This window comes from Mycobacteroides immunogenum (assembly GCF_001605725.1).
GTDB lineage: Bacteria > Actinomycetota > Actinomycetes > Mycobacteriales > Mycobacteriaceae > Mycobacterium > Mycobacterium immunogenum.
Genome location: NZ_CP011530.1, coordinates 1372459 through 1428057, shown reverse-complemented (window position 1 = coordinate 1428057; position 55599 = coordinate 1372459). Strand labels below are relative to the sequence as shown.

At 64.5% G+C, this 55599-nt stretch carries 60 protein-coding genes (2 of these 60 cut by a window edge); 25 read left to right on the top strand and 35 right to left on the bottom strand.

Annotated features, from left to right (window positions below):
- The 7 genes from ABG82_RS07145 to fdxA (ABG82_RS07115) all read right to left on the bottom strand — a co-directional run.
- Positions 1–131 carry the start of an acyl-CoA synthetase gene (locus tag ABG82_RS07145; RefSeq protein ID WP_043077247.1) on the bottom strand. It extends 1261 nt beyond the left edge of the window, so the window shows 131 of its 1392 coding nt (coding positions 1–131); the start codon lies at positions 129–131; the stop codon falls past the left edge of the window.
- Between the two features lie 15 nt (positions 132–146).
- Positions 147–1112: a proline dehydrogenase family protein gene (locus ABG82_RS07140; protein ID WP_043077248.1), complete on the bottom strand. Its 966-nt coding sequence runs from the start codon at positions 1110–1112 to the stop codon at positions 147–149.
- Positions 1105–2739, bottom strand: coding sequence for an L-glutamate gamma-semialdehyde dehydrogenase (gene pruA / locus ABG82_RS07135; protein ID WP_043077324.1), 1635 nt, complete (start codon positions 2737–2739; stop codon positions 1105–1107). Before pruA ends, ABG82_RS07140 begins: the two co-directional genes overlap by 8 nt.
- 131 nt (positions 2740–2870) lie before the next feature.
- Positions 2871–4838 carry a glycosyltransferase family 39 protein gene (locus ABG82_RS07130; protein WP_043077249.1) on the bottom strand — a complete coding sequence of 656 codons (1968 nt, stop codon included), beginning with the start codon at positions 4836–4838 and terminating at the stop codon, positions 2871–2873.
- Between the two features lie 29 nt (positions 4839–4867).
- Positions 4868–5959 carry a succinyldiaminopimelate transaminase gene (gene dapC / locus ABG82_RS07125; protein WP_043077250.1) on the bottom strand — a complete coding sequence of 364 codons (1092 nt, stop codon included), beginning with the start codon at positions 5957–5959 and terminating at the stop codon, positions 4868–4870.
- Positions 5960–5979: 20 nt separating this feature from the next.
- Positions 5980–6306: a ferredoxin gene (fdxA, locus tag ABG82_RS07120; protein WP_005059593.1), complete on the bottom strand. Its 327-nt coding sequence runs from the start codon at positions 6304–6306 to the stop codon at positions 5980–5982.
- A 176-nt stretch (positions 6307–6482) separates the two neighbouring features.
- Positions 6483–6800: a ferredoxin gene (gene fdxA, locus ABG82_RS07115; protein WP_043077251.1), complete on the bottom strand. Its 318-nt coding sequence runs from the start codon at positions 6798–6800 to the stop codon at positions 6483–6485.
- 143 nt (positions 6801–6943) lie between these two features.
- Between fdxA (ABG82_RS07115) and ABG82_RS07110 the strand changes: the two genes are divergently transcribed.
- Both ABG82_RS07110 and ABG82_RS07105 read left to right on the top strand, forming a co-directional pair.
- Complete coding sequence (locus ABG82_RS07110) at positions 6944–7513, top strand: PadR family transcriptional regulator (protein ID WP_043077252.1); 570 nt, start codon at positions 6944–6946, stop codon at positions 7511–7513.
- On the top strand, positions 7506–9536 hold the full coding sequence (locus ABG82_RS07105; protein ID WP_043077253.1) for an NADPH-dependent 2,4-dienoyl-CoA reductase: 2031 nt from the start codon (positions 7506–7508) through the stop codon (positions 9534–9536). Before ABG82_RS07110 ends, ABG82_RS07105 begins: the two co-directional genes overlap by 8 nt.
- A gap of 75 nt (positions 9537–9611) precedes the next feature.
- Here the strand turns inward: ABG82_RS07105 and ABG82_RS07100 are convergent, their stop codons facing one another.
- The 5 genes from ABG82_RS07100 to ABG82_RS07085 all read right to left on the bottom strand — a co-directional run bounded on the left by ABG82_RS07100 (position 9612) and on the right by ABG82_RS07085 (position 11788).
- Positions 9612–9920 carry an antibiotic biosynthesis monooxygenase family protein gene (locus ABG82_RS07100; RefSeq protein ID WP_043077254.1) on the bottom strand — a complete coding sequence of 103 codons (309 nt, stop codon included), beginning with the start codon at positions 9918–9920 and terminating at the stop codon, positions 9612–9614.
- Positions 9921–9977: 57 nt separating this feature from the next.
- Positions 9978–10430 (bottom strand): hypothetical protein, encoded by a 453-nt coding sequence (locus ABG82_RS07095; RefSeq protein WP_043077255.1) that lies wholly within the window; start codon positions 10428–10430, stop codon positions 9978–9980.
- A 133-nt stretch (positions 10431–10563) separates the two neighbouring features.
- On the bottom strand, positions 10564–10866 hold the full coding sequence (locus tag ABG82_RS27575; RefSeq protein WP_054416742.1) for a hypothetical protein: 303 nt from the start codon (positions 10864–10866) through the stop codon (positions 10564–10566).
- A complete protein-coding gene (locus ABG82_RS07090) occupies positions 10863–11063 on the bottom strand; it encodes a hypothetical protein (protein WP_308213303.1) in 201 nt (66 codons plus the stop codon). Before ABG82_RS07090 ends, ABG82_RS27575 begins: the two co-directional genes overlap by 4 nt.
- Positions 11064–11149: 86 nt before the next feature.
- Positions 11150–11788, bottom strand: a complete 639-nt coding sequence (locus tag ABG82_RS07085; RefSeq protein WP_043077326.1) for an MspA family porin — start codon at positions 11786–11788, stop codon at positions 11150–11152.
- A 290-nt stretch (positions 11789–12078) separates the two neighbouring features.
- Between ABG82_RS07085 and ABG82_RS07080 the strand changes: the two genes are divergently transcribed.
- Entirely contained in the window at positions 12079–12687 is a 609-nt protein-coding gene (locus ABG82_RS07080) for an excalibur calcium-binding domain-containing protein (RefSeq protein ID WP_043077256.1), read from the top strand.
- A gap of 7 nt (positions 12688–12694) precedes the next feature.
- On the opposite strand, the gene ABG82_RS07075 is transcribed toward ABG82_RS07080, so the two are convergent.
- Entirely contained in the window at positions 12695–15277 is a 2583-nt protein-coding gene (locus ABG82_RS07075; RefSeq protein WP_174544329.1) for a bifunctional FO biosynthesis protein CofGH, read from the bottom strand.
- Between the two features lie 117 nt (positions 15278–15394).
- Between ABG82_RS07075 and ABG82_RS07070 the strand changes: the two genes are divergently transcribed.
- Positions 15395–16156, top strand: coding sequence for an O-methyltransferase (locus ABG82_RS07070; RefSeq protein WP_043077258.1), 762 nt, complete (start codon positions 15395–15397; stop codon positions 16154–16156).
- Between the two features lie 27 nt (positions 16157–16183).
- Here ABG82_RS07070 and ABG82_RS07065 read toward each other — a convergent pair whose 3' ends face one another.
- From ABG82_RS07065 to ABG82_RS07025, 8 genes are all read right to left on the bottom strand, one after another.
- A complete protein-coding gene (locus ABG82_RS07065) occupies positions 16184–16519 on the bottom strand; it encodes a hypothetical protein (protein ID WP_043077259.1) in 336 nt (111 codons plus the stop codon).
- 139 nt (positions 16520–16658) lie between these two features.
- Entirely contained in the window at positions 16659–17480 is an 822-nt protein-coding gene (gene mshB, locus ABG82_RS07055; protein WP_043077327.1) for an N-acetyl-1-D-myo-inositol-2-amino-2-deoxy-alpha-D-glucopyranoside deacetylase, read from the bottom strand.
- 11 nt (positions 17481–17491) lie between these two features.
- Positions 17492–19294, bottom strand: coding sequence for an ABC transporter family substrate-binding protein (locus ABG82_RS07050; protein ID WP_043077260.1), 1803 nt, complete (start codon positions 19292–19294; stop codon positions 17492–17494).
- Positions 19295–19342: 48 nt separating this feature from the next.
- Entirely contained in the window at positions 19343–21244 is a 1902-nt protein-coding gene (locus tag ABG82_RS07045) for an alkyl/aryl-sulfatase (RefSeq protein WP_043077261.1), read from the bottom strand.
- 93 nt (positions 21245–21337) lie between these two features.
- A complete protein-coding gene (locus ABG82_RS07040; protein WP_043077262.1) occupies positions 21338–21727 on the bottom strand; it encodes a nitroreductase family deazaflavin-dependent oxidoreductase in 390 nt (129 codons plus the stop codon).
- A gap of 76 nt (positions 21728–21803) precedes the next feature.
- A complete protein-coding gene (locus ABG82_RS07035; RefSeq protein ID WP_043077263.1) occupies positions 21804–22184 on the bottom strand; it encodes a VOC family protein in 381 nt (126 codons plus the stop codon).
- A gap of 9 nt (positions 22185–22193) precedes the next feature.
- Positions 22194–24098, bottom strand: coding sequence for a translational GTPase TypA (gene typA / locus ABG82_RS07030; protein WP_043077264.1), 1905 nt, complete (start codon positions 24096–24098; stop codon positions 22194–22196).
- Positions 24099–24348: 250 nt separating this feature from the next.
- Complete coding sequence (locus ABG82_RS07025; RefSeq protein ID WP_043077266.1) at positions 24349–24741, bottom strand: (deoxy)nucleoside triphosphate pyrophosphohydrolase; 393 nt, start codon at positions 24739–24741, stop codon at positions 24349–24351.
- Positions 24742–24767: 26 nt separating this feature from the next.
- Between ABG82_RS07025 and ABG82_RS07020 the strand changes: the two genes are divergently transcribed.
- On the top strand, positions 24768–25052 hold the full coding sequence (locus ABG82_RS07020) for a 4a-hydroxytetrahydrobiopterin dehydratase (protein ID WP_043077267.1): 285 nt from the start codon (positions 24768–24770) through the stop codon (positions 25050–25052).
- A 71-nt stretch (positions 25053–25123) separates the two neighbouring features.
- Here the strand turns inward: ABG82_RS07020 and purU are convergent, their stop codons facing one another.
- From purU to ABG82_RS07000, 4 genes are read right to left on the bottom strand one after another with little or no spacing between them, the layout of a single operon-like run.
- On the bottom strand, positions 25124–26023 hold the full coding sequence (gene purU / locus ABG82_RS07015) for a formyltetrahydrofolate deformylase (RefSeq protein ID WP_043077268.1): 900 nt from the start codon (positions 26021–26023) through the stop codon (positions 25124–25126).
- Between the two features lie 3 nt (positions 26024–26026).
- Positions 26027–26833, bottom strand: a complete 807-nt coding sequence (locus tag ABG82_RS07010; protein ID WP_043077269.1) for an SDR family oxidoreductase — start codon at positions 26831–26833, stop codon at positions 26027–26029.
- Between the two features lie 42 nt (positions 26834–26875).
- Positions 26876–27460, bottom strand: a complete 585-nt coding sequence (locus tag ABG82_RS07005) for an APA family fibronectin-binding glycoprotein (protein WP_052510965.1) — start codon at positions 27458–27460, stop codon at positions 26876–26878.
- Between the two features lie 50 nt (positions 27461–27510).
- Positions 27511–28767: a mannosyltransferase gene (locus ABG82_RS07000; protein ID WP_043077270.1), complete on the bottom strand. Its 1257-nt coding sequence runs from the start codon at positions 28765–28767 to the stop codon at positions 27511–27513.
- 142 nt (positions 28768–28909) lie between these two features.
- On the opposite strand from ABG82_RS07000, the gene ABG82_RS06995 reads away from it, so the two are divergent.
- Complete coding sequence (locus tag ABG82_RS06995) at positions 28910–29617, top strand: hypothetical protein (RefSeq protein ID WP_043077271.1); 708 nt, start codon at positions 28910–28912, stop codon at positions 29615–29617.
- 34 nt (positions 29618–29651) lie between these two features.
- Here ABG82_RS06995 and ABG82_RS06990 read toward each other — a convergent pair whose 3' ends face one another.
- The gene (locus tag ABG82_RS06990; RefSeq protein ID WP_174544353.1) at positions 29652–30227 is read right to left on the bottom strand and encodes an HhH-GPD-type base excision DNA repair protein; all 576 of its coding nucleotides are present in this window, start codon (positions 30225–30227) and stop codon (positions 29652–29654) included.
- A 116-nt stretch (positions 30228–30343) separates the two neighbouring features.
- Between ABG82_RS06990 and ABG82_RS06985 the strand changes: the two genes are divergently transcribed.
- The 5 genes from ABG82_RS06985 to ABG82_RS06965 all read left to right on the top strand — a co-directional run bounded on the left by ABG82_RS06985 (position 30344) and on the right by ABG82_RS06965 (position 35032).
- A complete protein-coding gene (locus tag ABG82_RS06985) occupies positions 30344–30637 on the top strand; it encodes a hypothetical protein (RefSeq protein ID WP_043077273.1) in 294 nt (97 codons plus the stop codon).
- Positions 30634–31662: a TPR repeat region-containing protein gene (locus ABG82_RS06980; RefSeq protein ID WP_043077274.1), complete on the top strand. Its 1029-nt coding sequence runs from the start codon at positions 30634–30636 to the stop codon at positions 31660–31662. The genes ABG82_RS06985 and ABG82_RS06980 overlap by 4 nt, the downstream gene beginning before the upstream one ends.
- A gap of 87 nt (positions 31663–31749) precedes the next feature.
- Positions 31750–32958 carry an MFS transporter gene (locus tag ABG82_RS06975; protein WP_043077275.1) on the top strand — a complete coding sequence of 403 codons (1209 nt, stop codon included), beginning with the start codon at positions 31750–31752 and terminating at the stop codon, positions 32956–32958.
- A 279-nt stretch (positions 32959–33237) separates the two neighbouring features.
- A complete protein-coding gene (locus tag ABG82_RS06970) occupies positions 33238–33627 on the top strand; it encodes a hypothetical protein (RefSeq protein WP_043077329.1) in 390 nt (129 codons plus the stop codon).
- Positions 33628–33727: 100 nt separating this feature from the next.
- Positions 33728–35032 carry an acyltransferase family protein gene (locus ABG82_RS06965; protein WP_043077276.1) on the top strand — a complete coding sequence of 435 codons (1305 nt, stop codon included), beginning with the start codon at positions 33728–33730 and terminating at the stop codon, positions 35030–35032.
- Here the strand turns inward: ABG82_RS06965 and ABG82_RS06960 are convergent.
- Positions 35029–35214 (bottom strand): DUF5302 domain-containing protein, encoded by a 186-nt coding sequence (locus ABG82_RS06960; RefSeq protein ID WP_043077277.1) that lies wholly within the window; start codon positions 35212–35214, stop codon positions 35029–35031. The genes ABG82_RS06965 and ABG82_RS06960 overlap by 4 nt on opposite strands.
- A 60-nt stretch (positions 35215–35274) precedes the next feature.
- On the opposite strand from ABG82_RS06960, the gene ABG82_RS06955 reads away from it, so the two are divergent.
- From ABG82_RS06955 to ABG82_RS06945, 3 genes are read left to right on the top strand one after another with little or no spacing between them, the layout of a single operon-like run.
- Positions 35275–36090 (top strand): class I SAM-dependent methyltransferase, encoded by an 816-nt coding sequence (locus ABG82_RS06955; RefSeq protein WP_043077278.1) that lies wholly within the window; start codon positions 35275–35277, stop codon positions 36088–36090.
- 26 nt (positions 36091–36116) lie between these two features.
- On the top strand, positions 36117–36638 hold the full coding sequence (locus ABG82_RS06950) for a DUF1697 domain-containing protein (protein ID WP_043077279.1): 522 nt from the start codon (positions 36117–36119) through the stop codon (positions 36636–36638).
- A gap of 13 nt (positions 36639–36651) precedes the next feature.
- Positions 36652–37461 (top strand): class I SAM-dependent methyltransferase, encoded by an 810-nt coding sequence (locus ABG82_RS06945; RefSeq protein WP_043077280.1) that lies wholly within the window; start codon positions 36652–36654, stop codon positions 37459–37461.
- Positions 37462–37473: 12 nt separating this feature from the next.
- Here ABG82_RS06945 and ABG82_RS06940 read toward each other — a convergent pair whose 3' ends face one another.
- Positions 37474–38118, bottom strand: a complete 645-nt coding sequence (locus ABG82_RS06940; RefSeq protein ID WP_043077281.1) for a class I SAM-dependent methyltransferase — start codon at positions 38116–38118, stop codon at positions 37474–37476.
- A 57-nt stretch (positions 38119–38175) separates the two neighbouring features.
- Here ABG82_RS06940 and tpx point away from each other — a divergent pair, with 57 nt between their 5' ends.
- Both tpx and ABG82_RS06930 read left to right on the top strand, forming a co-directional pair.
- Positions 38176–38670, top strand: coding sequence for a thiol peroxidase (gene tpx / locus ABG82_RS06935; protein ID WP_043077330.1), 495 nt, complete (start codon positions 38176–38178; stop codon positions 38668–38670).
- Between the two features lie 18 nt (positions 38671–38688).
- On the top strand, positions 38689–39501 hold the full coding sequence (locus ABG82_RS06930) for a nuclear transport factor 2 family protein (RefSeq protein ID WP_043077282.1): 813 nt from the start codon (positions 38689–38691) through the stop codon (positions 39499–39501).
- On the opposite strand, the gene ABG82_RS06925 is transcribed toward ABG82_RS06930, so the two are convergent.
- Entirely contained in the window at positions 39492–40127 is a 636-nt protein-coding gene (locus ABG82_RS06925; RefSeq protein ID WP_043077283.1) for a TetR/AcrR family transcriptional regulator, read from the bottom strand. The two genes, ABG82_RS06930 and ABG82_RS06925, sit on opposite strands and share 10 nt — an antisense overlap.
- A complete protein-coding gene (locus ABG82_RS06920; RefSeq protein ID WP_043077331.1) occupies positions 40120–42330 on the bottom strand; it encodes an MMPL family transporter in 2211 nt (736 codons plus the stop codon). The genes ABG82_RS06925 and ABG82_RS06920 overlap by 8 nt, the downstream gene beginning before the upstream one ends.
- Before the next feature lie 201 nt (positions 42331–42531).
- Here ABG82_RS06920 and ABG82_RS06915 point away from each other — a divergent pair, with 201 nt between their 5' ends.
- The 6 genes from ABG82_RS06915 to ABG82_RS06895 all read left to right on the top strand — a co-directional run bounded on the left by ABG82_RS06915 (position 42532) and on the right by ABG82_RS06895 (position 48391).
- Positions 42532–42870, top strand: coding sequence for a WXG100 family type VII secretion target (locus ABG82_RS06915; RefSeq protein ID WP_043077284.1), 339 nt, complete (start codon positions 42532–42534; stop codon positions 42868–42870).
- A 10-nt stretch (positions 42871–42880) separates the two neighbouring features.
- Positions 42881–45151: a TPR repeat region-containing protein gene (locus tag ABG82_RS06910; protein WP_043077285.1), complete on the top strand. Its 2271-nt coding sequence runs from the start codon at positions 42881–42883 to the stop codon at positions 45149–45151.
- Positions 45152–45195: 44 nt separating this feature from the next.
- Entirely contained in the window at positions 45196–46041 is an 846-nt protein-coding gene (locus ABG82_RS06905) for a hypothetical protein (RefSeq protein ID WP_043077332.1), read from the top strand.
- Positions 46042–46104: 63 nt separating this feature from the next.
- Positions 46105–46524 carry a hypothetical protein gene (locus tag ABG82_RS06900; protein ID WP_054175723.1) on the top strand — a complete coding sequence of 140 codons (420 nt, stop codon included), beginning with the start codon at positions 46105–46107 and terminating at the stop codon, positions 46522–46524.
- On the top strand, positions 46505–47134 hold the full coding sequence (locus tag ABG82_RS29305) for a DUF3558 domain-containing protein (RefSeq protein ID WP_078343880.1): 630 nt from the start codon (positions 46505–46507) through the stop codon (positions 47132–47134). Before ABG82_RS06900 ends, ABG82_RS29305 begins: the two co-directional genes overlap by 20 nt.
- A 15-nt stretch (positions 47135–47149) precedes the next feature.
- Complete coding sequence (locus ABG82_RS06895) at positions 47150–48391, top strand: hypothetical protein (RefSeq protein WP_043077287.1); 1242 nt, start codon at positions 47150–47152, stop codon at positions 48389–48391.
- Here the strand turns inward: ABG82_RS06895 and ABG82_RS06890 are convergent.
- The 4 genes from ABG82_RS06890 to ABG82_RS06875 form a co-directional block, all read right to left on the bottom strand.
- Positions 48388–48819, bottom strand: a complete 432-nt coding sequence (locus tag ABG82_RS06890) for a hypothetical protein (protein WP_131676243.1) — start codon at positions 48817–48819, stop codon at positions 48388–48390. The genes ABG82_RS06895 and ABG82_RS06890 overlap by 4 nt on opposite strands.
- Before the next feature lie 65 nt (positions 48820–48884).
- Complete coding sequence (locus ABG82_RS06885; RefSeq protein ID WP_043077289.1) at positions 48885–49373, bottom strand: VOC family protein; 489 nt, start codon at positions 49371–49373, stop codon at positions 48885–48887.
- A 30-nt stretch (positions 49374–49403) separates the two neighbouring features.
- On the bottom strand, positions 49404–50738 hold the full coding sequence (locus tag ABG82_RS06880; protein ID WP_043077290.1) for a WS/DGAT domain-containing protein: 1335 nt from the start codon (positions 50736–50738) through the stop codon (positions 49404–49406).
- A 7-nt stretch (positions 50739–50745) separates the two neighbouring features.
- Positions 50746–52290: an ArnT family glycosyltransferase gene (locus ABG82_RS06875; RefSeq protein ID WP_043077291.1), complete on the bottom strand. Its 1545-nt coding sequence runs from the start codon at positions 52288–52290 to the stop codon at positions 50746–50748.
- A 39-nt stretch (positions 52291–52329) separates the two neighbouring features.
- On the opposite strand from ABG82_RS06875, the gene ABG82_RS06870 reads away from it, so the two are divergent.
- The 3 genes from ABG82_RS06870 (at position 52330) to ABG82_RS06860 (ending at position 54104) form a co-directional block, all read left to right on the top strand.
- Positions 52330–52848, top strand: coding sequence for a DoxX family protein (locus ABG82_RS06870; RefSeq protein ID WP_043077292.1), 519 nt, complete (start codon positions 52330–52332; stop codon positions 52846–52848).
- 118 nt (positions 52849–52966) lie between these two features.
- Entirely contained in the window at positions 52967–53092 is a 126-nt protein-coding gene (locus tag ABG82_RS29145) for a hypothetical protein (protein ID WP_005059458.1), read from the top strand.
- Between the two features lie 262 nt (positions 53093–53354).
- Positions 53355–54104, top strand: coding sequence for a hypothetical protein (locus ABG82_RS06860; RefSeq protein ID WP_052510966.1), 750 nt, complete (start codon positions 53355–53357; stop codon positions 54102–54104).
- A 2-nt stretch (positions 54105–54106) separates the two neighbouring features.
- Here the strand turns inward: ABG82_RS06860 and ABG82_RS06855 are convergent, their stop codons facing one another.
- A protein-coding gene (locus ABG82_RS06855; protein WP_078343878.1) for an ABC-F family ATP-binding cassette domain-containing protein crosses the window boundary here: on the bottom strand, positions 54107–55599 show its 3' portion. It continues 292 nt past the right edge of the window; only the last 1493 of its 1785 coding nucleotides appear in the window; its start codon lies beyond the right edge, outside the window; it ends in the stop codon at positions 54107–54109.

Here is a 55599-nt window from a genome sequence, read left to right as displayed (position 1 = left end):
GAAGCCCCGCCGATACGCTCGGCGGCTGCCGTCGCCGCACCCACCAGGTCACCGCGCCCCCAACTGTCCTCACCGACGCGGATCGCGTCCGCGAGATCTGGCGACTTGGGGTGAAGCGAGGTAAGCAGCATGAAGCCAGCCTAGAGCTAGCCCCCGGACACCAGTGCGCGAAGGAAGAACGTCATGTTGGCGGGGCGTTCGGCGATACGTCGCACGAAGTATCCGTACCACTGTTCCCCGAACGGGACGTAGACCCGCATATGGTGACCGGCACCGCTGAGCCGGCGCTGTTCAGCTTCCCGAATGCCGTAGAGCATCTGATACTCGTAATCGCCGGGTCCCCTGCCCGTCGCGCGTGCCATCAGGCCGGCCGCCTCGATGATGGCCGGATCGTGTGAGGCCACCATGGGATATCCGTCACCCTCCATCAACACGCGCAGGCAACGCAAGTAGGAGACGTCGACATCCTCCGGATCGCGATGCGCGACGGAGGCGGGCTCGTCGTAGGCCCCCTTGCACAACCGGATGCGTGAGTCCTTGCCTGATAGGTCAGCGCAATCGGCGTAGGTGCGCTTGAGATATGCCTGCAGTACGGTGCCCAGCCAGGGGAAGTCGGCGCGCAGGGCGCGCACAATGCTCAGTGTTGAATCCGTGGTGGTGTGGTCCTCGGCGTCGACGGTGACCCACACTCCCGCCTGATCGGCCTTGGCACACAACAGTTGTGCGTTCTCCAGGGCGATACGCTCCCCGTCACGCGGCAGTGCCTGCCCCAGCGCGGACAGCTTGAGCGAGATTTCCAGTGGTCGCACACCGGTGTGCACGGCGTCGCTGCGCTGCGCCAACGCATCCAGCAGCGCGAGGTACGCCGACACCGTGCGGGTGGCTTGCTCGCTGTCGGTGGTGTCTTCGCCGAGGTAATCGATGGAAATGAACCGGCCCGAATCGAGCAGCCCGGTACTGGCACCGAGCACGTCGTCCTGAGATTCGCCGGGCACGAAGCGCCGCACCACCTGCCGGGTCAACGGCATGCGTTCGGCGGCGTGCCGCAGCCGTGCTGACCTACTGGCCGCCAGGATGGCGGGTCTGGCTGTTTTCCCGAACCATTCAGCCATCCTCACCCTCCATGTGTGGGTATCGGTGTTCCGTTGGGGCGTCGAATGTTTCCTTGATGGACCGCGGCAACAGCCAACGATTCAGGTTCAGGGGCGATCCGGCCTTGTCATCGGTACCGGATGCGCGGCCACCACCGAAGGGCTGCTGACCCACGACGGCACCGGTGGGCTTGTCGTTGATGTAGAAGTTCCCGGCCGCATAGCGAAGCCGATCGCTGGCCGCTTGTATCGCCGCACGATCGTCGGCGACCACGGCGCCCGTCAGTCCGTACGGCGAGCCGGTATCGACGACATCGAGGATGCGAGCGTAGTCGTCGTCCGGATAGACATGCACGGCCAGAATAGGGCCGAAGTATTCGGTGGAGAACGCCTCATCCGTCGGGTCGTCCGAGAGCAGCACCGTGGGACGGATGAAATAGCCTTGGCTGTCGTCATACTCACCGCCTGCCGCGATGGTGACCCCAGCGCTCTTGGCGCGATCGATGGCGGCGGCGTTGCGTGTGAACGACTTCTCGTCGATGACGGCGCCGCCGAAGTTGGCGAGGTCGGTGACGTCGCCGTAGCTCAGTCCCGACGTGGCATCCAGGAATTCATCGCCCATCTGATCCCACACCGACCGCGCCACGAACGCACGGGAAGCCGCGGAGCATTTCTGCCCCTGGTAGTCGAAGGCGCCGCGAATAAGGGCCGTGCGCAATATGTCTGGACGTGCCGACGTATGCGCGACAACGAAATCCTTGCCGCCGGTCTCACCGACGAGCCGCGGGTAGGTGTTGTACCTATCGATGTTGGTACCCACCTCCCGCCACAGGTGTTGGAACGTGCGGGTGGAGCCGGTGAAGTGGATACCCGCCAGCCGCGGATCGGCCAGTGCCACATCGGAGACCGCGATCCCGTCGCCGTTGACCAGGTTGATAACACCCGGCGGCAGTCCAGCCGCTTCCAGAAGTTCCAGGGTGAAATGGGCCGCGAAGGCCTGCGTGACGGACGGCTTCCACACCACGGTGTTCCCCAAAAGAGCTGGGGCCGTGGGAAGGTTCCCGGCGATAGCCGTGAAGTTGAACGGGGTGATGGCGTAGACGAACCCCTCTAGTGGGCGGTACTCCATCCTGTTCCACGCGCCACCGCCACTGTTGGGCTGCTCGGCAAGGATCTGTCGCGCGAATTGCACGTTGAACCGCCAGAAGTCGGCCAGCTCACAGGCCGAATCGATCTCGGCCTGGTATGCGGTCTTCGACTGCCCGAGCATGGTGGCCGCGTTGAGCGTGGCGCGCCACGGCCCGGACAACAGGTCAGCGGCACGCAGGAAGACTGCCGCTCTGTCATCGAACGGCAGTGCCGCCCAATCATTCTTGGCGGTGATGGCCGCCTCCACCGCATCACTGGCCTCACGATGACCGGCATTGGTGACGGTGCCCAGCACTGAGCGGTGGTTATGCGGCTGCACCACGTTGACGCGTTCGCCATCGCTCATCCTGCGCACCCCGCCGATCACGTGCGGCAGGTCAATGGGTGACGCGGACAATTCACCCAATGCCGACGTCAATCGGTCGCGTTCAGGACTGTGCGGAGCGTAGGCGAGCACCGGCTCGTTGGCGGGAGCCGGCACAGTGGTGATGGCATCCATGTACCAAGCATCGTCCTGCGCACCCATGGGTGTCGAGAGTTGGCGCAGATTGCGCGGGAAACACGCAAGGAAACCTCAGGTAACGGCAAAATCCGGCGGGACGTTACGTGTGGTAGGCCGGGTATGCGTCGCTAGGGATCGACGGGCACCGTGGCCGTCAGTCCTGCCGGAACGGATGCGGGGCTGGTCAAATCGAAGACCGCGACACCATGGAAGCCGCGCGGGGTGAAGTTTCGTTCCACCCATTCGGTGATCGCGGTGGACACCTGCGGCTGATCGTCACCTTCGGGTGGGGCGGATAGACGCTCCACCACGAAGAAATGAATTTGGTGCCGCGCGACATAGTCCTGGAATTGGGCGAGCGCTGGGAACGGATCACGGCCGGTGAACCCACCGACGGGCATCACGGGCAGGCCGGATGTCAGTTGATACGGTGCGGCGGTATTGGAGCGGACCGCCGCAGCCATCCAGGTATAGCGGCCGGCGTCGTGCTCGAGATATGCCGTGAGAGCCGGATCGGGCTTTTTCTCCTCTGTCCGGTCGTCATCTTTGGGTGCGTCCTTCAAGATCGCGGCCAGCGCCGGCGTCGCCGGTGATTCCTTGTGCTCGCCAGCCTCTTCGGCGGCCTGCTTCATCGCCCGGAAGAAGTCAGCGTGCGCCGCCGTCGGCCCCGCCAGGGGTAATCCACCGTGGGTACCGTGGCCGGTGGTGTCGACGCAGAATGCGAACGGGCCGGCCAAGACGGCGACAGCCGTGGTCACCACACCGGCTTCACGGTAACGGCCACTCACCCAGATCGCCGCCGCCACGGCGGCCGCCGCGGCAATCAGCCAGCGCAACCACGGCACGAATTCGGGCTCGCGAGCCAGCACAACCACCGCCCACACTCCGGTCCCAACCACCAGCACGGCATAAAGCCATCGGGCCCAGCGTGTCTCACGATGGCGCCACACCACGGCAGCGCCCAGACCCACCTGAGCGGCAATGGCGGGAGCAAGCGCCACCGTGTAGTACGGGCTGAACATCCCGCCCTTGCCGGTCATGAAATCGAAGAGCAGCCACACGACCACCAGCCAGCCACCGAAGGCGATGGCACACGCACGTTCCACATCGGTGCGCGATACCGTGCGCAGCAGCACCGCCATCACGATGGTGAAAACCAGCGCCGCGCCCAGCAACCAGCTGATCTGACCGCCGATGATGACGCTGAACATGCGCCCGAATCCCTGATGCGAGGCCAGCGGGTTGTCCTTCGCCAGCGACGCCATGGGGCTGTGCCCCGCGTGCTTGCCGGTGATTCGGTCCAGGCCGTTGTAGCCGAATGTCAACTGCAAAAAAGAGTTCGAGGGAGATCCGCCGATCCACGGCCGCGACGAAACCGGCCATAGCTCGGCCAGTGCCACCCACCAGCCGCCCCCGAGAATCGCGGCCAGGGCAGCGATGCCGAGCTGTCGCATGCGGACCATCACAGCGGGCGGGCCGCACAACAGGTACGTCGCCCCGAGCGCGGGCACCGCGATCAACGCCTCGAGTTGTTTGGTGAGAAAACCGAGGCCCACAAACAGGCCCGAGAGCACCAACCAACGGATTCGCCCGTCCCGCACGGCCTCCAGCACCGCCCATACCGAAGCGATCATGAGCAGCAGCATCATGGGTTCGGGATTGTTGAATCGGCACATCGACGCGTAGATGGGCGTGAGCGCGAGTGCGAGGCCCGCGATCAGCGCCGCCATTGGCCCGGAGTTGCGGCGGACGGTCCACCACAGCAGGGCCACCGCCGCCACTCCGATGAGGGCTTGGGGTACCAGCATCGACCAGGAATTGAATCCGAATACCCGGACGCTCAGTTCCATCGGCCACAAAAACAGCGGCGGTTTGTCGACCGTGATGGAGTTGGCCGCGTCCGATGAACCGAAGATGAACGCCTTCCACGACACCGCCCCCGCCTGCACGGCCGCGGCGTAGAACTGGTTGGCCCAGCCATTCGCCGACAGATTCCACAGATAGAGCGCCGCCGTTCCAACCAGCAAGGCACAGACAGCGATTCGCTCACGAGAAATGGTGTCGGGGGCAGCTTCGGGCTCGGCGGTCGTCAGCACGTCCCGAAGGTACTAAGCGATGCTGTGGATCAGCTGGCAGTCAGGCGGTCCGCTGCGGCGTCGATGCGTTCATCGGTCGCAGTGAGCGCCACACGCACGTGTTCCTTGCCGCGGGGGCCGTAGAACCGCCCGGGCGCGACCAGAATCCCGCGCTGTGCCAGATACGCCAACGCGTCATCGCAGGAATCACCCCTGGTGGCCCACAGATACAGGCCGGCCTCGGAATGATCGATCCGGAAACCGTTGTCAGTTAAAGCCTTCGAGAGCCGGTCGCGGCGGCTCTCATAGCGGGCACGCTGCTCACGCTGGTGTTCGTCCTCGCTCAGCGCCGCGATCATCGCCGCCTGCACCGGCCCGGGCACCATCATCCCGGCATGCCTGCGCACCGCGAGTAGCTCGCCGACGACCGAAGCGTCGCCCAGCGCAAATCCGGCCCGATACCCGGCCAGCGAAGAGGTTTTGGACAGCGAGTGCACCGCCAACAACCCGGCGGTGTCGCCGTCGCAGACTCGTGGATCGAGAATCGATACCGGCTCCGCGTCCCACCCGAGACCCAGGTAGCACTCGTCGGAAACCACGAGCGCGCCACGTTCACGCGCCCATTCGACCACCTTGCGCAGATGATCCACCGGCAGCACCGCTCCGGTTGGATTGCTAGGCGAGTTGAGATAGATCAGCGTCGGGCTCTGTGGTCCCAGCTGTGTCAGCGAGTCCGCCCGGGCCGTCGGCACCCGTGCCAGCCGTGCCCCCACTTCGTAGGTGGGATAGGCCAATTCGGGAATCACGATCAGATCGTCGGCGCCCAATCCCAACAGGGTCGGCAGCCACGCGATGAGTTCCTTGGTACCGATGACCGGCAACACTGCGTTGTCCGCCAGCGGCACAACGCCGTATCTACGGGTCACCGCCTCGCGAATGGCCTGCCGCAGCGCCGGGGTACCCGCGGTAGCCGGATACCCGGGCAGGTCACTGGCCGCCGCCAGGGCATCACGTATGACGGGGGCAACGCTATCGACGGGGGTGCCGACCGAGAGGTCGACGATGCCTTCGGGGTGCGCCGCGGCCGTCGCCTTGGCGTCGGCGATGGTGTCCCAAGGAAATTCGGGAAGCGACGCCGACACTCTGGAACGCGCTAGCGAGCTCAGTGTCCCTCACCCATGGGCGGAAGTTCCTTGACCGACGGCGGGTCATAGTCGGTCTTGCCCACCTTCGCGGCGCCGCCGGGCGAGCCCAGATCGACGAAGAAGTCGGCGTTCGACTGGATGTACCCGGTCCACTGGTCCGGCACGTCGTCCTCGTAGAAGATGGCCTCGACCGGGCACACCGGTTCGCAAGCACCGCAGTCCACGCACTCGTCGGGATGGATATAGAGCATCCGCCCGCCCTCGTAGATGCAGTCGACGGGGCACTCTTCGATACATGCCTTGTCCATAACGTCGACGCACGGTTCCGCGATCGTGTAGGTCACGAAGGTTTCCTCATTTCCTGCGCTGATGTCCAGTACATGCGTTGCGGCCAGTATCCCGGTCCCCAGATGCGCCTCGCGACACAGGCTGTCCTAACTCGCCTGGCAATCTAGCCGTATCTACCGGTTACAGGTACTTAGCTTAACGTTTAACTTGGTCCGGCGTCCAGCAGGCGCGCTCAGCCCCTGGGTGCGAGTTGCGCGACGAGCGGTACGTCGCGGTCGATCTTGCCCATCCGGCGCGCCCCCGACGTCAGATCCAGCTCGACGAAAAAGTCGGCATTCGCACGCACATAACCGCCCCACTCATCGGGCACGTCGTCCTCGTAATAGATCGCCTCAACGGGACAAACCGGTTCGCACGCATTGCAATCCGTGCACTCGTCCGGATGGATGTACATCGTCCGGGCGCCCTCATAGATGCAGTCGACAGGACACTCCTCGACGCAGGCCTTGTCCATAACGTCGACACACGGCTCGGCGATCACAAAGGTCACGGGAATCCTCCTCGGCAGATGCAGTCAACTATATGTTTCTAACAGTTACGGTTACCGTTGGCAACACTTAACTGGGGACAATATGCAGATAGTTGCACTGCAACAAGTTGCATAGGGTGCGGGTTCCGTGTCAGCATGCTGCCGTGGCACTGACACACGCCATCCTGTTGTCCCTGGCCGAGCAGAGCGGGTCGGGTTATGAACTCACGCGCCGGTTCGATCGCTCGATCGGGTACTTCTACAGCGCGACTCATCAGCAGATGTACCGCACGCTGCGCCGCATGGAAGACGACAGCTGGCTGCACTGCCAAGTCATCGACCAGGAGGGACGGCCGGCCAAGAAGGTCTACACCGTCGCCGAGCTCGGCTATCGCGAACTTTCTCGCTGGATCGCCAGCTCCGAAGGCACCGAGATGCGCGATCTGGCCCTCAAAGTCCGGGCCGCCACCTATGCGGACGTCGACGTGGTCGTCGAGCAGATCCGCACCCAGCGAAACGCCCATGCCACCGCGTTGGAGGGTTACCTCCACATGCAAAAACGCCAATTTCCCGCTCCGGATCAGCTCTCCGGCGCGGCCCTGCACCAGTACCTCGTCCTGCGCGGAGGCATCCGCATGGAAGAGGGCTTCACCGATTGGTGCGACGAAATGATGTCGGCTTTGTCAAGCGCCAATGTCCCAGCCCGGACTGACGAAAGTGAAATCGATGAGTAATCCCTATCCGAACCTGTTGTCCCCCTTGGACCTTGGATTCACCACGCTGAGGAACCGAGTTGTCATGGGGTCCATGCATGCCGGCCTCGAAGACTTCCCCTGGGACACCCCCGCATTGGCTGCCTACTTCGCCGAGCGGGCCAAGGGCGGCGTCGGCATGATCATCACCGGTGGATACGCCATCAACCGCACAGCGTGGCTCAAGCCACTCGCCGGCAAGCTCACCACCTCCCTTGAGGCCTATCGGCACCGGATAGTCACCAACGCGGTGCACAAGAACGGCGGCAAAATCATTGTCCAGCTGCTGCATTCGGGACGCTACGGCTACCACCCATTCTCGGTGAGCGCCTCGGCCAAGAAGTCCCCCATCACTCCGTTCAAACCCCGCAAGCTCAGCACCAAGGGCGTCTGGCAGACCATCGGCGATTGGGCGCACAGCGCCAAGATGGCCAAGAAGGCCGGCTACGACGGCTGCGAAATCATGGGCAGCGAAGGCTATTTCATCAACCAGTTCCTCGCGCCCTACACCAATGATCGCACCGATGAATTCGGCGGCAGCCCGGAGAATCGGCGGCGCCTCGCCGTCGAAGTGGTCAAGGCGGTGCGCAAGGCGGTGGGACCGGACTTCATCATCTGCTACCGGCTGTCCATGGCCGACTATGTCCCCGACGGCCAGACCTGGGACGAGATCGTGGCCCTCGCCAAGGAGATAGAGGCGGCCGGGGCAACGATCATCAACACCGGCATCGGCTGGCATGAGGCGCGGGTGCCCACCATCGTCACCTCGGTACCGCAGAACGCGTTCGTCGATCTCTCCAACAAGATCGCCCAAGAGGTCAGCATCCCGGTGATGGCGTCCAACCGGATCAATATGCCGCAGTCCGCCGAGCAGATTCTCAACGACGGCCAGGTGCAGCTGATTTCGATGGCCAGGCCACTGCTGGCCGACCCGGACTGGGTGAACAAGGCATCGGCCGATCACGCCGACGAGATCAACACCTGCATCGCCTGCAACCAGGCCTGCCTGGATCACTCCTTCGTCAACAAGAAGGCCAGCTGCCTACTCAACCCGCGGGCCGGTCATGAGACCACCCTCAAGCTGCTGCCCACCCGGCATACCAAGAAGATCGCCGTCGTCGGCGCGGGCCCTGCTGGTTTGGCAGCGGCCGTGACCGCGGCACAGCGGGGCCACACCGTGGTGCTGTTCGAGGCCAACGCCGAGATCGGCGGCCAATTCGACATGGCGCGCAGGATTCCCGGTAAAGAAGAGTTCAACGAGACCATTCGTTACTACACCACCATGCTCAAAAAGTACGGCGTCACAGTGCTTTTGAACAAGAAAGTGGATGCCCAGGAACTCATCGCCGGCAAGTTCGACGACGTCATTCTGGCTACCGGCGTCAAGCCCCGGGTCCCGGCGATCCCCGGCATCGACCACCCGATGGTGCTCTCCTACCCAGAGGTGATCAAGCAGGCCAAGCCCGTCGGCAAGCGGGTCGCGGTCGTCGGCGCGGGCGGCATCGGGTTCGATGTGTCCGAGTTCCTGACGATCGACGAATCACCCACGCTGAACCTCAAGGAGTGGCGCGCCGAATGGGGCATCTCCGAGGAACACGATGCGCGCGGTTCACTGACGAAACCCATTCCCGCCCCGGCTATTCGCGAGGTCTACCTGTGCCAGCGCAAGAAGGGCTCACTGGGCAAGGGACTGGGTAAGACGACCGGCTGGGTGCACCGCGCCTCGTTGAAGGCCAAGAAAGTCACCGAGCTGGCCGGGGTCAACTACGAGAAGATCGACGACGCCGGATTGCACATCAGTTTCGGTGAGGAGCGCAAGGATCCGCGTGTACTCGAAGTCGACAACGTGGTGATCTGCGCGGGCCAGGAGTCGGTGCGCGATCTCGACGACGTGCTCCAGGAAGCCGGCGTGAACATCCACGTGATCGGCGGGGCAGCACTGGCCGCCGAACTCGACGCCAAGCGCGCGATCAGGCAGGGCACCGAGCTCGCCGCCAAGCTGTAACACCCGTCGCGAGCGTGAAGTTATTGCGGGAATTCAGTCGATTTGCCGCAATAACTTCACGCTGAGCGAGCACGCTCACACATCAAGGGCAACCTCGTAGACCGCCGGATACGCCACGGCATCGAATTCGGCCGCGGCCTCACGGATCATCGACTGAAAGCGGTCGTCGCCGGTGGCCGTGGTCAGCGCCTCGATGCTCTCCCAGGTCGCGACGTTCACCAGCTGGAAGCGCGCACCGGGCACCACCGCCCGGTGTATCCGGAACGATACGAAGCCGGGCTGCGCGGCCATGAACTCGGCGCGTTTGCGCCAGCCGACCAGAAACACGTCGACCTTGTCCGCGGCCAACTCGAAGACGTTGATGAAGACGATCGGCTCACTCATCGCACCAGCGTGCGCCCCGCCGCACGGTATGTCAATGCAGCTGACACCCGATGATCGCTATCGATATCCGTTGCACCAGCGATGCGGATGCATCTGGTGGCACGTCCTCCACATGTCGTTCGGGTTCGTCGCGGTGGTGCTGGGCGATGCGCCGGTGGTGGGCGTCACCGCGGGCAGCGGGATGTAGCTCGTCGCGGTGACTGTCTCGGTCACGGTTTCTGTCGACGACGGCGGCGGGGACGGGGCAGCCGATGGGGATGACACCGAAGTAGGTGTGATCGAGGTAATGGGAACGAGTGGCGGCACCTTTGCCTGCTGAGGGCCAAGAAGCAGGAACCCCAGAAGAATCAGCACGAGGACCCCGGCCGCCGCGACCGCGCCGATGATCCAGATCTGCCGAGTACGGCTCACCCGCACCGGGGCCACGGGGATCAGCTGGGTGGGTTCCTCCCCGCCGTCGCTCCACGCCCGCACCGTCCGCCCGGAATCGGCAGGCTCTCGCAACGGCATTCCCCGGCACCTCCGTGACTGTTCATCGCTCGACCTCACACCGAGCCGATAGCGCCGGATGCCGAGAAGCTAATGAACGAATCTGAGGTACCGCTGGGAGAAATCTGCCAAACACTTGGACGCGTGCGGCGGACTAGGGCGCGAGCACTCCGGTAGGGCTTTCCAGCTTCCCGTCCCCAGTCCCGACGCCGGGTTTTACGCCACCCGGCACCGGGACCCCATCCACCCCGGCCGAGAATCTGGGGCCACGTGACGGCCCCGACATCAACACCGGCAGTTGGGTTCCGCGCGACGGGCGCAGCGCCGGGACCTGGCCGGGGGAAAAGACCGGGTTATAGGGTGCCGGGTTGGGCGGGGGCGGCGCGGCCGCCGCCGGCACCGCGAGCCCGACTGCCAGGCCCATCACGACCGTTGCCACAGACAGTATTCGCATCATGGCGCTACTCCTTGGGTTATGCCACGAGGGTCTTCCAGTTGCCCGGCGGTCATGCCGGCTCCGATCCGAGCCGTGTATCCCGAATCGACGCCTGCCGAGATCCGAGCCCCACGCGAAGCGGCCGGGGTCAGCCCAAACGGGGGCTGCGCCGCCGTTGCGGCGTAGTTGGGTGTCCCACCGGGCACCGGGACGGGTATCGCGGGATTGCCCGGGTCCGCGGCGGCCGTCGGCACCCAGCACGCCAAGCACACCAACATCGCTGCGGCACAAAGAGATTTCTTCATCAGATCTTGATCGGGTCGCCGTAGATCGCGAATTCAGTATGGCCGGTCTCGGTGGACGCCCGCAACGAAGCGAATGAGCGGATGGTGACATCGCCACCGCAGGCATCGGCTTTCACATGCACGTTGTCCAGGTCCAGCGCGCCCGTACCGCCCCGGGAAAGCACCATGTTGCCCATGGGCAGATTGACGATGACGCCCGGTTGCACCACGGTCTGCACGAATCCGCTGACGCCCGCGCTGCCACCGAATCCCACCGAAGGTGTCGGCGCCACACCAAGACTCACCGACGGCGCGACACCAGCGGATCCGCCGATCTGCAAACCCGAGGACACATCCGACTGGCACCCCAGCTGGTACCCGATGACGAAGAGGCTGTCGGTGATCGGGTTGGAGCCGCCGCTGGCCGTCGCGGTGCCCGACAAGGTAATGAATGCCTCGCGCGAGTTGGTGGCGCCGGCCAGGTTGGGGACGGGATTGACCTGCTCATGATCCAGCCGGATCTGCAGCTGCCAGCCGTCCCGCGTTGTCCTCGAATATGACTGCGGCGCCATTTCTCTCGGCTCCGCCATGGCCGGGGCCGCGTTGAGGAACCCAAGCATGGCAACAAGGGAACTTGTCGCTACGAGTCGGGCAATCACGGACATCACGATGCCCAAAACGACCCACGGAGTTAACTCTCCGCGAACCAATCAGTCAGGTGCGAACACAGACCGTCAACTTGTTGCCGGGCCGGGCAGCACTTCCGGGGCGCTACCTGCGCGGACGTCTCTACTACAACCGTAGTCTCCATCGCAGTCGTCATCTCTGTCACGGTCGGGCGTTACCGGTACCGAACCACCTGGCGCAGTGGGATGTTCGGCCGATTCGCCTCCGGACAGCCCCGGCATCCGGTAAATATCAAGATCACGTTGCACATGGGGAGGCTTAGTTGCGAATCAAGGTTCTGTTTTTCACCGTCGCCGCGTTCATCGGCGGCCCGTCGATCGGCGGCGCCGTCGCTCCCCTGGCGCACGCCTATCCCAATTGCGCGGCCGCACGAGCCGCGGGTGCCGCACCGTTGTATCGCGGTCAGCCCGGGTACAGCGCGAAACTTGATCGCGATGGTGACGGCGTCGCATGTGAAACTGGATCTTCAGGGCGCCCACCCGGCCAACCGGTCCCCGCTCCACTGATCCCATCCCCTGCAGTGCCACAACCGGTTTCGACACCGATTCCTGCGCCCACGGCGCAGCCGAACGGTAGCGGCGGCGCCTACGAGACTGTCGTGAACTGGACTGGCACCGACTGCATCGATATCACCGCACCGGATTCATCGCCCGCGCGAGTTCTCGCGACCAGCAACCACTGCGGTGGCACCGCACGGTTCAGTCAGGAAGCCAGCGACAGCCAAATGGTCGGCGCAGACCCGATTATGGGTGACGCCGAGTCGATTACCTGCGAGATCCTGACCGGTCGCCTCCGCGATTCGGGCACGCGGGGCGATGGCCACGATGTCAACTGTCTCACCCGAGCGGACTCGCTCAAGGCATCAGCGTAATCAACCCCTACGCCGCGGACGGCCGCCGCGCGTAGGTGGTGGTGCGCTCCACCGCGGGCCGTCCGATGCCCTCGGCGATTTCCTCCAGCTCGGCAATCGTCTTGGCCGAGCCATGTTCGGAGCCCGCCATCCGCGAGATGGTTTCTTCCATCAGCGTGCCACCCAGATCGTTTGCGCCACTTTGGAGCATGACCCGCGTGCCCTCGATGCCGAGCTTGACCCAGCTGGTCTGAATGTTGTCGATACGCCCATGCAGCATGATGCGCGCCAGTGCGTGCACCGCCTGGTTGTCCCGGTTGGTGGGTCCGGGGCGCGCCGCACCGGCCAGGTACAACGGCGCGCTCTGGTGCACGAAAGGTAGTGGCACAAATTCGGTGAATCCGCCTGTGCGGTCCTGAATCCCGGCGAGCACGCGCAGGTGCGCCACCCAATGCTTGGGAGTGTCGACGTGTCCGTACATCATGGTCGAGCTGGAGCGCAGCCCCACTTCATGCGCGGTGCTGATGACATCGATCCACTCGGAGGCGGGCAGCTTGCCCTTGGTGAGCACCCACCGGATCTCGTCATCGAGGATCTCCGCGGCGGTGCCCGGAATGGTGTCCAGTCCCGCAGCGCGTAGTTCGGTCAGCCAGTCGCGCACGCTCTGGCCGCCCTTGGAGGCACCGTTGACAATCTCCATCGGGCTGAAGGCGTGCACATGCATGCTGGGCACCCGCTTCTTGACCGCCCGCACCAAATCCGCGTATCCGGTCACCGGCAGCTCGGGATCGATGCCGCCCTGCATGCAGACCTCGGTGGCACCGGCGACATAGGCCTCCCAGGCCCGGTCCCCCACCTCTTCGGCGGACAGCGAGAACGCGTCGGCATCGCCCTTGCGCTGTGCGAACGCGCAGAACCGGCAGCCGGTGTAGCAGATGTTGGTGAAGTTGATGTTCCGGTTCACCACGTACGTGACATCATCACCGACCACATCGGCGCGGATCGAATCGGCCAGCGCGGCAACGGCATCCATCGCAGGGCCCTCAGCCGTCGCCAGGGCCAGATACTCGTCGTCGGTGCAGCCGGCCGGATCGCGCTCGGCAGAGCGCAAGGCCGCCAGCACATCAGCGCTCACCTTCTCCGGCGCGCGCGCATTCAACTCGCGCACGTGTTCGCGGATGGACTCCCAGTCTCCGAACGCACTCGCCAGATCGCTCCGGGTGTCGGTATTGCGTCCCTCGGAATCAATGGCGGCGTGCAGGTCGACCCGGCCCGTCGACTCCCAGGTTTCGTCGGGTTCCTGCCACGGCAATCCGCTAGGCGAAATATCCAGGGCGTAGCCGGTTTCCGGATCCGCCAGCGCCTCGACATGACCGCGCACCCGGGGATCGATCCAGGCGGCACCGGCTTGCACATACTGCGGCTGCGCGGTCAGGCGCTGCACCAGGTCGTATCCGGCCTCTGCCGTCACCGACGCCAGGTCCGCCAGCGCGGGCCAGGGCCGCTCGGGATTCACGTGGTCGGGAGTCAGCGGTGACACGCCACCCCAGTCGTCCACTCCCGCGCCGATAAGCGCCAGGCACTCGCTGCGGGACACCAGATTTGGCGGTGCCTGTACCCGCATCTTCGGCCCCAACACCAATCGGGTCACCGCGATCGTCGCCAAGAAGTCATCGATATCGGCATCCGGCGCGGCCTTCATGGCGGTGTCCGACTTGGCCCGGAAGTTCTGCACGATCACTTCCTGCACGTGACCGAATTCCTTGTGCACCTTGCGGATCGCATGAATTGTCTCAGCGCGCTCGGTGAGGTTCTCGCCGATGCCCACCAACAGTCCGGTGGTGAACGGGATCGACAGCCGGCCGGCGTCGGTCAAGGTTCGCAACCGCACGGCGGGGTCTTTGTCGGGGCTGCCGTAATGCGCCTCGCCGCGATCCTCGAACAACCGCCGCGAGGTGGTCTCCAGCATCATGCCCATCGACGGCGCCACCGGCTTGAGCCGTGCCAGCTCCGACCAGCTCATCACCCCCGGGTTCAGATGCGGCAGCAGGCCTGTCTCTTCCAGGACCCGGATCGCCATCGCGCGTACGTAATCCAGCGTGGTGTCATACCCGCGCTCGTCCAGCCACTGCTTGGCCTCGGGCCACCGATCCTCGGGCCGGTCCCCCAACGTGAACAAAGCCTCTTTGCAGCCCAATTCGGCACCACGGCGGGCGACATCCAAGATCTCGTCGGGCTCCATGTACATGCCGTGGCCCTGCGCCCGCAGCTTGCCGGGAACAGTCACAAACGTGCAGTAGTGGCATTTGTCCCGGCACAGATGAGTGACTGGAATGAACACCTTGCGTGAATAGGAGATCGGCAGACGGCCCTCGGCGCCCACGCGACCGGCGGACTCCAGGCCGGCATCGCGCACCCGGGCGGCGCTGGTCATCAAATCGGCCAGATCGTCCCCCCGCGCGGTGAGCGCGAGCGCGGCCTCGTCAACGTTCAACGTCACCCCATCGCGCGCACGGCGCAGCACTCGCCGCAGCGCTGGCGATGAGCCGGCAGATGACGCTTTCCGGGTCGGAAAGGCAGGGTTCGGCAGCGGCGTTACGTCGTCGGGCACGTTTGTACAACCGTCGGTCACCCTCAGATCATCCGCCCGTACCAAAACGCTGACCACTCGGGGGTTCATCAACGAAGCCGGCCTGCACAAACACCTGAGATCGCTAGGCTGATCTTCGTGAGTTTTTCCAGAACCCTCAAGCAGAAACTTCCATTTCTGCGGTATTCATTTCTGCGGGCGGCGTTCGGCAGTGTGAACGTGATGCGCACCGGTCAGATGGGTGATGGCCGCGAGGAGGCCACCGCCGAGCATGTCATCGCGACGGCCCCGGCCGGGGACATCGATGCCGCCATCGACGCCATCGACAACTTCGCGTACGACCAATCGATTCTGATGAACGTCGGCGACGAAAAGGGGCAGCTGCTCGATGCCGCCGTCAAACGCGCCAACCCCAAGATCGCCCTGGAGCTGGGTGCGTACTGCGGCTACAGCGGTCTACGGATCGCGCGCGCGGCCCCCAATGCCAAGTTCTTCTCCATCGAGAAGTCCGGGGCCAACGCCTCGGTAGCGCGCCGCGTCTGGGCGCACGCGGGGCTGGCGGATCGGGCCACCTGTCTGAACGGGACCGCCGACGACGGCACCACCTTGGACACCCTGACCAAGGATTACGGGTTCACCGAAGGGTGCCTGGATTTCGTGTTCATCGATCACTGGAAGGACGTGTACCTCGACGACCTGCAGCGGCTGATGGAACGCGGCTGGCTGCATCCGGGCACCATCGTCGTCGCAGACAACGTCGGGTTCCCCGGCTCCCCCAAGTACCGCGCGTATATGAAGGATCAGCAGGGCAAGCTCTGGCAGACGATCGAGCACGAGACCCATGTGGAGTACCAGACCTTGGTCAAGGATCTGGTGCTGGAGTCCGAGTACCTGGGGTAAGCGCCCGCGCACGGAGCGGGTAGCTGGTTAGAGGTCGGCCCGGCGCAGTATGTATGCGGCGGGCAGCACGCCGATCACGATCAGCAGGACGGGCCAAAATCCGGTGAAGACGACATCGCCGCCGGGACCACCGAACAAGAGCACCATCGTGGTCGCCACAAAGGCCCACAGCGGCGCCCCCGCCCAGCGTGGCGTCGGGGCCCACTGCAGAGCGCTCCACACCAGCAGGACGTTGAGTACGGCGCTGATGATCAGGCCAAGCGGAACCAGAACACCGCCGAAGCGCGTGTTGAGCAGAGCGGCGCCCAGAATCGCACTGATGACGCCATCGAAAATGAGCGCGGCCATCACGGTCCCGCGCATGAACGCGTTCAGGCGTCTAGATCGGGACGGAGTCGAGCTGGGCCACCAGTGAGCCGACAACCCATTGGAAATTGTCCACACGGTCTTGCCAGTGCTGCTGATTGGGATCCTGGTCTTGATCGGGTGGCATGAATCGAGCTTACAACTCCACCCCAGCGAACAGATCTGATTCCCATCCGGTGTCCACACCGGGCTCGCCGCGCACCAGCACAAAATGCTCGATATCCGCGATGGGCAACGCGATCAGATTCGACAGCGCCATCGAGCTTCCGTCCTCGGAGACCGTCAACTGGGTGGCATGCGCGCGCAACGCCGCCACCTTCGCCTCGCGATGGGCCGAGACGTCGATGGCGGCACTGATCTTCTCGTCGTCGAAGGTGGGGATGAGGTCGAGCGGTGCCGGCTGACATCCCGGTGGCAGCTGGGTCAGCGATGCCAGGCCGGCCTCCAGCGCACTGGTCGCGATCACTGTCCAGTACAGCTTGGCCACCTGCCAGGTCGCCTTCTCCACGGCCGCTGTGGTCACCGTGTGCGCCTGGATGTGATCGGGGTGTCCGTAGCCGCCGAAGGGGTCATAGGTGACGACCACGTGTGGGCGGTGTTCGTCGATCAGTGCGGCCAGCGCGCCCACCGCCTCGTCCAGGTCGGCGCCCGCGAACGCCCGCGGATGCAACGGCTTGGTGTCCGCCATCCCGGAGTCGCGCCAATGTCCCGCACCACCGAGGAAAGTGGGCCCATCGACACCGAGATGCCTCAGGGCGCTGGATAATTCACCGATTCGGTACCCACCGAGTTGATCGGCGTGGTCAACCGCGAGCTGCGCCCAGCGCTCACCGATCACCTCGCCCTCTTCCCCGAGGGTGCAGGTCACCAACAGCACCTCGGCGCCTTCAGCGGCGTACCGCGCGATGGTTCCGCCGGTGGTCAGGGATTCGTCGTCGGGGTGAGCGTGCACCAGCATGAGTCGTCGGGTCATGGGCGGGTCTTCTTCCACTCTCCTGCGGTGGCAACAATGCCGACCGGTACCGCGCCGGCCAGCTCCACGTTCTGCACGCTGGGGCCCGCCGCCGCGATGGTGGTGTCCTGCATGATCGGCAAAACCGTTGCCATCTTCCATAATTGGGGCTCGGCCTGATCGACGACCTTGCCCACATCGGCATGACCGGTCAACGCGGCATCGATGCCGGCCTGCAACTCCTCATCGCACAGCCCGGTGAGATTGCTTGGGGCACGCACGGATTCTTCTCGCGACGGCGGCGCCGGGGTGTTACTCGCCGGTGGCGGAGGGGGCGTCGTGGTGCGGGTTTCGGGGAGCTTGCCGGACTGCAGCGCAGGGCAGCCATACCGGGAAGCCAGCGCGGTGGCCAGATCGCCGCCGGCCTGGTGCCAGCCGACGATGGCGTCAACCCGGCCATCGGGAATCGCCTGCCCGTACAGCGTGGGCGGGTCCAGAGCCAGCACGCTGGCCCGCACCCCCGCGTTGCGCAGTTGGTCGGCGGCGGTGTTGGCCACCGCCACCGAGGTGGGGTCGTTGGAGGCCGCGCCGATGGTCAGGGTCAGCGGGTCACCGTCCCTGGCAAGCTGTGGCGGCCCTGGGGGCGCCGTGGGAGCGGGGGGCACCACCGGGGTTTCCGCGGCCTCGTACCCAGCCTCTTTGAGCAATGCGAGAGAAGCGTCGCGGGTCAGAGCGACGGGCGCGGTCGGTTTGTATCCGGGATCCGAGGGAGAACGCACCTGGGCGGCCGCCAGCGTCACCGCGTTGTCATTGCCCGCTGCCACCGCGGCCAGCAGACCCACATCCAGCAGACCGAGCAGCCCCCGGCGCACCTTGGCGTCAGTGAGTGTCGGCTGCCCGGCCCGCAGCGTCAGCTGCAGCGTGCGCGGCGCCACGATGCGCGCCGTGCGCACCCCGGGGATGTTCGACAGCTGCGCGAAGGTCACCCCGCTGCCGTGTACCTGGGCCACCTGAGTGTCACCGTTGCGGATGGAATCTGCCAGCACTGTCGGGGCTCCGGCACGCCGGAACAAAATCTCGTCGGGTACCGACTGAGTTGCCCAGTACCGGTCGTTGCGGGCCAGCAGGATTTCGTCACGCTGCGGATCGATAGTGTCCACACGGAAACGCCCCCCGGAGGCGGGCATCGACTTGATCAGCCCGGAGGCGAACCCGCCCGGGATGTCCTTCACGATGTGCGCGGGCAGCAAGTCGTTGAACAGCTCGCGCCATGCCGGATATTTGTGGTCGAACGTAACGACCACGCGCTTGCCGCCGTCCCGCGACTGCACATCGGTGATGCTTCCGTAGCCCGCCGGGTCGACGGTGCCGGGCTGGGTGAGCATCTGCTGCCACAGGTACGAGAAATCATCCGCGCCGATGGGGGCGTTATCGGTCCATTGCGCCTCAGGGCGAATCGTGTAGGTGACGGTGAAGGGCTCCTGGCTGGTTTCCTCGGCGGAGACCAGCAGCGTCGGATCCATTTCCCATCGCGAGCCGGTGGCGGTCGCCGAATCCGGCACCGGCCGGAACGAGCTGGGCAGCACCAACGCGCTGATCGCCGCGTTCACCGGCGACTGATCGGACAGCAGATGCGGGTTGAACCCTGCCCCGATGGAGTCGATACCCACCACGATCTGCTCTTTTTTGGGCGGTGGCGGCGTGGTCGAGCTGGTTGTCTCGCTGCCCTGTACCGCCGGAGGTGCGCTGACAGAGCACCCGGCGAGGAGCACCGCGCCCAGCACTGCGCACAGTCGCAGACGCGGACTCTCGGTAGGCATGAGGACCAACCTTATCGGTGGGTCCTGCGAGGTGTTCTCGGCAACCGGTCAGGGGGTGACGATGGCAAATCCGGGGTCGGGCGCGTCGAGGACCGTGACCAACCGCCCCAGTCCGGCCAACTCGCCCTCCACGGCAACCTCCCCCGCGGCGACAAGCTGTGCCGGATCCTCGCCCGTCAGCAGCAGCCGTACCAGTGCGGGCCGGGTCAACGTGAAGGTCACCTCGGGCGGCGGCAGCGCGCCGCCGGCGGGCCGGTCGTAATGCACCAGCACACCGTTGCGCAGCTCCACCCGGTGCACGCGGTCCTCGTCCGTGAACACCCAGTCACTCACAAACCGCTCGTTCCAGGCCTTCGGTCCGTTGATGCGCAACGAGAGCGCGTCGAATATCTGCTCCACGGTCAGCGCCGCCATCATGGTGGGCGAGCCGACAGCCATCGGTGTCCCGACGTTTCCGTGCCGCAATTCGTAGGCGCCCATCAGGTAGAAGTTGCGCCAGGTGGCGTTCTCCGCACCATAGCCAAGCTGCTCAAAACATCTGGCCTGCAGCGCCTTTGCCTCTTCATTCGCCGGGTCGCCAAAGATCACGTAGTTGACCACCTGGGCCACCCAGCGATAGTCGCCCTGTTCAAAAGCGTGCTGCGCCTTGCGCAATACCTCGTCGGCGCCGCCCATGAACTCCACGTGCCGCTGCGCGTTCGCGACGGGAGGGTGCTCCCACAGGTGCGCAGGATTGCCGTCGAACCATCCCATGTAGCGCTGGTAGATCGCTTTGACGTTATGACTCACCGAACCGTAGTAGCCACGTGCGTGCCAGGCTCCGGCGATGGCCGGCGGGAGCTGCAGCGTCTCGGCGATCTCGGATCCCACCAGGCCCTGATTGAGCTGCCGCAGCGTCTGGTCGTGCAGGTATGCGTACAAATCGCGTTGCAAAGCAAGGTATTCCACCAGCCGCCCGGTGCCCCAGGTGGGCCAATGGTGCGATGCGAAGACCACATCGGAGTCGTGCGCGTACAGGTTGATGGCCTCGGTGATGTACCGCGCCCACACATGCGGATCGCGCACCAGCGCGCCGCGCAATGTCAGCAGGTTATGCAAGGTGTGGGTGGCGTTTTCGGCCATGCAGAGCGCGCGCCGCTGCGGGAAGTAGAAGTTCATCTCGGCCGGCGCCTCGGTACCCGGGGTAAGCTGGAAAATCATCCGCACCCCGTCGACGGCCTCCTCTTGCCCGGTGTGGGTGATGTCGAGGGTCGGTGGGATCAACGTGACCGTCCCAATCGAATTGGTTTGCCCAAGACCAGATCCCACCTGCCCCAGCGGCCCCCTTGGCAGCACCGCGCCGTACATGTACACGGCACGGCGTGCCATCGCGGTGCCCGCATAGACGTTCTCCGCCACCGCGTGTTCCAGAAATCCGGCAGGCGCCAATACGGGACAACGGCCCGCGGCCGCGTCTTCGGTACTCAGCACGCCCAGCGCACCACCGAAATGGTCTACGTGGGAATGGGTGTAGATCAGCCCTGTCACCGGGCGGTCGCCGCGGTGACTGCGATACAGCGCAAGCGCGGCCGCCGCGGTTTCGGCAGACACCAGCGGATCGATCACGATGACTCCGCGCTCGCCCTCGACCAGCGTCATATTCGAGATGTCGAGGCCACGAACCTGGTAGATGCCCTCGGTGACGAGATAGAGCCCCTGCTTGATATTCAGCCCGCACTGCCGCCACAGACTCGGATGCACCGAGGCCGGGCAGCTGTCCCGTAAGAAACCGTAGGAATCGTTGTCCCACACAGTTTTCCCGGATGCGTCCGTGACGACGCCGGGCTCTAGTGCCGCAATGAATCCCCGGTCGGCGTCGTCCTGGTCCACGGTATTGGCGAACGGGAGCTCCTGGACTGCCGCCGCGTTCTGATCGATGATGCGCGAAGTGGGCTGGGTTTGCTCGGGCATATCGCGATAGTACCCATCGGCGTGGTCAAACGATCACGAAAGCCGTTATCTCTCAAATGAGTTCGCAAGCCGCAGCAACCGCCGCGACCACAATCAATCGAGGTCGACCCGTACGGTCAGCAGGTCGGTGCCCACCGCGCGCACCACCGCGCTGTTACCGCGCGGCAGCTGTTGCAACCTTGCTCGCGCGTCGTCGTCGGGCAATAAGTGCGCGGTACCGGCGCGCCACTGGTCGCTGATCCGTAGCCGCACCGCGGGGTTGGCCTTGATGTTGCGCACATAGTCCGAGTGCTCGCCATGTTCGGAAACCAGCCAGAACTGGTTACCGACAAGGCGTCCGCCTATCGCGGTGTGGCGTGGTTGTCCGGACTTGCGGCCCACCGTCTCCAGCATCACGACGGGCAGCCGGCGCCCCACCGGATTGACCAGGTATCGCTGGGTGTTCTGGACCACCAGCCGCTTGAGGGAGTTGAAATCGGCCACGCTGTGCAGTCTGCTCCGATTTCACCGACGGCGCGAGGCGTGCGGCGGAAATCCGCCACCTTCATGACGGGGCGCCTCAGACCTGTTTGATACGAGCCTTCAGCAGGCAGAACTCATTGCCCTCGGGGTCTTGCAACACGTGCCACTGCTCATCACCGGTCTGCCCGATATCGGCCGGCCGCGCCCCGAGTGCCAGCAGCCGTTCGAGCTCGGCGTCCTGGTCGCGATCGGTGGGGTTCACGTCGATGTGCAGCCGCGGCTTCTGCTGCCGCGGCTCGGCGGTATAGCTCAGAAACAGCGTGGGCTGCAGGCCGCCGAAGCCCTCCCGCGGACCAACTTCCAGCGAGCCGTCTTCTTCGCGACTCAGCACGACGAAATCCAGCACCTCACACCAGAACCGTGCCAGCGCCTCCGGGTCACGACAATCGAGCACGAGCTCACTGATGCGGCATGCCATCGGCCGAATCTAGCTGTTGTTGGCGGCTGCCTTGGCACGTGAACGATTGCGCGCCCGGGTGTTGGCGTCCAGGTCAACCTTGCGCACGCGCACGATTTCCGGGGTCACCTCGACACATTCGTCGGCCGCACAGAACTCCATGGCCTGCTCCAGGTCCAGCTCGATCGGCCGGGCCAGGGTCTCCATGACGTCGGCGGTGGAGGAACGCATGTTGGTCAGCTTCTTCTCACGCGTGACGTTCACGTCGAGGTCCTCGGCACGCGGGTTGATCCCGACGACCTGGCCCTCGTAGGTGTCCTCGCCCGGCTCGACGAAGAACTGTCCGCGATCGGCCAGCTGGATCATGGCGAACGGCGTGATGCTGCCGGTGCGGTCGGACACCAGCGAGCCGGTGTGCCGCGCACGGATCTCCCCCGCCCACGGGCGGTAGCCCTCGAAGACGGCGTTCGCGATGCCGGTGCCCCGGGTCAGCGTCAGGAAGTCGGTGCGGAAGCCGATGAGGCCGCGCGACGGCACGATGAAGTCCATCCGGACCCATCCGGCGGCGTGGTTGGCCATCTCCTCCATGCGGCCCTTGCGGGCGGCCATCAGCTGAGTGATGGCACCGACGAATTCCTCGGGACAGTCGATGGTCATGGCCTCGAACGGCTCGTGCAGCTTGCCGTCGATCTGCCGGGTGACCACCTGAGGCTTTCCGACGGTCAGCTCGAAGCCCTCACGGCGCATCTGCTCGACGAGGATGGCCAGCGCCAGCTCGCCTCGGCCCTGCACCTCCCAGGCGTCCGGACGGCCGATGTCGACGACCTTGATCGACACATTGCCGATGAGCTCCGAATCCAGCCGCGACTTGACCATGCGCGCGGTCAGCTTGTGCCCGGACACCTTGCCCGCGAGCGGCGAGCTGTTGGTGCCGATGGTCACCGAGATCGCGGGCTCATCGACGGTGATGCGTGGCAGCGCGTGCGCATGGTCGGGATCGGCCAGTGTGTCACCGATCATGATCTCGGACATACCGGCGACCGCCACGATGTCCCCAGCCACCGCTTCCTCCGTCGGGCTGCGGTCCACGCCCTCGGTGGCCAGCAGCTCGGTGATCTTGGCGTTGGTGATGACGGGGTGGCCGTCCACTTCACGCATCCAGGCGATCTGCTGTCCCTTGCGGATGCGCCCGTTGTAGATGCGGATCAGCGCCAGACGGCCCAGGAAGGCCGACGCGTCGAGGTTGGTGACCAGCGCCTGCAGGGGGGCCTCCGGGTCGCCCTTGGGCGGCGGGATGTGCTCGAGCAGGACGTCGAAGAGCGGGTCGAGGTTTTCCCCGTCCGGGTTTTCCCCGTTGGCGGGCTCGGTGGTGCTGGCGATGCCGGCACGGCCTGATGCGTACAGCGTCGGCAGATCGAGCGCCTTCTCGGCGGCCGCCTGCGCCTCCTCGTCGAGGTCCGAGGCGACATCGAGCAGCAGGTCATGGCTCTCCTCGACGACCTCGGCGATGCGGGCGTCGGGACGGTCGGTCTTGTTCACGACGAGGATCACCGGCAGGTGCGCGGAAAGTGCCTTACGCAGCACGAACCGGGTCTGCGGCAGCGGCCCCTCGGAGGCGTCGACCAGCAGCAGCACGCCATCCACCATGGACAGTCCGCGCTCCACCTCGCCACCGAAGTCGGCGTGGCCTGGGGTGTCGATCACGTTGATGACCGTCATGGAGCCATCCGCGTGGTGCCGGTGCACCGCGGTGTTCTTGGCCAGGATGGTGATGCCCTTTTCCTTCTCCAGGTCACCGGAGTCCATCAGGCGCTCAACAGCGTCATCACCTCGGTGCGAGAGCGCACCCGATTGTTTGAGCATCGCATCGACCAGGGTTGTCTTGCCGTGGTCGACGTGCGCAACAATGGCTACGTTCCGGAAACTGTGGGTCACGTCTGCCAATTCTGGCAGTACAGCCCGCCGTTCACGAAACCGGCGAACAATTGATGTGACGCCGGACATAGCAAGACCCATCGTCAGCCCCAGAAGTAGGACGCTCGTGAAGGCCAGCAAGGTCGCAAGGCTCAAGCCCAAGAAGAAGTGCTGTAAAAGCAAGCCACGCTGCACCAAGTGCCCCGTTGTGGTGCACAAAATGCAGAAGGCCGAGCACCATGGCCTCTCGGAAAAAGAGCTAAAGAAGGTGCTACACCGGGCGCGGGCCCACTAGCGCTTCTTTGAGCGCGGGAATCCATCCGCCGTCGGCCGCGACCCATTCGACGGTGTCGAGTTCGTCGGCGGTGACCCAGCGCAGCGCCAGATGCTCATGCGGATGAGGGACGCCGCCGCGCAAGCGCGCGCCGTAGGCACGCAGCACCAGGTTCCCGACGACGACGTCGCCGCCGAGGCGGGTACCCACCTCGGTTTCGATCCCGAGTTCCTCGCGTAACTCCCGGGCAAGCGCCTGCGGCTCCGATTCGCCCTCGGCGACCTTGCCGCCCGGAAGCTCCCACTGTCCGGCGAGCTCGGCGGGTTTGGCGCGCTGCGCGATGAGCAGCTTGTCCCCGTCGATCACCGCACCCGCGACCACTATCGCCATGGTGCTCGACGCTATACGTTGACACCATGGCTCTGCTCAGCGACGACCAGATCAGCGCAGCGCTCACCGACCTTCCGGGGTGGACGCGGGAGGGCGATTCCCTGCGCCGCGCCGTCACATTCGGCACCTTCCTCGACGGCATCGACGCGGTGCGCCGTATCGCCGAGCACGCGGAGTCCGTCGACCATCACCCAGATATCGATATCCGATGGCGCACTGTGACGTTCGTGTTGTCCACGCACTCCGCAGGCGGGATCACCGATAAGGACCTGGCCCTGGCCCGGGCCATCGACTCGCAGGCCGGCCACTAGCCACGAGCGCGGCGTTGCGCACTAAGACACGCCACATTCACCGGACCTGAGGTGTCGCTCGCGCGCCCGGATCAGAGAATCGCGGTGACGTTCCCGTGCCGCATGACGCGGTCCTCGCAGTGCCAGGCCACCGCACGCGACAACACCAGCCGCTCGACGTCCGAACCGAGCCGCACCAGGTCTTCAACCGTGTGCGTGTGATCCACCCGGATCACGTCCTGCTCGATGATCGGCCCCTCGTCGAGCTCCGCCGTCACGTAATGCGCTGTCGCACCAATCATCTTGACGCCACGTTCCCGTGCCCGGCGGTACGGCATGGCGCCGGTGAACGCGGGCAGGAAGGAATGGTGGATGTTGATCAGTGGACAGTCGATCTCATTGAGGAACTCCGGCGACAGGATCTGCATGTAGCGGGCCAGGACCACCAGGTCCACATTCCCCCGCAGCAGTTCGAGGTGCTTGCGTTCGGCCTCGGCGCGGTTCTCGCGCGTCGCGGGGATGTACACGAACGGCAACCCGAACGAGCGCACCTGATCGGCGAGATCGGGATGGTTCGAAATCACCATCACAATCGACATGTCGAGCTCACCGCGACGGTTACGCCACAGCAGGTCCAGTAGGCAGTGGTCTGTACGCGAGACCATGATGGCCACCCGCTTGGGCTTGGCGGCCTCACTGAAACGGTATTGGACATCGAATTCTTCGGCGATGCCGGCGAACTTGGCTTCCATCTCGTCCCGCGCCGCGGCGAGCCCGGAGCGGTGGAACACCGTGCGCTGCATGAACCAGCCGCCCTGGGGTTCCGTCGAATACTGGGCCAGCGAGATGATGCTGGCACCCGCGTCGGCCAGGAAGGCACTGACGGCCGCGACGACGCCAATCCGGTCCGGGCATTGCAGCAACAGCCGGCCAATATCCTTGGAGTGGAACGCGTCTGACGATCCGGTGGGATGCATACCCTGCGGAAACATGTGCTAGCCCACCTTCAACCCGTGCATGCGCGCCAAGAACTTCAAGAAGAGCCGGGCCGGTAGCAGCCGCTGCGCCGCCATGATGATCGGGGCGTTACTCCCCTTGGCATACAAAGGTTTCGGGTCAGGGTTGAGCGCCACATCGACGACCAGGCGTGCCAGGTCGTCGGTGGCCATGCCGTGCTGTTCCCGCGCGGCCATCGCCGCGTCGACCGTCTGAAACGCCTCCCGATAGGCGGACCCCTCGGGGACAACGCGGTTGCGGCGCGTCTCGATTCCGGTCGCGATCACGCCGGGTTCCACGGTGCTCACCGTGATCCCGAACGGCGCCACCTCGTAGCGCAGACAGTCGGCCACCGTGTGTAAGGCCGATTTCGCCGAGCTGTAGGTGGACCGGAACGGGACGTGCAAAGTGCCCGCCATGGACCCCACCATGACGATGGCACCCCGGCGCCGTTCGCGCATACCGGGCAGTACCGCCTTGGTGAGCGCAACGGGCCCAAAGACATTGGTGGTGTAGAGCTTCTCGAAGTCATCGATCGAGATATCTTCCAGCGCGCCGATCTGGCTCTCGCCGGCGTTGTTGACCAAGATGTCCACCGCACCGGCCTGGGTGACGCATTCTGCGATGCTGGCCTTGTCGGTCTGATCGAGCCGCAGATACTGCACCCCGGGAACGCGGTCGGTGACGGTGTCGGGGTTGCGACTGGTACCGAATACGCGGTGTCCACGCTCGACGAAGATCCGGGCCGCGCTCGCGCCGATACCGCTGGAGGCGCCGGTGACCAGGACCGTCCAATGTTCAGACATGGCGCCACCGTATCCGACCGCGCGGACCGTGTCGCAACGCGTCTAATACGGCTCGATCGACTCGGCCAGAGCCCGGGCAGCACCTCGATCGATCGGCGAGGATGCGCTCCCCCGCCACAAGATGAAGAACCGATTCGTGTCGTAACCCACCACGCCCGCCCAGATCTGGGCGTCTTCGCGCCGCGGATCGTCGAACTTCATGTCGTAGTACGCAGAAGCCGCCGGCAAGCCGTTCACACTGAATGCCTGATCGTCCCAGTCGAGCCGGTTGCCCGTGTACGGCAGCAGGAAGTTGCCCAGGTCCGAGGCCAGCCGGATAGCGGCCTTGCGATTGTCCGGGTACGACGGGATGAAGCCCGCGAAAAGCTGCTGTTCCAATGGGCCCAGCAAGATCTCGCTGTTGGGCGCCGTCGCGTTGGTCAGCAAGGTGGTGCCGTAGGTCAGTCGCTGGGCATCGGCGCGGGCCCATCCCGGCGGCGGCGCGAAACTGAATTTGCCCTTGTCGTCGTTCACCCTGGACGGCGCTGCCGTGGCCGCCGGTGGCGGCAGGCCGATGGTTACCAGGCCTATGACCATCACCATCGAGGCGACCGCGATGGCCGCGGCGAGCCCACGCAGTTGCTGCACGCGGGGCACGTTACCGCCCAACTAGGCGAAGGTGCGGCCCCGCACGTTGCTCATTCGGTATTAATCGGACCGGGGTCACCGGCGGCGGGACGGCGCGCTCGCCAGCCCACCATTGCCATCCAGGCAAGTGTCGCCATCGCCGCGACGATGTCCACCAGTCCGGCCCAGGCCAGCGGCCAGGGCCGGTCGATGCGCCAGATATCGGGCTGCTCGAAGCTGAGTAACCAGGGCACCCCGATCAACAACAACACCAGCCACCCGTATCCAAAGACTTTCGCGCCCAGTTTTTCTCGCCAAGGACCGTGCAGCAGCCACACCATGAACGGCACCATCCACACCCAGTGGTGTGTCCACGAGATGGGCGAGATGAGCAGGCCGAACGTCTCCACTACACAGATCCGGCCCAGCCTGTCGTGCACGGCGCGCCATGCCAAAAAGGCCAGTACCGCGGTGACCGCGTAGGCACACAACACCAATGCCCCCGACCCGGCGTCGTGCCCCAGGATCCGGGAGATCCCGCCGCGCCAGGATTGGTTGAACACTGTGGCGATAGGCCCGATGCGATCCGGCTTACCCAACAGATCGGTGAAGTAGTAGCGCCCTTGCTCGCCCACCACGGCGATGCCGACGAGCACGGTCAGTACAAAAACCACGCCGGCCCAGATGGCGGTCGCCCAACGGCGCGCACCCAGGAAGTAGAGCCCACTGACCAGTGGAGTCAGCTTTACCCCGCCGGCGAGTCCCACCAGCGTGCCGGAGACCCACCATCGCGAGGAGCTCACTGCCAGCAGAAGCAGCAGCATCAACAGCACGTTGATCTGCCCGTAGTCCAGCGTGGAGCGCACCGGTTCGGTCCACATCGTGACCGCGGTCCAGACGGCCGCCCCCCGCGCGTCGTCGAATCCGAGCAGTCGCTGGCTCAGCCGAACCGCCGCATACAGGGCGGCAATGGTGCCCAGAATCCAGCAGAACCCCAGCAGGGTGAAGGGAATCAGGTGCAGCGGCCAAAACACCACGGCCGCGAAAGGCGGATAGGTAAAGGGCAGCGGAAAGTCCGGCGTCTTGTCCGGGTAGGTGAACTCATAGAGATTTCCGTGTCCCAGCGTGGCCGGCCCACTGACGTAGACATGAAGGTCAACCAGGTCAGCGCCGTGAGGCGTCAGATACGCCCACGCCAAGCGCACCGCGATACTCAGCGCCAGCAGCCATGGACCCCACTCGCGGACACGACGCCACGCCGCCGCGCCGCGTGTCGGCATCAGCGGCTCGGCATTCGCCCTGGTCGGCTCTGTTTGCTCGGTCGCCATCGGGAGTTTCGATAACCTCGCTCACTCGTTTTGGTAACGGTTCCGTCTACACCACACGCGTCACTTGAGTAACACGCGCAACGGATTACCTTGGCGTTTAGCACCAGTAATCACGTCTAGCGAAACAGCATTGGAGTTCAATATGTCACGGATCACCAACGTCTTCATGGGCGCGTCGATCGCGGCCTTCGCGTCGGCCGGCCTGGCGCTGGGCCTGGCGTCGACCGCCAGCGCTGACCCCATCCCGGGCCCTCCGCCGAACCCGACCAACCCTGCCGCCATCCTGGGCCAGGCCGCTTCCGGTTTCGGTAACGCTCCGGCGGCTCCCGCCGCGGTCGCCGCACCGGCCGCACCTGCGCTGCCCGCGGTCTCCCAGGCGGCACCCTCCCTGCCGGGCGTCACTCCGGCCGCTCCCGCGGTCGCACCCGCTCCGGGCGTGGCTCCCGCAGTGGCACCGGCTCCGGGCGTGGCTCCCGCGGTCGCGCCGGCTCCCGGCGTGGCACCCGCCGTCGCACCGGCTGTCCCCGGAGTTCCTCCGGCCGCCGCTGAGGCCCTGACCCCGGCCGCCGCCGCCGCGCTGTCTCCGGCGTCGGTTCCCGCCACCAGCAGCCTGCCCGGCGTTTCTCAGATCCCGGGCGCGGACGGTGTCACCCAGACCGTCGATCTCTGGGCCACCAACCTGCCCAAGCTGCTGCCCGCCGGTGTCCAGCAGACGCTGATCCCGCCGGCGCTGGTCAACGGAATCCCCGCTGCCGCAGCGGCTCCCGTTGCCGGGCTGCCAGCCGCCGCTGCCGCCACCCCGGGAGCAGGGCTGGTCCCGTCGGCACCGATGTTCGCGGCGCTGCCGTAGTTCGTTCCGTACCGAAGCAAGGGCGGTCAAGGCGTTATGCCTTGGCCGCCTTTGCTTTAGCCGCAGCCTTCATTTCCTTCTTATGGGCCCGCACCAGACCCAGCGACTCGGCGTCGACGACGTCGGCGACCGACAGATGCGTGTCCTTCTCGCCATAGTTTCCTGCGGCCTTGCGCCAGTCCTTGGGCTGCACGCCGTATTGTTTGCCCAGCAGTGCCACGAAGATCTTGGCCTTTTGCTCACCGAAGCCCGGCAGTGCCTTGAGCCGCTTGAGTAGCTGGGCCCCGTCCGGATCTCCGGCCTTCCAGATGTTCTCGGCGCGGCCGTCGTACTCGTCGACAATCTCCTGTGCCAGCACCTGAACACGCCTGGCCATCGATCCGGGGAACCGGTGTATGGCGGGCCGCTCGGAACACAACGCCACGAATGCCTCGGGGTCGTACTCCGCAATCTGGTGCGCGTCGATACCACCAATCCGGTCAGCTATCTTCTTGGGTCCGGCGAAAGCAACCTCCATCGGAATCTGTTGATCCAGAAGCATCGCTATCAGTAGGGCCAGCGGGTTGTCCTCCAGCAACTCATCGGCGGCCGGGTCTTGCGCAAGCTGCAATCTCGCCAATGTGACATTCCTTCCTTCTGAACTTTGACAACCCCAGCGGTGCTACGCTACGGCAACTTGGGCGACCAAGATCGCCACGCTCGGGGAGGCTGCCGCTGTCAGGCCAATTGGACGTTGATCTAGAGGCGTTGCGCAAGCTGTCGCCGGAATTAAGAGAACAGGCCCACAAGCTATGCAACCGGGCCGACAACCCCGCCAGGGTTGAGCCGGGGGATGCTCCATCACTGACGGCAGTCAGACGACTCGTCACCGAGGTCATTCCCGAGTTGCAGCGCATGTTTGCCGCCCGCTGCGTCAACATGGCCGATCTGGCCCAGCAGGCGCAGACCCGGTTCGGGGACACCGAAGAATACGTTCGGCAGACTATCCTCTCGGCCGCGTCATTATCGAGGCCGCAATGAAGTCGGAGTATTCGGCCAGACGGTTGCTGACCAACCATCCCGAACAATCGATTGTGCCGTTGCGCCAGGCGATGCTCGCCGCCACCGAATTGCAGCACCGGGCCCAGGATTACAAGAACTCGATCGAAAGCCCCGGCGGCCTGCCCTGGGACGGTGCGACCGCGCGAGCCATCCAGGACACCGCCGCCAGCGATGAGAAGGCAATCTATCTCGCCACTCAGATGTTGCTCGACGATGCTCCAAAGGCCCTTGTCACGTTGGAGTTTCAGTCCATCGAGTATCGCCGCGAGGCTGTCGACCTCTACAACGAAGCCGTCGATCACGGGTACACCGTCGCCGAAGACCTCACGGCCACGTGGATCATGCAGCCGAACGCCAGCGCGGACGCCATCGAAAAGGGCAATCTGTACGCCACCAAGTTCACCCGGATGATGCGCAAGGCCTACGACAAGTGGTGGGCAGCCGAGCTGGAAGCCCAGCAACAGATCGAAGACATTTGCGACGCACTCGCGGCGTCGTTCAACCCCTTCTGCGGACTGACCTCCGCCCAGGGGAATCGGGACGGAGCCCATTTCCAGGGCAACACCACACAAGACCAAGCCGTACTCAATCGGGTCCATGCGGCGTCACTCCTCAACGATCAGCAGCTCAAAGATCTGGCCGCCGGCAAGAGCGTCACGATCCCGTCGAACCAGCTGCAGTACCTCTACGAATTCGCGCAGTCTTTCGACGGCAAGTCCTCCACCGAGATCGCCGCCATCAAGGCCGGGCTACCCGAGGAATCGCAGGACGCCATGACGCGAGCGTTCGATCTGGTGTCCAACAATCAGGTCAAGTCCGGCGTGCCCTTTACCGATGGCGCCCTGAAGAACTTCATTCCCGATGTGGGCTCCGAGCCGCGCCTCCCCGACGGCATCATCAGCGAAACGATCGAACTACCGCCATTGGAGCCAACCGATGCGGAGAAGTTCCTGCGCGCGGTCAATCAGCAGTACGGAGATGACCCGTCGCACAAGGAAGCGTGAGGTCCCGGCGCTAGCTGGCCGTGATCACCGCCGCATCTGTCATCTCGCGGGGAACAACCTGGCACTACGAGCGACTTAGATTGGGTTGTGATTGCCTGTCTGCGCCGCTCGGCCGCCTTTGTGCTGCTGGCCTTCAGCTTCTCCGCCGTCATGATCGGCACCACGATGCCGACCCCGATGTACGCGTTGTACTCGCAGCAGATGCACTTTTCGGTACTCACCACCACCGTCGTGTACGCCACCTATGCGGCCGGCGTGCTGTTCGCGCTACTGATGTTCGGCGGCTGGTCCGATGTTCTCGGCCGCCGCCCGCTGTTGCTGACGGGAGCCGGCTTCGCCATCCTCAGCTCACTCATCTTTCTGTTCGTCGACTCGGTACCGCTGCTGCTGATCGCGCGCATCGTCTCCGGACTGTCGGCGGGCTTCTTCACCGGCGCGGCCACCGTCGCCGTCATCGAGTCCGCACCCGAACACTGGCGGGGCCGCGCGGCCGCGGTGGCCACCGTCGCCAACACCGGCGGCCTCGGCCTGGGCCCCCTGTTGGCCGGTGTTCTCGTGCAGTACGCGCCCTGGCCCACGCATCTGGCGTTCGTCGTGCACATTGGGCTGGTCTCTCTTGCCGTGGTGGCACTGCTCTTCGTGCCAGAAACCGCGCCGCGACACGGAAAGCTTGGTATGCAACGTATTTCGCTGCCACCCCAGGTGCGTGCGACATTCGCGGCTGCCGCGACGGCAGGTTTCGCCGGATTCGCCGCGCTCGGCTCATTCACCGCCGTCGCTCCCGGATTCCTGTCCGGTGTGCTTGGTATAGACAACCATGCGGTTGCGGGCGCGAGCGTGTTCTTGACGTTCGGATCTTCTTGTGTGGCACAGATTCTCACCCGCCAGGTACCCGCGGCCAAGGCGCTGATCATCGGCTGCGCAGTGCTGCTGACGGGGATGCTGCTCGTGGTGGTGGCGCTACACACGTCATCGTTGCCCTGGTATCTGGCCAGCGCGGTGCTGGTCGGTATCGGCCAGGGCATCAGCTTCAGCCGTGGACTGGCCTCGATCGCCGACCGAACCCCCGAGGACAACCGCGCAGAGGTGACCTCCAGCTACTTTGTCGTCGCCTACATAGGCATCGCACTGCCGGTCATCGGCGAGGGCCTGGCGGCCCAGGCGTGGGGCCTGCGCACCGCCGGTGTCACCTTCGCACTGGCGGTGGCCGCGCTCGCGGCACTGTGTCTGGTCGCCGTCGTCTGGCAGGAGCGCCCGAGCCGGACCGAAGCGCTGACGGCGGCGTCCACCGGCTAATCAAGATCGGCGTGCGGCACACCCCGTGAGCACGCCGTGCAGCCGAAAAGACAGGTAATACAGCACAGTTCGCGCACCCAACCTAGACAGCCGGATCAGAAACCGCTCATCGGATAAGGGTTGTCCGGGCTGCGAATCGGCGCTAGGTTGTCGGCGACCCCCGCCTACTCTGGGGTCATTACCGGTCTTTTCAGAAGGAGTCGATGGGTCGTGCCTGAAGTCGTGCCGGATGACGGAGAAGCCCCAGTCATTGTCAGCCTCGTCGATGCGGCAGTGCACATGTACTCGTCCGCTATCGACACCTTGCCCGACCCCAGCGACCCCGAGTACGGCGAACGCGTCGCCGTGGTGCTGAGCGGTCTGCGCAAGCTCGAAGGCGCGATCTCGAAGGCCGCCGGTCGCAGCCGGGTGACGCCCTCGGTGATCGTCGCACTGAGCGGGGTACGCCATCGGTACGACGACCTGATGAAGGCCGCCGCCGGCAGCCCCAGCGCCACCCTGGGCCAGCGTCTGTACACCGCACGGCGGCGGGCGCGTCTCACCGCGCAGGAGACCGCCAACGGCGCCGGCCTCAAGGTCGGCTTCCTGACGGCGATCGAATCCGAGGAACCCGTCACCGAGGACGAGGCCGCCAAGATCAAGGACCTCATCGCCGCTCTCGGCGGCTGACGCCTAGGTATCCCTTCGCCGTGCGGGCGGGGGGAACTACTCAGCCGATTCGGGTAGGTACGCGCTGCAACAGCGCCGCCGGTACCGCGACGCTGGGTGTATGACGATGACTCTGGGTTTACCCACCGCTGACGAGGTGGGCGCAGCCACCCCCACAACGCGCGATCGCGCCCTTGACGTGATCCGGATCGTGTCGCTGGCCGGCGTGGTCCTAGGGCACACCGTCATGGCGGTGAGCACCATCGACAATGGTGTGCTGCTGTGGGGCAACCTGCTCAACGGGCGCCCCATTTTCCAGGCACTGACCTGGGTTTTCCAGATCATGCCGTTGTTCTTCTTCGCCGGCGTCGCCGCCAGTGTGGGGTCCTGGAAGCCGGGCACCAGCTGGGGCTCATGGCTCATGCACCGCTGCACCCGGCTGTATCGCCCGGTCTTCTACTACCTGGGCTTTTGGGCGGTGGCCCTGCTGGTACTCAGGCAGTTCCTGCCGGTGCACGTGTACGAGCCCGTTGCCGGTGTGAGCACCCAGCTGCTGTGGTTCCTCGGCGCGTATGTCCTGGTGCTGGCGGCTGTTCCGCTGCTGGCCCGGATCACCACGACGCGCGCCATGTTCAGCGCGCTGGCAGGTATCTACCTGGGCATCGCGGCCATCGACGTGCTGCGGCTGGGGCTGGACGCCCCCAAGGGCATCGGGTACGTGAACTTCGTGGTGTGGCTGCTGCCGGCGGTTTTGGGCGTGGGGTACCGCCGTCAGCTGATCACCCAGAAGGCGGCCCTGATGCTGGCCGCAGCGGTTTTCGCGATCAACATCGCGCTGGTGACGTTCGGTCCGTACACCATCAGCCTGGTGGGTGTGGCCGGGCAGAAGGTGCCGAACATGATTCCGCCGTCGCTGGTGCTGGCCGGGCACGCGATCGTCTTGTCCGCCCTTGCCATTGCGGCGATGCCGGCTATCAATCGGTGGGCTCAGCGTCCACGGGTGTGGTGGGCCGTGGCCATCGGCAACTCGGGTGCGATGACGCTGTACCTCTGGCACATGCCCGCACTACTCGGCATGCACCTGCTGTTCGACTTCCTCGGGTTCTCTCGATATGACACCGCCGCACCGGATTTCATCGCACTCTCGGTGCTGCAGGTCGCAACGATGGCGGTCCTGGTGGCTGGCTTGTTCCTGGCGCTGCGGCCATTGGAGAACAATCCTCTGCCCGGTTGGGACGGCGGCTACGTCGCGCTGCCCGGCCTGCGCAGTGCCGCGGTCGGGGTGGCACTGATGATCGCCGGCGGGTTCACCCTGGCCTCAGTCGTCTGGGGACTCAAGGGGTTTGGGCTGGTGTGCTGGGTGGTGGTGCTGGGCGGGCTGATCGTCGCCCGGGCGCTGGCCAACCAGACGAAGGCTGCTGCCTAGCCGCTCTTACGACGGAATTCGCGGTGCGAGCCGGCCCGGCCATGTGCGTGGGTCGGCTTGCTCGAGGTGTCCTTGTGATCGGCGGCCGAGTTGGCCTTGTTGTTCTTGCGGTCAAGCGCCTCGCGGAACTTGCGCTTGGCCTCGTCCGCGGCCGAGTCGCCGCTCCCCTTCGAATCGGTCATACCGGTCAGCCTAACCAAGAGTGGGTCCGATCGTCGCCCCATTTCACTAGCATCAGGTTCATGGCGAAGATCAGCGGAGACAGCCTGGAAGGCGTCTCGGCTACCACCTTGTGGACATTGCACAACCGCGGCACCGAAGCCAAGCGGCCCGACAGCGTCATCCGGGACCCGCTGGCCGCCGAGCTGTTCGACGCCATCGAGTACGACTATCGCAAGTTTGGCCGGCCGTCTCAGACCCATGCCTTACGGGCCCTGGCCTTTGACCAACAGGCACGCGTGTACCTGGCGACGCACCCCAAGGCCGCGGTTGTCGCTCTTGCAGAGGGCATGCAAACCAGTTTTTGGCGTTTGGGCGGCGCCGATCCTTCCACCCAATTCACCTGGTATTCAGTCGATTTGCCACCTGTCATGGAACTACGCGACAAGCTGCTGCCCGAGGATCAGCGCATTGTGCGGCTGGCGCAATCGGCGCTGGATCTGAGCTGGATGGATCAGGTCGACGCCTCCGGCGGCGCGTTCATCACGGCCGAAGGGCTGCTGATGTATCTGCAACCCGAGGAGTCGCTCGGCTTGATCGAGGCCTGCGCCAGGCGTTTTCCCGGCGGCCAGATGATGTTCGACAGCATCCCGCACTGGTTCAGCAGACGCACCCTGCAGGGATTCAAGTTGTCGGACCGCTATGTGGCTCCGCCCATGCCATTCGCGCTGACACCCGACCAAGGCGAGGCACTCACCTCCATTCCGGGTGTTGTCGCCGCCATCGACATACCGCTGCACCGTGGCCGCGGGATCTGGAAGTTCGTCAACTCCAAGCGTCTTGATCGCGGTTTTCTGCGCCGGACTCGCCCGTCCATGACGCTGCTGCAGTTCGGCTAGGCGCCACTCACCGGAGAGAAAACCAGATGACCAGATATGCCGCTCTGCTGCGTGGCGTCAACGTCGGCGGGATCACCATGAAGATGGCCGATGTCCGCGACGCGCTCGAGTCCGACGGATTCACCGGCGTGACAACAATTCTCGCCAGCGGCAATGTGCTGTTGGACGCCGACGCACCAGCGGCCGCGGTAAAAGAACGCCTGCAGCGGGTACTGGGCGAACGCTTCGGATACGAGGCGTGGGTGCTGGTGTACGGCGTGGACACCATTGCGCGCATCATCGCGGAGTTCCCGTGGGAGCCAGAGATCGAGGGCGTGCATTCATATGTGATGTTCTGCAGCGATCCCGCCGTGCTGGCCGAGCTGGCCACCCTGGAAGGCGAGCTGGACGCGAGCGAACACATAGCTACCGGCGACGGAGTGCTGTACTGGCAGGTCCCCAAGTCGCACACCCTGAGCAGCCCCATCGGGAAGACCACCGGAAAGAAGCGGTACAAGTCGACCACCACCACCCGGAACTTGCGGACATTGCACAAGCTCGTTCGCTAGTAGTGTGGCGTGCATGGCCGCCATTGATGCCCGCCACCTCGACGGGGTGTCCGAAACCGCACTCATCACGCTGAATCAGCGGGCCACCGAAGCCAACCGGCCCGACGGTGTTCTCGAGGATCCGATGGCCATCGTCCTGCGCGACAGCCTGGACTACGACTACCACCACTTTGGCCGCACGCATCAAGGTATTGCGCTACGCGCGTTGACATTTGACAACGTTTCCAATGAATACCTCGAGGCCCATCCGCGCGCCACGGTGGTGGCGCTGGCCGAAGGCCTGCAAACCAGTTTCTGGCGGATCGATAACGGCGAGCTGAACTGGCTGTCCGTCGACCTTGAGCCCATCGCGAGGTTGCGCAGGCAGTTGCTGCCGCCGTCGGACCGGGTTCGGTATGCCGCGCAGTCGGCGCTCGATCATTCGTGGATGAATCAGGTCGACGACTCCCATGGCGTGCTGATCACCGCCGAGGGACTGTTCATGTATCTGGAGCGCGACGTGGTGTTCGACCTCATCGCCGCCTGCGCGAAACGCTTCCCCGGCGGCTGGATGGTCTTTGACACCATTCCCTGGCTGATGAGCGTGTATTCGCAGCGGCGTGGCTGGCGCCTCAGTGAGCACTACACAGTGCCGCCGATGCCCTTCTCCTTCACCGCCCACCAATACGGCCAGCTGCGCGCGCTCGAGGGCGTTCGCGCGGTGCGCGAGGTCCGGATGCCCGCCGGGCGCGGCACCTTCCTGAAGCTGGCCACGCCGCTGTTCTACAACCTGCCGTTGTCCGACCGGTTCCGGCCGGCCATGACCGTCGTCGAATTCGGTTGATAGACAGGTTCTCTAAGCAGGCTTGACCGCACGCCCAATCACGATCGACGAGGACGGCATCGGGATACCCATCACCTTCAGCCAGTCGTCACGATGCCCCTCGATCTCGAACCCGGCCCGCTCGATCGCGGCCAGCGTGTCCCGGTGCGTGTGGCAGTTCCCGAACAGTCTGGGCCAGAACGTCACGTCCACCGCACGCTGGACCAGGCCGAGGGCACCGCCATGGGCCACGTGCTCGAAGAAACGCATCTCGCCCCCGGGCTTGAGTACCTCGAACGCCTGAGCCGCGGCGCGATCTGGGTCGCTCACCGAGCACAGCACCAGCGAGCACACCACCGCGTCAAACTGGTCCGTGTCGGTCACCGTCAGATCCTCGAAGACGCCCGCGATCACGGTCACCGGGATCGCGGCACCCGCGGCGGCGTCCTCGGCTTGCGGACGCAACCGGGACTCGGGTTCCAGCGCCGTCACCGAGGTGACGGTGTTCGGGTACAGCGGGAAGTTCGAACCGGTCCCCGCCCCCACCTCCAAGACGCGGCCTGTCAGGCCGCGCAGATTCTCGGCGCGCAGCTCCTTGATCTCACGAGGCTCACGGCGCGCGATGGCCGACCACGTTGCGGAGAAGAACCTGTTGTCAAAGCTGACGGGCGTCGTCATGCCACCAACCTAGCCCCGCTGATGCAATCCGCACCCGAACTCTGGAACACTGGGGCCATGGCACAGATCACGTTGCGCGGAAACCCCATCAACACGGTCGGCGAGCTTCCCGCTGTCGGCTCTCCTGCCCCGGCATTTGAGCTGGTAGGCGCCGATCTCGGCCCCGTCACCAGCGATCAGTACCGGGATAAGCCGGTGATCCTCAACATCTTTCCCTCGATCGACACCCCCGTCTGCCAGGCCAGCGTGCGCACCTTCAATCAGCGTGCCGCCGAGGCGGGCGCGCCGGTGCTGTGTGTGTCCAAGGACCTGCCGTTTGCCCAGAAGCGCTTCTGCGGCACCGAGGGCATCGAGAACGTGGGCACCGCCTCGGCGTTCCGCAGCTCGTTCGGCGAGGACTTCGGTGTCACCATCGCCGACGGCCCGATGACCGGATTGCTGGGCCGCGCCATCGTCGTGATCGGTGCCGACGGCAACGTCGCCTACACCGAGCTGGTGCCGGAGATCGCCCAGGAACCCGACTACGACGCGGTGCTCGGATCACTGTCCTGATCGGTTTTTGAGAAACCCGTGTCCAGCGCACCCTTTGCCGATGAGCTGCTGGCGACTGTTCAAGCGTCGCCAGCAGCTGTCGGTGCTCATGACAAGGACACCTGGGTCGGCCTGTTCGCCACCTACGGACAGGTGAATGACCCGGTGGGTTCGCGGCCGCATATCGGCGAAGCCGCCATCGGCAAGTTCTACGACACCTTCATCGCGCCCAACACCATCGTCTTCGAAGTCGAAAACGATGTGGTTGCCGGCATGTCGGTGCTGCGTGATCTGACCATTCACACCACCATGTCCACCGGCGTCACCATGCATATCCCCATGCATCTGCGCTATGACGTCGTCGAAGACGGTCCGGCCTCGTCCCTGAAGATCGACCGCCTGTTCGCCTACTGGGAACTGCGCGCCATGATCGGCCAGCTGCTGGGTGCGGGCGGTGACGGCCTGCTGGCCAGCGCCAAGCTGGGGCCGCAGCTGCTCAAGAACCAGGGGCTCAACGGCGTGCTGGGATTCATGCGCGGGCTCAAGGGCGTGCATGACACCGGTAAACAGCGCGTCCAGGAGCTGGCGGCGGCGTTGGGAGCCCGCGATGTTTCGACGGTCACCACCCTGCTCTCCGCCGACGCCGTGCTCTCCCTGGACGGGGTCTGCGAGTCTTCGCTGGCCGAGTTCGCCTCCGGAGCAAGCTCTTTGGGCGTTAATAAGCTGCTGGCGGCGGGCTCCTCAGTATCGGCCACGATAAGCCTGGATGGCCGCCGCGGCGTCGGGCTGTTCGAGTTCTCCGACAATTCCGCGGCGCCGGGCACGTTGGCCTCGGCACAGCTCTACTTCTGACGCGGCAGCACGTCCGTCAGGTCGACATCGCTGACCGCTTGCCCCAGGCAGGCCGCACGCAGCACCTGGCTGGCGAATTCCTCGGCATCGCCCCACGGCAGGTGCGGCTTGGTGACGAGCATCGACGCGATACCGTGGGCGGCCACCCACAGCTGCAACGCCATGGTCACGGTGTCACCTTCCGGGTATATCCCCTCGGCGACAAGCTCTTTGACTCCGTTGTGTAGGTGATCGAAGGCGGCGCTGGCCATGGTCTCGTCGAGTTCGCCCTCGGGTTGGGTGACCGTCGCCAGCCGGTACATCAAGGGTGTCGCGATGGCGAAACGCACATAGGCCATGCCCTGCGCATGGAGACGTTCCAGCGCGGAGATGTCACCGCGGGCGGCCTGGACCATCTTGTCGTTGAGCCGCTGAAAGTACTGTCCGCAGACGGCATCCATCAGCTCGTCCTTGTCGGCGAAATGCAGATAGATCGATGGCGGGGTGACACCGATCTTGCGTGCCACCTCGCGAATGGAGGGTGCACGCAATTCCTGGGTGCCCAGCACAAGATCGATTGCGGCCTCGATTATTTCATCGCGCAGCTGGTCGCCGGAACCGCGCGAGGACCGCTGCCGCTTAGTCACTGAATCCGATCCGTTCGTGCAGCTTGACCAACGGCTTGGGTGCCCACCAGTTGAAGCGCCCGAGCATCCGCATGAAAGACGGCACCAACAGCATCCGGATGATGGTCGCGTCGACAAGGATGGCGATGGTGAGCCCGGTGCCGAACATGCGCATGAAGGACACCTGCGCGGCCATCAGTGCCGCGAAGGCAATCGCCATGATCAGCGCCGCCGCGGTGACAACCCGTCCGGTGCGGGCCACGCCGAGCGCCACCGCCTCGTCATTGTCGGCCCGGGTGCGGCCCGAGGCCATCCAGTACTCACGGATGCGCGAGATGAGGAACACCTCGTAGTCCATCGACAATCCAAATGCTATGCAGAACAGCAGCATCGGCATGGTGGCCACGATGGTTCCGGTGACCTCGGTGCCGAACCCGCCGAGGTGCCCCTCCTGGAATATCCAGATCAGTGCACCGAAGGTGGCGGTCAGGGACAACACGTTGAGTACCAGCGCCTTGAGCGGCAGCACCACCGAGCCGGTGAGCAGGAACAGTAGGACAAAGGTGACCACCGCGATGATCGCCAGCACCAAGGGCAGTTTGTGCACAATCCCGTCGACGGCATCGCGATCCAGTTGCGCCCCACCACCAATCTTCACCGAAACGTCGGCCGGACCGGGAAGAGCATGGATGGCATCGAGCTGACGCTCGGCCGCCTCCGTATAGGGCTTGGCCGCCGTCTGGACCGTGAAAAGTGCTGTGTCTTTTTTGATTCCGGTCGCACTTGCCGGTGGTCCCACCTTCATTCCCCGGATGAAAGCGCCGGTGGGCGCGGCCACCTCCTTGACGTCCTCGATATTTGACAGGTCGGCGGCGTACTCGTCGATTTGCTTCGGCGGCACCGCACCGATGCCCTCTGCGATGACTGACAAGTTGGTGGAGCTGTTGTTGTTGAAGTTGCGGCGCATCTCGTTGCCAACCTGGTGCGCCGAGGCAGACGTGGGCAGCACGCGGTCATCCGGGAAGCCGAACTTGCCGTCAAGGAACGGCAGGCCAAGCACAACCAATGCGGTGACAATGACAATGGCGATCGGAATGGCGCGCGCCATAACCTTTTTGGTGGTCCGGTACCAGAAGGTTTCGGTGACATCCTTGGCGACAGGTTCCGGCCTGCGCAGGATCTTACGAATCAGGCGCCGGACGTCGAGGGCATCAATACGGTCACCGAGCAGGGTGACCACTGCGGGAACAATGATCAGGGCCGCGATGGCACCGACGAACACGACTGCCACACCGGCGTATCCGAAGGATTTGAGGAAGTACATCGGGAACAGGATCAGCGCGACCAGCGCGAGAGCGACCGTCAACGCCGAGAACAGCACGGTCCGCCCTGCCGTGGCCATGGTCAACACCAGCGCTTCATCGCGCGGCTTGCCGGCATTCACCTCCTCGCGATAACGGCTGATGATCAGCAGCGAATAGTCGATGGCGAGCGCCAATCCCATAGCGACAGCAAGATTCAACGCGAATACCGAGACATCGGTGACGTACGTGAGTCCCCGCAGGATGGACATGGCGCCGACGATCGAGAACACTCCGACGACGAGCGGCAGGAGCGCCGCATAGAGACCGCCGAAGATCCACACCAGCACCACGAAGCTGATCGGAATCGCGATCGATTCCATGACCAGCAGGTCCTTCTCGGACTGCGTCACGATCTGGTTGTAGAGCGTGGCGACACCACCGGCCTTGACCGATACCCCGTCGCGATCGACGGCGAGAGACTTGATGAGCTTTGCCGCGTGCTTCTGCGCGTCGTTCTCGCCGCCGGTCAGACCGGCGACGATCAGCCCGGACTTACCGTCGGCGCCCAGCAGCCCCTCTGCCACCTGCGGCGGCGCCGTCCACGCCGAGGTCAGATTGATCACCACGCCGGATTCCTTGAGCTGGCGCGCTAGATCAGCTGCGACGGAACGCATCTGCGGACTCTGCACGCCATGGTCACTGGTGAGCATGAAGACCAGGGATTGGTCGCTGATGTCAAACTTCTCTCTGAGAGCCTTTGTGACATAGGCGGACTCGGAGTTGGGATCCTGCTGACCGCCGGCGGCAAGATGCTTGGTGACCGGTACACCGAAGATCGCCGCCACGATCGCGATCAGCAGCGCCACACCGAGGACGAGGCGGGGCGCCGCGATCACCCATCGAGCCAAACGTTCGAGCATCATCGCGCCTTCCGCCGGAGAATAACGGCGTTAAGTTATCAGCGATAAGTTAGTGCGGTCAAGGGTCCGGGAGCGGTCGAATGCAGGCGGCAGCTCGCCCGAACTGTGGCTTCAGGAAATCTTGAAGATCTTGGAACCGAATCGCCCCCTAGGCCGTCGGATATTTACATAGGGGTTTGTGTCCAACAAGGAGAACCAGTCATGCCGAGCGTTTCGGGGCCTTCAGGCAATCCGTTATATGTGGACCCCACAGAACTACAGAGCCACGGCAAGCAGTTACACCAGCACGCCGACGACCTCAAAGAAGCTCACGACGCCGCGCACCGGGCGATGAAAGACGCGCAGGCAGGATTCGGGTCGGCACGCTCGGCCAATGCCTTGAGCAGCCGCATCACCGACTGGGAGAAGGAAACCGAAGCACATCACGCCGACCTCACCGGCCATGGCGACCATCACATCTCGTCTGCCCAGAAGTTCGTGGCGCGTGATGACACCAATCGCGATCTCATCAGGCGCACCGGACCGGACGGCAAGGTTTAGGGGGATTCGTATGGGAATGACACTCGCCGAACTACAGAAGTGGCCACCGCATATCAAGGCGCTCGCCGACGCGGCATCCAAACGTGGCGATGCCAGCCAGGAGGCCTCCGGCAAGGTGCAAGCCATTGTCGACATTTCGACCTGGCAGGGCGATGCCGGTGATGCCGCCAAGGATGCGATGAAGCGGTCGGCCACGCGATTCGACAATGCTGGTTTCGAAGCGATGTATGTCGCGATGCATGCCAACAAGGCCTACGGAGATTCGCAAGCGTTGGCCGATGACATCGGCAAGTTCTTGGCTGACGCTGAGGCGCCCCCGAAGGTGGAGATCGATCCCAAGACCAACGCCGTGACTCCGCCGGACATCACGGGGAAGAAGCCTGATGAGATACAGAAGATCATCAACAAACTCAAGGACCTCCATAGCCGGGTAACCGGATTGATAGCGCGTGGCGAGATGTTGGATGACGATCTGGCCCGCGTCCTGGACCAGGGCACAGGCGGCCACACCCTGGCACAGAAACAGCTTTCCGAGGAAACGCCGCAACAAGCACAACAAGATGTGCACGACGTTCTGGCCGGAACCGCCACCGACGAGGAAAAGGCGCGCGTCCAGGCTGCATCCACCTTGAGCCCAGAGCAGATCGAGGACCGCGACGCCGGCCGGCCCGTGCAATTGACGCGCTCCCAGCAGCTGGTGCTCGGGCAGATGAACGATCAAATGAAGGGCATGTCTATCGAGGACATCCACCGGGCGGAGCGGCGACTTGGCGACAACAAGAGCATCGTCGGCAATGCACTTCAGATGATGGGCTCGAACCAGTACGCCTTCGCCAAGTCCGAAAGGCCCGGAGATCAAGGATCGACAGACAAACTTGCGACCGGCGGATTCAATGAATTGCCAACCTCAGTTCAGAATCTGCTGAACGACAAGTCACCCGTCTACCACCGCGATGACCCAACCATTTTCAACCCGAGCAGGCCGGAGGCGAAGATCGATGCCGCTGCAGGGAACCTCAACCGCTTGTCCGAGGTCATCATGGACGGCGACGCAGGCTTTCAGCGCGGCACCGACCTCGACCACAAACTATTGCAACGTGGCGCCGACATCCTGCAATACGAAAACCAGCACGGCGACTCACTCAAGGGCCCCGTCGATTCCGAACTGCAGAACATCTTCAAGGCGACCAGCCGCGACCACATCGCTGTGCACGACATGTTGACCGGACCCGACGGACAGCGCAACGACCGATTCCTTGGCGATCTGACCAGCCATGTATTCCCCGACCGCGGCACAGCGGCGGGGAGCCTATTTAGCTGGACCGGCACATCAGCCGTGCCGGGAGACGGGGTTTCTCTGGAAGATGCGCGGACGTCTGGTGAGACAGCCCGCGCCTACGCCAGCTACCTCTCCGAACACCCCGGTCTTGCGAAACACCCCATGGGTATATTCGCCTCCGTCGGCGACTACAACCCTGGCCTCATGCAGGGCATGGCAAACGGTCTCGCGCCGTACACCGCAGCCATTGCGGGCGGCACCGAGGACATATTCGGCAAGTTTCCGGGGTTCGGTGACGCGTTCGATACCGACGCCCACACCAGCAAGGGGAACCTTGTCGAAGCCAGGAACGTGTTCAACGTCCTGTCGTCGGACCCGGAAGCGGCAAAGACGATCAATGGCGCGCTGTACCACGACTCGATCACGGCAACCCAGCATTACGCTGATTCCGTGCACAATTCCGGTAGTGGTGCGATCGGTGATCTCGATCAGGCGGGCAGGTTCCAGGCCCTTGCCGATTCCGGACTTACGGCGGCCAACAACCAGCAACACGGAGACGAGAAAGCTCTGCACGACCTTAAGAGCAAGGCCTATGACGCCGGTACCAAGCTTGTGAAACTCGCAGGCCCCGAGTTCGGCATGATGGCCAACGCACTCAAATCCAGCATCATCGGGTCTGTCGGCGACGGCGGTATGACCAGCGGCGTAGACATGGCACCGGAAAGCGCACAGCATCTGCTTCTCAGTGCCTACTTGGCCAACGGAACACTCCAGCCGAACCAGATCCCCGGCGACCTCCTGGTACCCGATCCTGAGCACCCAGGCGGCCCCATGAAGGTAGGAACACTTGACGAGATCAACAAGGCGCACCCCGGACATCAGATGCGGGCGTCCGATTACCACACGGCGGTGAATAACGGTCTGAAGGGTGTGCCCGGAGAAGCAGGTAATGCCGATCCGATCAGAGTTGCCTACAACATGGTTGCGCAGTGGCCGGCATGACGCGCGACCTGCAGGGACGGAACCGTGTCTGGTCCGTGGCCCGCATGCTGTTGGCTGTCACATTGACACTCACCGGCTGCACCCTCTGGGACCGCGATAGTGCCGCCGACCAAACCCCGGTTCCGTTCACCGGCCTGACCCAAGACCTGCGGATCCGCTGGACTGCCGAACCGGGCATCGACCTGACCACCGGTCCGGCCGTCATCCTGCGCGCCTACCGCGAGTCCTACGTTCTCGCAGGCCTCATGGCCGATTCGCGGTACTACTACCCCGGCTTCGAGCGCGCAGTGCCTCCCAATACCGAAGGGCCCAACAACGCGGTACGACCGCCGCTCGCTGGCGACCCGCAACTGAGCATCGACGGAATCCAGACCACCACCCCAATAGTTGGCACCTGGCAAGAACACATCGTGTCACTGTCGGGCAATATGCATTCCGGATACGTAGTCAAGCTCTGCGAGCGGAACTACGCCACCGCCACTCGGCAGCCCAACGGCACCTATACCTACTCTTCCTACTGGCCCCGCCCCAAGTCGCCAGACTTCCCCACCTTGTATGACGGCACTGTTTCCCTGCTGATCACCCTGCGCCCGCCGACCCCGGCCGAACCAGACCCGACGGTCAAACCGCAGCGAGGCACTAACCCCAGCCCCAGCCGCGATGTATTCGGTGGATGGAAAATCCGAACCGTCCTGCACATGAGCACAGAGTTTTACCGTTCCGAACCCAACATATGGCCCCAGAATGAGTTCGATAACGACAGAAGAACCTGCGCAGATACCGCGCCTGACCCTTACGAAAAGCGCCGTTTCCTTCTGCTCGGTGAGCATCCGAGAGATGACTACCCAACACTTCCTGCCGACCCCGGCTGGCCGGCCGCAGGCACCTAGGGGTTACATGGCGTACGGATGCACACGCAGGCATACTGGCAACCACCACGAGGGGAGGAAATCGTGACCACAGGCTTCAACTGGGACAACTTCAGTCCCGATCTACAGCAGAACGCGATGTACGACGCCAGCAACGGTCAAACGTTGCACATGGCAGAGAACGCTGGTCAGAAAGCCGCAGCTTATTGCCTGCGCGCCAAGGAGAAAGTCGATGCGCAGCTACGGAAGATTGCCGAGCTAAAGAAAGTCAGCGGCTTTGGTGAGGGTGTACCTCTCGACACAGGCAAGGGTGTCGTAGACCAATACTCAACCGTTGCCGCCAATCTTGAGACCGCACTTACAGCGTTAAGCAAGGAGTATCAAGGCTTCGCCGACCGCTTCGTCGCCACCGAGATGGCCGTACGTGCCGTCGAGGAGAACAACACTGCGTCCCTGAAAGGTCGCCAAATCTCGATTGATCCTCATGCTGCGGGCATGCAGTAAAACTGCGCTTCTGGCGTCGGCCATTACGGCCGCTAGTGTGCTTGCGGCATGCACGCAAGCGACCGGCGGCTTGGCAGTACGTTCCTCCTCAAACGCAGCCAGCGAATTGCAACAATCGACGGCATCGCCGACGACTGTCCAAAATACTCTGCCAGCGCCTCATCCACCGCCTGACAAGCACTCGGATGGCACTGCCTTCGAGCCATGCACCTCGTTTGCTCGTGAGGAACTTCAAAACTGGGGGGTGGATCCAAATAAGGTTGACGATGTCAGTATCGAAATGCAAAACCAAATACGCGGATGTCGCTGGTGGGACGGAAACCGGTCCTGGTCGCTAACAATCGATGTGCTCAACGCAACTGTCGAGAAGTACCTACGCCCCGACCCCACGCTGAGTCTTCAACAGCCGGTTTCAATTGGCGGACTCTCAGGCGCTATTTATGCCTCCGCTAATCGAGACAACTGCACTGTGGTGTTGCCATCGCAAAAAGCTGTGGTGTTCTTTGATGTTTACGTATCCACTGGCGACCAGGCCCATGCGTCGATGCCAGACACTTGTTCAAAAGCTACAGCCATCGCCACTGCCGTAGCAGGCAGGCTGCCCCAGTAGCGGGAGGGAATTGATATGGGTAATGACAATTGGTACGGCAAGAACGACTATCAACAGATACTCAACGAGCTGAAGAGCCTGGACCCGGGCAGCGTCTCAGACACGGCGAATCTATGGGACGGAATTGCAAACGAACTTAACGCCGCAAGCGTTGAGATCAAGTCGTTGAGTGGCAAACTTGGCCAGGACGACTTCTGGACGGGCGCGGCTGCGGACGCGGCCAAGCAAGCAACCTCCACCAGTGAACGCAACGTCGCATTGGACGGCGAAGCAAACAGCCTGGCCACGGTAACCCGGCATGTTGCGGATACTCTCCGCGGCGATTCCCGGACGCTGCAGGCGTCAGTGAACATGGCCAACAGCCATAGCCCTGCACCCGAAAAGAAGAAGGACCCTGACGACTACGCCAAGAAGCTGAAGGAGCTGCAGGGGTACGCGCAGTCCACGTACACCAATCCGCTCAGCGGCGAGCAACGCAAATTCCAGAGTGCGTACAACCCCCAAACAGGTGGCGACACACCGAATCCGGTGATCAACAACAACGGTGGAGGCGGAGGAAACGGCGGCGGCTCAGGCGGCGGCCAGGGCACCGGCGGCGCGAACAATCTCACCGACGGACTCGCCGACAAGAACACTAAACCCGCCTTCAGCGACGGTTCAGGCAACCAGAGCGGACAAGGCCAGGGCGCTGGTGCCGGCAGCGGCGGCGGTTCGGGCGGCGGCAGCCCCCAAAGTGGTTCCGGCGGTTCGGGTAGCGGCTTGGGCAATGCCCTCAGCGGTCTCGGCGGCGGCTCGGATAAGACCGGGTCGGGTCTGCCGCTGGGCAGCACCACCGCAGCGGGTTACAGCTCGTCGTCGGGCTCAGGTTCAGGCACCGGAACCCTCAGCGGCCCAGGCGCATTGCGCGGGGGCGCGGGTGTTCCCGGCCTGGGCGGCAGCGCCGGAACTAACCCCGCCGGCATCGGTGGCGCCGGAATCCGCGGTGGCGCAACGGGCATGGGTGGCATGGGCATGGCCCCGATGGGAGGCGCGCACGGCCGCGGGGGTCACGGCGAAGAGGACGACGAACACGAAACCCCCGAGTTCCTCATCAACTGGGACAACGGCAATGAACTGTTCGGCGATCTGCCCAAGGCATCGCCGGGTGTCATTGGCGACTGGTCAGAACACGAGCGTGCCGAACAGCAGCGCCGCGAGTCCGAAAAGCGCCGCTACAAATCTCTCGGCTGGAACGTCGACTTCGGCGACGAACGCTAGGGATCGAGCACCGGCTGCTGCTCGTCCACGGGCGATCCGTTGAGCAGCATCCGAAGCTCATCGCGGTGTTGTTCCAGCAGCTCGGCGAGCTGACGCATCTGAAGTAGCGCCAACATGACACTGTCCGTCCCCGGCGAATGTTGGGCCGCCATCTCACGCAGCGCCGCGATCTGCCCCCGCAAATGCTGGGCACGAGAACGTTCGCGCTCCAACTCGCGCGCGTGATCGGCGGGTTCCACAACCTGATTCGGCGGCGCCGCGGGACCGCCGTCCGCGATACCGGCTTGCCAGCGGGCACGGCGTTCTACCCGCTCTTGCACGGCATCCTGCCGTGCCTGCGCCATCCGGTCCTCATGCCGGCGCCGGTGCCTGGCACATTTCGGGCAGCGGCAACCGCGCGTGTACCCAAGGCAACTCTCGACAGCCATCGCCTTCAGTGTATGAAGTTCTGGCAAACTCTGCCGAACGTAGCTTGGGCGAGCAGCGCATGGCGCTAGGAACCTGCCAGCGCTGCGGCAACGGCCTCCCGGGCGACAGCCACATCGAGTTTGTGCATCTGCATCATGGCCTGCATCGCGGCATTGCCCGTCACCGGATCGGAATGGAAGATCAGGTCGATCAGCTCACGCGAGACCACCTGCCACGAGAGCCCGTACTTGTCCTTGAGCCAACCGCATTGGGACTCCTGTCCCCCATCTGCGGTCAACGCCGACCAGTAGCGATCGACTTCCTCTTGTGACGCACAGTCGATCTGGAGCGAGATCGCTTCATCGAAGGTGAACTGCGGCCCCGCGTTGAGGGCGGTGTACCGCTGCCCGTCCAGTTCGAACTCGACGGTGAGCACGGCGCCCTCCGGCATGGGCGTATTTGGCCCATAGTGCGTGACCTCAAGAATCCGAGAGTTCGGGAACACGGACACATAGAAGTTCGCAGCCTCTTCGGCCTGGGTGTCGAACCAGAGACAAGGAGTAATAGTTGGCATATCGGTATCGACCCGCGCCGGACGCAAAACTCATCGCTGCAGCTGAGACACCTCGTCAAGAGCGTCGGCGAGCAGGGATCCGTAATGATCGGCATCGGGCATCACCGCCGCGCTGGTGTGCACGCTCACCGTGACGGCGTCACCGATGCCATGCACTCCATGGGTCAGACCCATCGCCGGCGACAGCGCCGGGAACCCGGCAGTAAACGCCACCGTCCCACCACCGAGCGTCAGGTCGGCGGCACCGCGCACCACACTCGACACCACAGTATTGCCCGCCACCGTCGGCGGCATGAGGTCGGTGTTGAACGCGTTCACCCCCGCCCACATCATCGGCGCCGGCAGCGCCGCCCCACCGGCGCGCTGGGCCACCAGTACCGGATGCGCGGCACGGCGGCGCCTGCTCTCGATACCCTCGGCGATGCTGCGTGCCCGGGTCCGCAGGTCGGGCTCGCTCCAGCACAGGTCTACCCCAACATTGCGGAAATTGTTGCGCGCCAGCGATTCTCCTGGTTCGGCAACGGTCACCTCGGCGCCCAGCCTCTCCGGGACCCATTGACCGTGATCGCGCAAGTATCGCGGTAGTGCCGAAGAAATCGCCGTCATCACCGCGACAGTCACACTGACGCCGTCGGCGCGCAGTTCGTCTCGGGGGCGCACGATCATCCGAATCTCCCGATGCTCACCGGGCCGCGCGTTGAGCGAAATCAACGGGAAGCCTTGTGGTTCCGGCTCCAGCTCACCGGCCGCCACCAGCTCCTGCTGCCGCTGGTAGGCCAGGTACCCGCCCCTGCTCACGGCCAGTAGCTGCCCCAACTTCCCCGGGAAGTCCAGCAGACCACGCAAGGCCGGGCGGGCGGGTACCTCGGGAACCGCGCCACCCACGGGCGATCCGTCGCCGAACAAGGCCCGCGCCACCGCGGTAGCCCGCTGGCCATCGGCCAGCGCGTGCGATACCTGCAGCACCGCGATCAGCGCCGAGCCCGATACCCGTGGCGCACCCTTGATATCCGGGAAAAGATGTAAATGCCAAGGACTTTGACGAATATCGACGGTATTGGGCAGCAGTGCGGCAATGGCAGATCGGCACCGCGGCCAGCTGGGGTCGGCCAGCGCATGCACGGTCAACGGCACCTGCGACTCATCGCGCGGACCCCAGTACGGGTAATCAAGGTGCCCGGCGACGTCAACTGCCCGCACCCGAAGGTCCGCTATCCGGGCCGCGCGTGCGGCGATCACCGAGCGCACGGCGTCCAAATCCGGCGTCGGCGAATCGAAGCAGAACAGCAGAAACTGATCGTTGGGGATCTTCGTCGACATCCAATACATCTGGGCGTCGCGAGGCGCCATCTGTTCGATCGTCATCGCGCGCCTACTGGTACGTGCGCCAGTCGTCCCATAGCTGTTGCCACGGCGCAATTCTGCCGTAGTACCGATAGACGTGCGCCTCGTCCTCGCCGGGCGTGTGCAGCAGCTCGATGCGCTGCACACCCCGGAACCCTTGGGCAAGTTTGGCATCCGGATCGTCGACGCCGACGTACATCATGTCCGTCATCGATTCCGGCGGCGCCCCGAAGTAGTAGTAGCCGCGGTGGAAGCTGTAGGCGCGGGAGATTCCCGCGCGTCCGGCCTCGACGTCGTAGGCGGCGGCCATCGGATAGATCTGCACGACGAGGGCCGTGCGGTTGCGTATCTCCGGCGGCATCGAATCGTAGGTGTCCCGGGCGACCTGTCGTAGCCCCTCCGTGGAGTGATCGCCGTCGGCAAGCATCGTCGGCCCCATCGCACCGGCCCAAGAAAACCAGCGCACGGCGGCCGATTCAGACACGATGGGCAGCCGGACGATTGCCATGATCACCGACGCGGCCGTCACCACCGCGATCAGGCCGTAGACCACGCCACGCACCACGGGACGGACCGGGCGCCACCGAGAAAGCCCCACCGCGCCCGCGGCAATCAATAGGGCATACAACCCCATGCCGTAGTAGGCGCGTCCATGAGAGACGAACATGAACACTCCGACCAACACCGCGGCCAATCCCAAATATCGGTAGGGCCGTAGCGACGGCGCCGCCAACAGCGCGACGACTCCGGCCAGCAGCAGCCCCAGTCCGATGACGGCGGAGCCGACGAGCATGCCGCCCAACAGCGCCGCTCCCCGCTCCGACTCGGCGGCCACGATCCCGGCCATGCGCAAGTACGGCCATCCGTGAGTGCCCTGCCAGATCAGGGTGGGGACGGTAGTCACCACGACGACCGCTGCCCCGGTCCACAGCTGTCGGCGGCGCAGCAGCGCCCGTGGCCCCAGTACTGCCGCACTCAGCAGCACCGCAAGCCACAGGGCCGGAATGAGGAACTTGGTCTGCATGCTGATCGCGGTGACGATCCCCGCCCAGAGCAGCAGCCGGTCGTCGGGCAACCGTTCCCGCAGACTGCGCGTCCAGCGCACCAACAGCCAGCACACCGCCGCCCACAGCGCCGGATCGATCGCCGGTGTCTGCAGCCAGTGCGCCAAAATCTGGAACATGGCAGTGGCGTAGGCGATCGCCGACACGGATTGGGTAAGGCGGCCGCCGCCGAGCTCGGCCGCGATCAGCCCACACATCAACGACCCGATCGCCACCGCCGCGGTGGCCGCGAGCCGCAGCACCCACAGCGATCCGGGCGCAATGTTGTCAGCGAGGCCCGCGATGAACGGGACCAGCGGCGGTTGGTCGAAGTACCCCCAGGACGGATGATCGCGCCCGGCGACCACGAAGTAGGCCTCGTCGAAGAAGTATCCGTATCCCCGGCTGGCCCAACCGAACACAACAGCGGTAAGCGCGGTGATCACGGTAAGGTCGGCGCGTGCGATGCGCACGGTCGGTATGCCGGGAATGTTGTCGCCGTCGTCGTACCGGGAAGTGACCGCCGCCATAGCGGATTCACCCTAGCGCGCGTGCCATAGAATCCCGGCGTGCCGAGCGCCAAACAGTACAGCGATCCGTTGACCCGCAACGATATTGGACTATTGGTCCTGCGTGTCGCGGTGGGGGTGACGCTGTGCTGGGACGGGCTGAGCGTCGTGTTCGCCTCCGAACAGTTCGCACAACTCGGCTCGGCCTCGAGCGCGTCCGCTGATCTCGCGGCGCGCGTGCTCGCCGGTACTTACAGCATCGGCGGCGCGCTACTTGTCGCCGGAATGCTCACTCCCCTCGGCGGGGGCGCGGTGCTGGGCTCGATGCTCTACGCCGCCACCTTGGCCTACTCGGTACGCCACGATCTCTTTCAATCCGGCACGGCCGTGCAGTTCCCGCTTGTGCTCGCGGCCGCGGCCATCGCGATCATTCTTATTGGACCGGGCCGCATATCCGTGGACGGACGTTTTGGCCGCGAAGAATGGCCGAACGCGGTCTCATCGGTGCTGGTTGTGGCCGGATTTGGGGCGGCTATTGCCGCCTGGGTGCTCGTCAAGGGCACCAATCCGTTTTCTTAAGAGTTCAGCAAGGCCGCTTATGGTCTATGACCTGGGCCGATGGCGGCAGCGAAAATTGCCAGACTTTTCCGATTCGTAACTCAAAGATTTCTTAATGGTGACCCCTACTGTCAAGTACATGACGAACGAGGAATTCGGTGCCACGGTCATCGAGATCGACTTCGAAGCCATCTACAGCGGCGAGCTGCTGGTCGAGGGCGACAACACGGAGCAGACCGATGAGTGGTTCCCGCTAGCCGTATAACGGCAGGTTGGCGAACCCCCAGAGGGGGGACGCATCGGCGAGGCGCGTAGTGCCTCGCATGCCGGGCCTAGTCCCGGATGTTTCTCACTCAATCCGTTCAACAGGCGAGGGCAGTCACTGCGACTGCCCTCGCTTTTTCTTTAGGCGTTGATGTTCGACCCGGCTGACGGCAGCGGTCACCGCTTGATCCATCCGGTTATAGTTCGCTAACACGCTTCATGACCGACCACGGGGGGATCACATGCCGCACGCTGCGCTACCTATGCCAGAGCACTGGAGAAGTCGGCCGATATTCACGACGCTGGTAGGAATCGTCACGCTGGCGCTCACCGCTGCAGCTGGCTACTGGACGCTGGGGCTCATCACACGCCAGGAGTACCTCACCGCGGCGTTCGCTGCCGGCGCCACGTTGAGCCTGCTGGCCCTCACGATTGTTTTCGTGATGCAACGCGCCGGGTGGGTCAGCGTTCGCGGCGAGGCGGACGGCACCGCCACCCACCTTCACCCGGACCCCGTCTCTCGGGTGGCCACGATCGCGGCATTGGCCTTCTTGCTGCCGACGAGCATTTTGTTCGCGGTGTTCGCACCGCAGGGCGCCCTGGACATCTCGATGGAGCGCCACTTCATGAAGGCTGAAATAGCCGCAGTGGTGGTGGCGGTGGCATCTGCGGTCGGGCTGGTGATGTTGGTCCTGCACCGCAACGATCCGCAGCGGATCGACTTGTCGCCCACCGGCTTCTCCGTCACCGAGTGGAAATCCTGGTCGGCGGACTGGGATGACATCGTCGAGGTCACCAGCGACTCGCCCCTCGCCAAACGGGGCTTCCCCATCGTCATCCGGGTAACGGGAGAAAAGTCCCATTCGATGAGCTCGCCCATGGCGTACACGCCCGGTGGGCGCGCGCTGTATTGGCTGTTTTGGTACTACTGGCGCCACCCGGCGCTGCGGGATGAATTGGCCGACGGGCGCGCCCTGGACCGGCTGCGCGAGCAGCGATTCGAGCTCGACTAGCTCTACTCGAGCTCTTCGGCGAGCTCCATCCATTGCACCTCGGTGGCGTCCTTCTCGGCGACGACGGCATTGAGCTCTGCCGTCAGCGTCACCACCCGATCCGGATCGGTGGCGTGTTCGGCGAGCTTCGCGTGCAGGGCGGCCTCCCGCTCCCCCAGCTTGGCCACGGCCCGCTCAAGTCGGCCGAGTTCTTTCTGTGCCGCGCGCAGTGCCGCACCATCGCGGCCGCGTTCAGGCACGGCTTTGGCGGCGGGCGCGGCGACCGGTTGGGCGTGCCGGCGCAGATACTCCTCGATGCCGCCGGGCAGATTGGTCAGCTTGCCGTCACCGAACAGCGCCCAGGTGGAGTCACACACTCGCTCGATGAGATACCGGTCGTGGCTGACAACCACCAAGGTGCCCGCCCAGCCGTCCAGCAGATCCTCCACCTGCTGCAGCGTTTCGATATCCAGGTCGTTGGTGGGCTCGTCGAGCAGCAGCACGTTCGGTTCGGCCATGAGCACCCGTGTCAACTGCAGCCGGCGGCGTTCACCACCGGAGAGGTCTCCGACCGGCGTGCGCTGACGCGCCGGGCTGAACCCGAGCATCTCGGCCACCTGGGAAGCGGAGAGCTCCTTGTCGCCCAAGGTAATTCGCAGCGCGATGGATTCGATCGCATCGAGCACCCGGATGTCCTCCGGCAGGTCGTCCAGTTCCTGGCGCAACCAGCCGATGCTGACCGTCTTGCCCTCTTTGCGATGCCCGGCCGCCAACGGCACCGCACCGGCCAGTACGCGCAACAGGGTGGTCTTTCCGGAACCGTTGACTCCCACCAAACCGATGCGTTCACCGGGGGCCAACCGCCAGGTCAGATCACGCACCAGTTCCTCACCGGCGGGTGTCGTCACCGTCGCGTCCTCGAGTTCGATGACGATCCGGCCCAGCCGTCGGCGCGCAAAAGCCGTCAGCGCCACCGAATCTCGCGGCGGCGGCACGTCGGCAATCAAGGCTTCCGCGGCCTCGATGCGGTACCGGGGCTTGGATGTGCGCGCGGGCGGGCCACGGCGCAACCAAGCCAGTTCTTTGCGGGCCAGATTGCGGCGACGAGCCTCCGCCGCGTCGGCCTGCCGTCCTCGTTCGGCGCGCGCGAAGGTCCAGTCGGCGTAACCGCCTTCATACGATTCGACGTTGCCGTCGACCACTTCCCAGGTGCGGGTGGCCACGTTATCCAGGAACCAGCGGTCGTGTGTCACGACAACGAGCGCGGTGCGCCGCGCCAGCAGGTGCTCGGCAAGCCACTGCACGCCTTCGACGTCCAGGTGGTTGGTGGGCTCGTCAAGGATCAGCAGATCGAGGTCACGCACCAATGCCGCGGCGAGCCCCACGCGGCGCCGCTGGCCTCCGGAGAGTTGATCCACGCGCCGCTCGAGTCCCAGGGCCGCCACCCCGACACCGTCCAGAACCGAGCGGATCCGCGCGTCACCGGCCCATTCATGCTCGGCGACGCCCAACGGCG

What these genes read in the sequence shown, in the direction of transcription:
- ABG82_RS07065 (WP_043077259.1), bottom strand. Translation starts at nt 16,519, where the DNA reads ATGCGCGGGACCGTGATGGCCGCGCTCATTTTCGATGGCGTCATCAGT.
- ABG82_RS07050 (WP_043077260.1), bottom strand. Translation starts at nt 19,294, where the DNA reads ATGCCTACCGAGAGTCCGCGTCTGCGACTGTGCGCAGTGCTGGGCGCG.
- ABG82_RS29305 (WP_078343880.1), top strand. Translation starts at nt 46,505, where the DNA reads ATGCTGCGGGCATGCAGTAAAACTGCGCTTCTGGCGTCGGCCATTACG.
- ABG82_RS06965 (WP_043077276.1), top strand. Translation starts at nt 33,728, where the DNA reads ATGACGATGACTCTGGGTTTACCCACCGCTGACGAGGTGGGCGCAGCC.
- ABG82_RS07020 (WP_043077267.1), top strand. Translation starts at nt 24,768, where the DNA reads ATGGCTCTGCTCAGCGACGACCAGATCAGCGCAGCGCTCACCGACCTT.
- mshB (WP_043077327.1), bottom strand. Translation starts at nt 17,480, where the DNA reads ATGCTGGTGCACGCTCACCCCGACGACGAATCCCTGACCACCGGCGGA.
- ABG82_RS29145 (WP_005059458.1), top strand. Translation starts at nt 52,967, where the DNA reads ATGACGAACGAGGAATTCGGTGCCACGGTCATCGAGATCGACTTCGAA.
- ABG82_RS06890 (WP_131676243.1), bottom strand. Translation starts at nt 48,819, where the DNA reads ATGGCTGTCGAGAGTTGCCTTGGGTACACGCGCGGTTGCCGCTGCCCG.
- ABG82_RS06980 (WP_043077274.1), top strand. Translation starts at nt 30,634, where the DNA reads ATGAAGTCGGAGTATTCGGCCAGACGGTTGCTGACCAACCATCCCGAA.
- ABG82_RS07025 (WP_043077266.1), bottom strand. Translation starts at nt 24,741, where the DNA reads ATGGCGATAGTGGTCGCGGGTGCGGTGATCGACGGGGACAAGCTGCTC.
- ABG82_RS06915 (WP_043077284.1), top strand. Translation starts at nt 42,532, where the DNA reads ATGCCGAGCGTTTCGGGGCCTTCAGGCAATCCGTTATATGTGGACCCC.
- ABG82_RS06920 (WP_043077331.1), bottom strand. Translation starts at nt 42,330, where the DNA reads ATGCTCGAACGTTTGGCTCGATGGGTGATCGCGGCGCCCCGCCTCGTC.
- pruA (WP_043077324.1), bottom strand. Translation starts at nt 2,739, where the DNA reads ATGGATGCCATCACCACTGTGCCGGCTCCCGCCAACGAGCCGGTGCTC.
- ABG82_RS07035 (WP_043077263.1), bottom strand. Translation starts at nt 22,184, where the DNA reads ATGGCATGCCGCATCAGTGAGCTCGTGCTCGATTGTCGTGACCCGGAG.
- ABG82_RS07000 (WP_043077270.1), bottom strand. Translation starts at nt 28,767, where the DNA reads ATGGCGACCGAGCAAACAGAGCCGACCAGGGCGAATGCCGAGCCGCTG.
- ABG82_RS07140 (WP_043077248.1), bottom strand. Translation starts at nt 1,112, where the DNA reads ATGGCTGAATGGTTCGGGAAAACAGCCAGACCCGCCATCCTGGCGGCC.
- ABG82_RS06945 (WP_043077280.1), top strand. Translation starts at nt 36,652, where the DNA reads ATGGCCGCCATTGATGCCCGCCACCTCGACGGGGTGTCCGAAACCGCA.
- ABG82_RS06905 (WP_043077332.1), top strand. Translation starts at nt 45,196, where the DNA reads ATGCTGTTGGCTGTCACATTGACACTCACCGGCTGCACCCTCTGGGAC.
- ABG82_RS06970 (WP_043077329.1), top strand. Translation starts at nt 33,238, where the DNA reads ATGTACTCGTCCGCTATCGACACCTTGCCCGACCCCAGCGACCCCGAG.
- ABG82_RS06940 (WP_043077281.1), bottom strand. Translation starts at nt 38,118, where the DNA reads ATGACGACGCCCGTCAGCTTTGACAACAGGTTCTTCTCCGCAACGTGG.
- ABG82_RS07045 (WP_043077261.1), bottom strand. Translation starts at nt 21,244, where the DNA reads ATGCCCGAGCAAACCCAGCCCACTTCGCGCATCATCGATCAGAACGCG.
- ABG82_RS06885 (WP_043077289.1), bottom strand. Translation starts at nt 49,373, where the DNA reads ATGCCAACTATTACTCCTTGTCTCTGGTTCGACACCCAGGCCGAAGAG.
- ABG82_RS06875 (WP_043077291.1), bottom strand. Translation starts at nt 52,290, where the DNA reads ATGGCGGCGGTCACTTCCCGGTACGACGACGGCGACAACATTCCCGGC.
- ABG82_RS07010 (WP_043077269.1), bottom strand. Translation starts at nt 26,833, where the DNA reads ATGTCTGAACATTGGACGGTCCTGGTCACCGGCGCCTCCAGCGGTATC.
- tpx (WP_043077330.1), top strand. Translation starts at nt 38,176, where the DNA reads ATGGCACAGATCACGTTGCGCGGAAACCCCATCAACACGGTCGGCGAG.
- ABG82_RS07100 (WP_043077254.1), bottom strand. Translation starts at nt 9,920, where the DNA reads ATGAGTGAGCCGATCGTCTTCATCAACGTCTTCGAGTTGGCCGCGGAC.
- ABG82_RS06880 (WP_043077290.1), bottom strand. Translation starts at nt 50,738, where the DNA reads ATGACGATCGAACAGATGGCGCCTCGCGACGCCCAGATGTATTGGATG.
- ABG82_RS06955 (WP_043077278.1), top strand. Translation starts at nt 35,275, where the DNA reads ATGGCGAAGATCAGCGGAGACAGCCTGGAAGGCGTCTCGGCTACCACC.
- ABG82_RS06950 (WP_043077279.1), top strand. Translation starts at nt 36,117, where the DNA reads ATGACCAGATATGCCGCTCTGCTGCGTGGCGTCAACGTCGGCGGGATC.
- ABG82_RS06910 (WP_043077285.1), top strand. Translation starts at nt 42,881, where the DNA reads ATGGGAATGACACTCGCCGAACTACAGAAGTGGCCACCGCATATCAAG.
- ABG82_RS06995 (WP_043077271.1), top strand. Translation starts at nt 28,910, where the DNA reads ATGTCACGGATCACCAACGTCTTCATGGGCGCGTCGATCGCGGCCTTC.
- purU (WP_043077268.1), bottom strand. Translation starts at nt 26,023, where the DNA reads ATGTTTCCGCAGGGTATGCATCCCACCGGATCGTCAGACGCGTTCCAC.
- ABG82_RS27575 (WP_054416742.1), bottom strand. Translation starts at nt 10,866, where the DNA reads ATGATGCGAATACTGTCTGTGGCAACGGTCGTGATGGGCCTGGCAGTC.
- ABG82_RS07095 (WP_043077255.1), bottom strand. Translation starts at nt 10,430, where the DNA reads ATGCCGTTGCGAGAGCCTGCCGATTCCGGGCGGACGGTGCGGGCGTGG.
- ABG82_RS07105 (WP_043077253.1), top strand. Translation starts at nt 7,506, where the DNA reads ATGAGTAATCCCTATCCGAACCTGTTGTCCCCCTTGGACCTTGGATTC.
- ABG82_RS06960 (WP_043077277.1), bottom strand. Translation starts at nt 35,214, where the DNA reads ATGACCGATTCGAAGGGGAGCGGCGACTCGGCCGCGGACGAGGCCAAG.
- ABG82_RS06860 (WP_052510966.1), top strand. Translation starts at nt 53,355, where the DNA reads ATGCCAGAGCACTGGAGAAGTCGGCCGATATTCACGACGCTGGTAGGA.
- ABG82_RS06895 (WP_043077287.1), top strand. Translation starts at nt 47,150, where the DNA reads ATGGGTAATGACAATTGGTACGGCAAGAACGACTATCAACAGATACTC.